General features: G+C 71.0%; 50 protein-coding genes and 1 tRNA gene (2 of these 51 only partly in view). 28 read left to right on the top strand and 23 right to left on the bottom strand.

Annotated elements, in window-relative coordinates; all coding sequences use genetic code 11:
- Positions 1-18 carry the 3' portion of a sulfite exporter TauE/SafE family protein gene (locus tag VFR90_RS12240; protein ID WP_326406417.1) on the top strand. 798 nt of this gene lie to the left of the window's left edge, so 18 of the gene's 816 nt are visible here — the last part of the coding sequence; its start codon lies off the left edge, out of view; the stop codon is at positions 16-18.
- A gap of 9 nt (positions 19-27) precedes the next feature.
- Here the strand turns inward: VFR90_RS12240 and VFR90_RS12235 are convergent, their stop codons facing one another.
- Positions 28-1008 (bottom strand): sensor domain-containing diguanylate cyclase, encoded by a 981-nt coding sequence (locus tag VFR90_RS12235; protein ID WP_326406416.1) that lies wholly within the window; start codon positions 1006-1008, stop codon positions 28-30.
- 199 nt (positions 1009-1207) lie between these two features.
- Between VFR90_RS12235 and VFR90_RS12230 the strand changes: the two genes are divergently transcribed.
- Positions 1208-1516 carry a hypothetical protein gene (locus VFR90_RS12230; RefSeq protein ID WP_326406415.1) on the top strand — a complete coding sequence of 103 codons (309 nt, stop codon included), beginning with the start codon at positions 1208-1210 and terminating at the stop codon, positions 1514-1516.
- 4 nt (positions 1517-1520) lie between these two features.
- Here VFR90_RS12230 and VFR90_RS12225 read toward each other — a convergent pair whose 3' ends face one another.
- The gene (locus tag VFR90_RS12225; protein ID WP_326406414.1) at positions 1521-2774 is read right to left on the bottom strand and encodes an ANTAR domain-containing protein; all 1254 of its coding nucleotides are present in this window, start codon (positions 2772-2774) and stop codon (positions 1521-1523) included.
- A gap of 508 nt (positions 2775-3282) precedes the next feature.
- Positions 3283-3948 (bottom strand): hypothetical protein, encoded by a 666-nt coding sequence (locus tag VFR90_RS12220; RefSeq protein WP_326406413.1) that lies wholly within the window; start codon positions 3946-3948, stop codon positions 3283-3285.
- A 155-nt stretch (positions 3949-4103) separates the two neighbouring features.
- Here VFR90_RS12220 and nirB point away from each other — a divergent pair, with 155 nt between their 5' ends.
- From nirB to dinB, 10 genes are all read left to right on the top strand, one after another.
- Entirely contained in the window at positions 4104-6563 is a 2460-nt protein-coding gene (nirB, locus tag VFR90_RS12215) for a nitrite reductase large subunit NirB (RefSeq protein WP_326406412.1), read from the top strand.
- A complete protein-coding gene (gene nirD / locus VFR90_RS12210; RefSeq protein ID WP_326406411.1) occupies positions 6560-6985 on the top strand; it encodes a nitrite reductase small subunit NirD in 426 nt (141 codons plus the stop codon). The genes nirB and nirD overlap by 4 nt, the downstream gene beginning before the upstream one ends.
- Positions 6986-7006: 21 nt before the next feature.
- Positions 7007-9853, top strand: coding sequence for a nitrate reductase (locus tag VFR90_RS12205; RefSeq protein WP_524538613.1), 2847 nt, complete (start codon positions 7007-7009; stop codon positions 9851-9853).
- A gap of 64 nt (positions 9854-9917) precedes the next feature.
- A complete protein-coding gene (gene ybiB, locus VFR90_RS12200) occupies positions 9918-10883 on the top strand; it encodes a DNA-binding protein YbiB (protein ID WP_326406409.1) in 966 nt (321 codons plus the stop codon).
- 78 nt (positions 10884-10961) lie between these two features.
- Positions 10962-12125 (top strand): sterol desaturase family protein, encoded by a 1164-nt coding sequence (locus VFR90_RS12195; protein ID WP_326406408.1) that lies wholly within the window; start codon positions 10962-10964, stop codon positions 12123-12125.
- A gap of 5 nt (positions 12126-12130) precedes the next feature.
- Positions 12131-13333 (top strand): BaiN/RdsA family NAD(P)/FAD-dependent oxidoreductase, encoded by a 1203-nt coding sequence (locus VFR90_RS12190; RefSeq protein WP_326406407.1) that lies wholly within the window; start codon positions 12131-12133, stop codon positions 13331-13333.
- Between the two features lie 105 nt (positions 13334-13438).
- Complete coding sequence (gene rpsU / locus VFR90_RS12185) at positions 13439-13651, top strand: 30S ribosomal protein S21 (protein ID WP_295637821.1); 213 nt, start codon at positions 13439-13441, stop codon at positions 13649-13651.
- Between the two features lie 84 nt (positions 13652-13735).
- Entirely contained in the window at positions 13736-14197 is a 462-nt protein-coding gene (locus tag VFR90_RS12180; RefSeq protein WP_326406406.1) for a GatB/YqeY domain-containing protein, read from the top strand.
- Between the two features lie 34 nt (positions 14198-14231).
- Complete coding sequence (locus VFR90_RS12175; protein ID WP_326406405.1) at positions 14232-14579, top strand: protein tyrosine phosphatase family protein; 348 nt, start codon at positions 14232-14234, stop codon at positions 14577-14579.
- 33 nt (positions 14580-14612) lie between these two features.
- Positions 14613-15800: a DNA polymerase IV gene (dinB, locus tag VFR90_RS12170; RefSeq protein WP_326406404.1), complete on the top strand. Its 1188-nt coding sequence runs from the start codon at positions 14613-14615 to the stop codon at positions 15798-15800.
- A gap of 24 nt (positions 15801-15824) precedes the next feature.
- On the opposite strand, the gene ypfJ is transcribed toward dinB, so the two are convergent.
- From ypfJ to VFR90_RS12150, 4 genes are all read right to left on the bottom strand, one after another.
- On the bottom strand, positions 15825-16703 hold the full coding sequence (gene ypfJ, locus VFR90_RS12165; RefSeq protein ID WP_326406403.1) for a KPN_02809 family neutral zinc metallopeptidase: 879 nt from the start codon (positions 16701-16703) through the stop codon (positions 15825-15827).
- Between the two features lie 73 nt (positions 16704-16776).
- Positions 16777-17130, bottom strand: a complete 354-nt coding sequence (locus VFR90_RS12160) for a hypothetical protein (RefSeq protein WP_326406402.1) — start codon at positions 17128-17130, stop codon at positions 16777-16779.
- Between the two features lie 201 nt (positions 17131-17331).
- On the bottom strand, positions 17332-17901 hold the full coding sequence (dcd, locus tag VFR90_RS12155; protein ID WP_326406401.1) for a dCTP deaminase: 570 nt from the start codon (positions 17899-17901) through the stop codon (positions 17332-17334).
- Entirely contained in the window at positions 17898-18638 is a 741-nt protein-coding gene (locus VFR90_RS12150) for a Crp/Fnr family transcriptional regulator (RefSeq protein ID WP_326406400.1), read from the bottom strand. The genes dcd and VFR90_RS12150 overlap by 4 nt, the downstream gene beginning before the upstream one ends.
- Before the next feature lie 124 nt (positions 18639-18762).
- Here VFR90_RS12150 and VFR90_RS12145 point away from each other — a divergent pair, with 124 nt between their 5' ends.
- From VFR90_RS12145 to VFR90_RS12135, 3 genes are all read left to right on the top strand, one after another.
- On the top strand, positions 18763-19473 hold the full coding sequence (locus VFR90_RS12145) for a glutathione S-transferase N-terminal domain-containing protein (RefSeq protein ID WP_326406399.1): 711 nt from the start codon (positions 18763-18765) through the stop codon (positions 19471-19473).
- Positions 19474-19583: 110 nt separating this feature from the next.
- On the top strand, positions 19584-20114 hold the full coding sequence (locus VFR90_RS12140; protein ID WP_326406398.1) for an Mpo1 family 2-hydroxy fatty acid dioxygenase: 531 nt from the start codon (positions 19584-19586) through the stop codon (positions 20112-20114).
- A gap of 83 nt (positions 20115-20197) precedes the next feature.
- On the top strand, positions 20198-20716 hold the full coding sequence (locus tag VFR90_RS12135; protein ID WP_326406397.1) for a bile acid:sodium symporter family protein: 519 nt from the start codon (positions 20198-20200) through the stop codon (positions 20714-20716).
- On the opposite strand, the gene VFR90_RS12130 is transcribed toward VFR90_RS12135, so the two are convergent.
- The 7 genes from VFR90_RS12130 to VFR90_RS12100 all read right to left on the bottom strand — a co-directional run bounded on the left by VFR90_RS12130 (position 20680) and on the right by VFR90_RS12100 (position 27340).
- Complete coding sequence (locus VFR90_RS12130) at positions 20680-21573, bottom strand: formate dehydrogenase accessory sulfurtransferase FdhD (protein ID WP_326406396.1); 894 nt, start codon at positions 21571-21573, stop codon at positions 20680-20682. The two genes, VFR90_RS12135 and VFR90_RS12130, sit on opposite strands and share 37 nt — an antisense overlap.
- Positions 21574-21663: 90 nt before the next feature.
- A complete protein-coding gene (locus tag VFR90_RS12125; protein ID WP_326406395.1) occupies positions 21664-22068 on the bottom strand; it encodes a hypothetical protein in 405 nt (134 codons plus the stop codon).
- Between the two features lie 23 nt (positions 22069-22091).
- Positions 22092-23213: a formate dehydrogenase subunit gamma gene (locus VFR90_RS12120; protein ID WP_326406394.1), complete on the bottom strand. Its 1122-nt coding sequence runs from the start codon at positions 23211-23213 to the stop codon at positions 22092-22094.
- Between the two features lie 31 nt (positions 23214-23244).
- Complete coding sequence (locus VFR90_RS12115) at positions 23245-23469, bottom strand: hypothetical protein (RefSeq protein WP_326406393.1); 225 nt, start codon at positions 23467-23469, stop codon at positions 23245-23247.
- A complete protein-coding gene (gene fdh3B / locus VFR90_RS12110) occupies positions 23466-24125 on the bottom strand; it encodes a formate dehydrogenase FDH3 subunit beta (RefSeq protein WP_326406392.1) in 660 nt (219 codons plus the stop codon). The genes VFR90_RS12115 and fdh3B overlap by 4 nt, the downstream gene beginning before the upstream one ends.
- Positions 24126-24138: 13 nt before the next feature.
- Positions 24139-27102, bottom strand: coding sequence for a formate dehydrogenase subunit alpha (locus VFR90_RS12105; RefSeq protein WP_326406391.1), 2964 nt, complete (start codon positions 27100-27102; stop codon positions 24139-24141).
- 22 nt (positions 27103-27124) lie between these two features.
- Positions 27125-27340 (bottom strand): formate dehydrogenase, encoded by a 216-nt coding sequence (locus VFR90_RS12100; RefSeq protein WP_326406390.1) that lies wholly within the window; start codon positions 27338-27340, stop codon positions 27125-27127.
- 175 nt (positions 27341-27515) lie between these two features.
- Here VFR90_RS12100 and selB point away from each other — a divergent pair, with 175 nt between their 5' ends.
- The 3 genes from selB to selA all read left to right on the top strand — a co-directional run bounded on the left by selB (position 27516) and on the right by selA (position 31067).
- Positions 27516-29450, top strand: coding sequence for a selenocysteine-specific translation elongation factor (selB, locus tag VFR90_RS12095; protein WP_326406389.1), 1935 nt, complete (start codon positions 27516-27518; stop codon positions 29448-29450).
- 4 nt (positions 29451-29454) lie between these two features.
- Positions 29455-29551 (top strand) — tRNA-OTHER (locus VFR90_RS12090).
- A 124-nt stretch (positions 29552-29675) separates the two neighbouring features.
- Entirely contained in the window at positions 29676-31067 is a 1392-nt protein-coding gene (gene selA, locus VFR90_RS12085) for an L-seryl-tRNA(Sec) selenium transferase (protein WP_326406388.1), read from the top strand.
- A gap of 57 nt (positions 31068-31124) precedes the next feature.
- Here the strand turns inward: selA and VFR90_RS12080 are convergent, their stop codons facing one another.
- Genes VFR90_RS12080 through VFR90_RS12050 form a run of 7 tightly spaced genes read right to left on the bottom strand, consistent with a single transcriptional unit; the run spans position 31125 to position 39259 of the window.
- Positions 31125-31766: a TorD/DmsD family molecular chaperone gene (locus tag VFR90_RS12080; protein ID WP_326406387.1), complete on the bottom strand. Its 642-nt coding sequence runs from the start codon at positions 31764-31766 to the stop codon at positions 31125-31127.
- Positions 31767-31773: 7 nt separating this feature from the next.
- A complete protein-coding gene (locus VFR90_RS12075) occupies positions 31774-33933 on the bottom strand; it encodes a 4Fe-4S dicluster domain-containing protein (protein WP_326406386.1) in 2160 nt (719 codons plus the stop codon).
- A complete protein-coding gene (locus VFR90_RS12070) occupies positions 33827-34411 on the bottom strand; it encodes a DUF3306 domain-containing protein (protein ID WP_326406385.1) in 585 nt (194 codons plus the stop codon). The genes VFR90_RS12075 and VFR90_RS12070 overlap by 107 nt, the downstream gene beginning before the upstream one ends.
- A complete protein-coding gene (locus tag VFR90_RS12065) occupies positions 34408-34905 on the bottom strand; it encodes a DUF3305 domain-containing protein (protein ID WP_326406384.1) in 498 nt (165 codons plus the stop codon). The genes VFR90_RS12070 and VFR90_RS12065 overlap by 4 nt, the downstream gene beginning before the upstream one ends.
- Positions 34906-34907: 2 nt before the next feature.
- Entirely contained in the window at positions 34908-35999 is a 1092-nt protein-coding gene (apbC, locus tag VFR90_RS12060) for an iron-sulfur cluster carrier protein ApbC (RefSeq protein WP_326406383.1), read from the bottom strand.
- Positions 36000-36059: 60 nt separating this feature from the next.
- Positions 36060-37478: a pyridoxal phosphate-dependent decarboxylase family protein gene (locus VFR90_RS12055; protein WP_326406382.1), complete on the bottom strand. Its 1419-nt coding sequence runs from the start codon at positions 37476-37478 to the stop codon at positions 36060-36062.
- Complete coding sequence (locus VFR90_RS12050) at positions 37478-39259, bottom strand: sensor histidine kinase (RefSeq protein ID WP_326406381.1); 1782 nt, start codon at positions 39257-39259, stop codon at positions 37478-37480. Before VFR90_RS12050 ends, VFR90_RS12055 begins: the two co-directional genes overlap by 1 nt.
- A 135-nt stretch (positions 39260-39394) precedes the next feature.
- Here VFR90_RS12050 and metG point away from each other — a divergent pair, with 135 nt between their 5' ends.
- Positions 39395-41491, top strand: coding sequence for a methionine--tRNA ligase (metG, locus tag VFR90_RS12045; protein WP_326406380.1), 2097 nt, complete (start codon positions 39395-39397; stop codon positions 41489-41491).
- Between the two features lie 22 nt (positions 41492-41513).
- Here the strand turns inward: metG and VFR90_RS12040 are convergent, their stop codons facing one another.
- Positions 41514-43022 carry a CYTH and CHAD domain-containing protein gene (locus VFR90_RS12040; protein ID WP_326406379.1) on the bottom strand — a complete coding sequence of 503 codons (1509 nt, stop codon included), beginning with the start codon at positions 43020-43022 and terminating at the stop codon, positions 41514-41516.
- 91 nt (positions 43023-43113) lie between these two features.
- Between VFR90_RS12040 and VFR90_RS12035 the strand changes: the two genes are divergently transcribed.
- The 4 genes from VFR90_RS12035 to panC all read left to right on the top strand — a co-directional run bounded on the left by VFR90_RS12035 (position 43114) and on the right by panC (position 46023).
- Positions 43114-43314, top strand: coding sequence for a DUF3460 family protein (locus VFR90_RS12035; protein WP_326406378.1), 201 nt, complete (start codon positions 43114-43116; stop codon positions 43312-43314).
- A gap of 23 nt (positions 43315-43337) precedes the next feature.
- Complete coding sequence (locus VFR90_RS12030; RefSeq protein WP_326406377.1) at positions 43338-44207, top strand: segregation and condensation protein A; 870 nt, start codon at positions 43338-43340, stop codon at positions 44205-44207.
- Between the two features lie 12 nt (positions 44208-44219).
- Positions 44220-45068, top strand: a complete 849-nt coding sequence (gene panB, locus VFR90_RS12025; RefSeq protein WP_326406376.1) for a 3-methyl-2-oxobutanoate hydroxymethyltransferase — start codon at positions 44220-44222, stop codon at positions 45066-45068.
- A 106-nt stretch (positions 45069-45174) separates the two neighbouring features.
- On the top strand, positions 45175-46023 hold the full coding sequence (gene panC / locus VFR90_RS12020; protein ID WP_326406375.1) for a pantoate--beta-alanine ligase: 849 nt from the start codon (positions 45175-45177) through the stop codon (positions 46021-46023).
- A 97-nt stretch (positions 46024-46120) separates the two neighbouring features.
- On the opposite strand, the gene VFR90_RS12015 is transcribed toward panC, so the two are convergent.
- Positions 46121-47125, bottom strand: coding sequence for an NAD(P)H-binding protein (locus tag VFR90_RS12015; protein ID WP_326406374.1), 1005 nt, complete (start codon positions 47123-47125; stop codon positions 46121-46123).
- Between the two features lie 443 nt (positions 47126-47568).
- Here VFR90_RS12015 and VFR90_RS12010 point away from each other — a divergent pair, with 443 nt between their 5' ends.
- The 5 genes from VFR90_RS12010 to VFR90_RS11990 form a co-directional block, all read left to right on the top strand.
- The gene (locus VFR90_RS12010; protein WP_326406373.1) at positions 47569-53364 is read left to right on the top strand and encodes a HAMP domain-containing protein; all 5796 of its coding nucleotides are present in this window, start codon (positions 47569-47571) and stop codon (positions 53362-53364) included.
- A gap of 20 nt (positions 53365-53384) precedes the next feature.
- Positions 53385-55535, top strand: coding sequence for a hybrid sensor histidine kinase/response regulator (locus VFR90_RS12005; RefSeq protein ID WP_326406372.1), 2151 nt, complete (start codon positions 53385-53387; stop codon positions 55533-55535).
- 174 nt (positions 55536-55709) lie between these two features.
- Positions 55710-56147, top strand: a complete 438-nt coding sequence (locus VFR90_RS12000; protein WP_326406371.1) for a VOC family protein — start codon at positions 55710-55712, stop codon at positions 56145-56147.
- A gap of 34 nt (positions 56148-56181) precedes the next feature.
- Complete coding sequence (locus tag VFR90_RS11995; RefSeq protein ID WP_326406370.1) at positions 56182-56541, top strand: DUF1428 domain-containing protein; 360 nt, start codon at positions 56182-56184, stop codon at positions 56539-56541.
- A 27-nt stretch (positions 56542-56568) separates the two neighbouring features.
- Positions 56569-56608: the start of a YciI family protein gene (locus tag VFR90_RS11990; RefSeq protein WP_326406369.1), read on the top strand. Its footprint extends 395 nt past the window's final position; 40 of the gene's 435 nt are visible here — the first part of the coding sequence; the start codon lies at positions 56569-56571; its stop codon lies off the right edge, out of view.

Here is a 56608-nt window from a genome sequence, read left to right as displayed (position 1 = left end):
CGCGCGCTGCGGCCGTGAGCGCTCGAACTAGGCGCCTGGCCCGAACGCGATGCTCGCGAGCGCCACGTGGTTGCCGCCCCGCTTGCGCGCCTGGTCCAGCGCCGCCTGCGCCGCGCCGATCAGCCCGGCGCGCGTCTGCGAGGTGTGCGGGTAGCTCGCGACCCCCATCGAAACGCTGAAGTGCAGCGCCTCGCCGTCGCGCACCACCACCTCGCCGGCGCACTGGCGGCGCAGGCTTTCCATGCGCGCGTGCGCGGTCGCGAGGCCGACGCCCGACAGCAGCAGCGCGAAGCTCTCGCCGTCGAGCCGGCTCGGCACGTCCATCGCGCGGGTGTTGCCGCGCAGCATGCCGTCGAACACTTCGACGATGCGAGCGCGGGCCGCCGCATCCTCGACCGCGAGCGGATCGATCCCGATGCAGACGATCGCGAACTCGCGGTGCTCGCGCAGCGAAAGGTCGATCTCGCGTGCGAGCTGCTCTTCGAAGGCCTCGCGCGCGATGACGCGGCCGGCATGCTGGGCCGCGCGCCCGTCGAGCTGCGCACGCAGTTCGCGCTGCGTCTGCTGCTGGGCTTCGAGCTGCCGCAGCACCGAGCGCAGTTCGGTCTCGCGACTGCGCAGCGCGCTGCGATCGAGCCAGACGCCGAGCCAGGCGGCGGTCCGGCCGGCAGCGTTCGGCAGCGGCGTCACCGCACACGCCAGCTCCTTGCGCATGCCGTTGATCTCGACCGGCTGCTCGCCGCCGTGCAGCGCGCCGGTCGCTGCGGCGTGGGCCTCGATGCCGCGCAGCGCGCTCGCGCTGGCCGGCGACATCAACTGCGCATCCGTGCGCCCAAGCGCTTCGCCGGCATCGAGGCCGAACAGCGCATGCCCCGCGGCGCTGAGCCGCGTGTAGCGGCCCTCGGCGTCCTTGGTCCACCAGCCCACGCCGAGGCTTTCGAGCGCCTCGAGCAGGGCCTCGACCTCGACTGATGGCAATCGGTGTTCCTGGATTCGCGTCGCATCCATGGGTCGACCCTTTCGCACGAGCTACCCAACAGCCCTCCGAAAAAATCATAGTGGCAGGTGTGCCCGACGTGCTCCCAAACATTGAAGCGCACGATGTCTTGCCGTGCGTTGCGGTCCTTCGACTCGGCGTGCCGGCACTCGATACTCGCGCGGCCGTCGCTCGGACGGCGTGTTGTCCTTCCAGAAAGCCAAGGCCTCGATGGACCAGACCACCCTCGTGCGCATGCTGCGCCTGCGCACGCTCGCGGCTCGCAAAGGCGCGCCCTTCGATGTCGAGCGCTTTGCCGCCGACCGCGGCCACGCGAAGGCGACGCTGAAGACGCTGCTGCAGATCGACGACGACGAACTGCAGGCCGCCTGCCGGCAGATGATGGAAACGCTGCGCCTGACCACGCCCTCGCGGCGCGGCGGCGCGCCCTCGACGGTCAGCGGCAGCCTCGATGCGCCCGCGGGCGCATCGCCCGCCGCCGACGCCTCGCGGGAGCTGGTCGACTCGGAATGGCCCTGAGGCGCTAGCCGATCAGCAGATCGAGGCTGCGTTCGTAGCGGCCGGTCAGTTCGTCGAAACGCGCGAGCACGGCCTCGGTGGCCGCGGCCAGCGCGCGGCGTCCCGGCGCATCGGCGAGCGTCGCGGTCGCGGCGTGCAGCGCGGCCCATGCGGCGACGCCGGTCTGCAGGCGTTCGCGCAGCGTCGCGTCGCCGAGGGGCGCCGCTTGCAGCAGCGCGAGCGCGCGCTCGAACTCGGCGGCGGTCGCCGTGATCGCCGCATCGATCACCGCGGCGCGCGCCGGCTCGAGCGACTTCAGCAAGGCCAGCTTCGCGAGCCGCTGGCCGAGCATGCGCTGGCGCCCGCAGACGTTCACGACGTGCGGCTCGCCCCCGTAGCCGGCCGCCTGCAAGGCGTTGACGAGCCGATCGGCCGACGCCAGGCAGGCCTCGGCCTGCGCATCGATCGCGGCGAGCGCCACGGGCTGCGCGAGCGCGGTCGCGAGCGCCTGCCACTCGGCCTGCGCGGCCTGCAGCAGGTCGCCGTAGGTCGAGGCCGACAACGAAGCGAGTTCCTCGAGCGCCGCCTGCGCCGCATCGAGCGCCGCGCCGCGTTCACGCTGCGCGGCATCGGCATCCACGCCGGCTTCGGCCAACGCGTGCTGCAGCACCACGCGCTGCGACAGCATGCGCAGCGCACCGGCCCGGTTGATCGCATGCGCGCAACGCGCCGCGTCGATCACCTGCTGCGACACCTGGCCGACGCGCCGCTTCAGCCGCATCGAGCCCAGCCGCAGCAGCCGGAAGGCTTCGTCTTCGCCGACGCGCGCCGCGTCCATCAGGATGCCCTTGGCCCGATCGACGAGCTTGCGCTCCTCGAAGCGCTCGCCGAGTTCGCGCAGCGCGTCGTGCACTCGCCGGTCGCGCTCGAAGCGCAGGCGCGCGAGCTGCAGCAGCGGCCGCAGCCGCTGCTGCGCATAGCCGTTGACGACGCAGGCATCGACGCCTGCCTCGAGCGCCGCCGCAAGCGTGTCGGCCTCGCCGTCGGCGGTGAACAGCAGCACCGGCAGCGGCACGTGTTCGCGCAGCGCGGCGAGCGCCGGCAGCAGCGCGACACGCGGATGCCGCTCGCGCACGACGATCGCCTCGGCGCCGCTGCGCACCACCTCGCGCAGCAGGCTGCCCGCCGCGTCGCCGATGGCCGGGGTGTGGCCGGCGGCGATCAGGTCGCGCTCGAGCTCGTCGCGGCCTTCGTCGGCGATGAGGAAGACGGTGGACATGGCAGGCGGCGCGAAAACGGCGCGTGAGCATACGTCGCGGCCGCGGCGCGGAGCCGGTGCGCGCCGCGGCACGCGACGGCTGCGCAGCATCTGCACCATCGACTCGCCGAACCGCACCAAAGCCGTGATCGCCGCGCGGTCGGCGTGGTGCAGCTGCTGGCGGTGGGCGGCTGCACGTATGCCGCAGCGAAGGCGCGCGCCGCATGCATGCACGCTTGCCGCGGGAGCGGACCACGCGCTCGCGGGTCGACCGCTCGCTCGCGCCGCACTGGCCTGCGGCTTGCTAAATCCGCCGCGGGTGTGACGACGCACCCGGCCCGCGCCGATACCGCGGGTCGCGCGCACGACGCTGTGCGCGGTGAGGTATCTGCAGCCGACGCTCGTGGCCCGCCGCCGCGTGCGCCTTGCCGGACTCCTTCATGCCTGCCGTCGTCACCACCGCCCTCCCCCTCGCCTGCCTGCGTGCCGCCGCTTCGCGCGGTCGTGCGCGCAGCCGCTGACCGCTTCCTCACCCGCTTCGGCACCTTCGATGGCGGACGCCGAGAGCTTCCTCCGATCCGGCCACTGGCTCCCGCTGCTGGCCGCCTTCCTTCACTTCGACTTCTGCTTCGCGATCTGGGTGCTCACCTACGGCTTCTTCTTCGTGGACACCTTCGACGAGGTGATCGCGATGGGCGTGCTGCTGTGGGCCCATGGCGGTGATGTGGATCGTCGCGAAGGAGCCGCCGGCCCGCGAGCACGAGACCTTCCGAGCGCGCGCGATCTGCGTCAGCCCCGCGACCATCTCGGAGTCGCCGGCCAGGCGCCACAGCCGCGTGTCGCCGACATGCGCGAGCGTCCCGCTCCGGCCTTGCAGCCCCAGCACGGTCAGCGTGGTGAGTGCGGCGATAACTTCTTCGCCGGGGCGCTCGGCAAGTCCTTCGCGAGCAGGCCGGGCCAGCCCCTCGCGCTGGCGGCTTTGCGACACCAGCCAGGCGTCCTGCGCGCCGATGAGGCGATCGAGCGCGACCGTCGTCTCCCAGGCGGGCGGCGTCGCGAAGGAGTCGGCGAGCAGTCCGAGCACCGTGGTCTGCGCGGCCTCGCGGCCGCGGCCGCCGCCCCTGGCCGCACCGCTCACGCCGTCGGCGATCGCGGCGATCAGGCCGCAGCCGCGGTCACCGGGGCTGGCGCGCACGGCACCGGCGAAGTCGTCGTTGCGGTCCCCCGGCCCGCGCCGGCCCGCATGGCCGATCTCGACTTGGAAGCTCATCGCGCGAGGGTCGGCACAGCGTTCATCGCCGCCGCGCGTGGCACCTCTCTTGCTATTTCAGGCTCCTTCGGAGAACGCGCATGAAGAAGATGAAGCTCGTGATGGTCGGCAACGGCATGGCCGGCGTGCGCACCCTCGAAGAACTGCTGAAGCTCGCGCCCGGGCTCTACGACATCACCGTCTTCGGCGCCGAGCCTCACCCGAACTACAACCGCATCCTGCTGAGCCCGGTGCTCGCGGGCGAGCAGACGATCGACGAGATCATCCTCAATCCGCTGTCGTGGTACGCGGAGCACGGCATCACGCTGCACGCGGGCAAGAAGGTCACGGCCGTCGATCGCAGGAAGCGCGTGGTCACCGCCGAGGACGGCGAAGGCCAGCCCGTCACCGCCGATTACGACCGCCTGCTGATCGCCACCGGCTCCAACCCCTTCATCCTGCCGGTGCCGGGCAAGGACCTGAAGGGCGTGATCGCCTACCGCGACATCGCCGACACGCAGACGATGATCGAGACCGCGAAGACGCACCGGCACGCGGTGGTCATCGGCGGCGGCCTGCTCGGGCTCGAAGCGGCGAACGGCCTGATGCTGCGCGGCATGGACGTGACCGTCGTGCACGTCAACGACTGGCTGATGGAACGCCAGCTCGACGACGTGGCGGGCGGCCTGCTGCGCAAGTCGCTCGAGGAGCGCGGCCTCAAGTTCCTGATGAAGGCGCATACCGCCGAACTCGTCGGCAACGCCGAAGGCCGCGTCAAGCGCGTGAAGTTCAAGGACGGCAGCGAGGTGCCGGCCGACCTGGTCGTGATGGCCGCCGGCATCCGGCCCAACACCGAGCTCGCCGAAAGGATCGGCATCCATTGCGATCGAGGCATCGTCGTCACCGACACCATGCAGACGGTGACCGATCCGCGCATCTACTCGGTCGGCGAATGCGCGGCGCATCGCGGCATCGCCTACGGCCTCGTCGCGCCGCTGTTCGAGCAGGGCAAGGTCTGCGCGACCCACCTCGCGCAGTTCGGCATCGGCCGCTACACCGGCAGCCAGACGAGCACCAAGCTCAAGGTCACCGGCATCGACCTCTTCAGCGCCGGCAACTTCATGGGCGGGCCCGACTGCGAGGAGATCGTGATGAGCGATCCCTTCGGCGGCGTCTACAAGAAGCTGGTCATCAAGGACGACAAGCTCGTCGGCGCCTGCCTCTACGGCGACACCGTGGACGGCGGCTGGTACTTCAAGATGCTGCGCGAGGGCCGCACCGTCGCCGACATCCGCGACCGGCTGATGTTCGGCGAGGCGGGCTCGAACATCGGCGACGTCGGCCACGAGGGCCACACCAAGGCCGCCGCGATGCCCGACGACGCCGAGGTCTGCGGCTGCAACGGCATCAACAAGGGCACGATCTGCAAGGCCATCCGCGACAAGGGCCTGTTCACGCTCGACGAGGTGCGCAAGCACACCAAGGCCAGCGCGAGCTGCGGCTCGTGCACCGGCCTCGTCGAGCAGATCCTGATGTTCACCGCCGGCGGCGACTACTCGGCGCAGCCCACGAAGAAGGCGATGTGCGGCTGCACCGACGCCAGCCACCAGGAGGTGCGCGAGGCGATCAAGGGCGAGAGGCTGCTGACGATCGACGGCGTCTACCGGCGCCTGGGCTGGCGCACGCCGAACGGCTGCGCGTCGTGCCGGCCGGCCGTCAACTACTACCTCATCAGCTCCTGGCCGAAGGAAGCGAAGGACGATCCGCAGAGCCGCTTCATCAACGAGCGCAGCCACGCCAACATCCAGAAGGACGGCACGTACAGCGTCATCCCGCGCATGTGGGGCGGCGAGACGACGGCCGACGAGCTGCGCCGCATCGCCGATGCGGTCGACAAGTACAAGATCCCGACGGTCAAGGTGACCGGCGGCCAGCGCATCGACCTGCTCGGCGTGAAGAAGGAGGACCTGCCCGGCGTCTGGAAGGACATCGGCAGGCCCTCGGGCCACGCCTACGCGAAGGCGCTGCGCACGGTGAAGACCTGCGTAGGTTCCGAGTGGTGCCGCTTCGGCACGCAGGACAGCACGCAGATGGGCAAGGACCTGGAGCGCGCGCTGTGGCGGATGTACGCGCCGCACAAGGTCAAGCTCGCGGTCAGCGGCTGCCCGCGCAACTGCGCCGAGTCGGGCATCAAGGACGTCGGCGTGATCGGCGTCGATTCGGGCTGGGAGATCTACGTCGGCGGCAACGGCGGCATCAAGACCGAGGTCGCGCACTTCTTCTGCAAGCTCAAGACGCCCGAGGAGGTGCTCGAGTACAGCGGCGCCTTCCTGCAGCTCTACCGCGAGGAGGGCTGGTACCTCGAACGCACCGTCCACTACATCGGCCGCGTCGGGCTCGATCACGTGAAGCGGAGGATCCTCGACGACGCCGAAGGCCGCAAGGCGCTGTGGGAGCGGCTGAAGTTCAGCCTCGACGGCGAACCGGACCCCTGGTTCGAGTTCGACAAGGCCGCGGTCGATGCCCGGCAGTTCGCGCCGGTCGCGGAGGCCCAGCGATGAGCTGGGTCGCGATCTGCAAGCTGAGCGACATCCCGGTGCTCGGCTCGCGCCGCGTCGCGCGGCCGGCGGGCGTCGCGGTCGCGCTGTTCCGCAACGCCGACGACGAGGTCTTCGCGCTGCTCGACCGCTGCCCGCACAAGGGCGGGCCGCTGAGCCAGGGCATCGTCTTCGGCACGAGCGTCGCCTGCCCGCTGCACAACTGGCAGATCGGACTGGCCGACGGCTGCGCCAAGGCGCCCGACGAAGGCTGCACGCCGGCCTTCGCGTGCAAGCTCGACGGTGGCGAGGTCTTCCTCGATGCGCGCGAGCTCGCGACCAAGGCGCTCGACCTGCTGCCGCCGCGTGCGGGCCCGGGCGCGGCCTCGGCTGGCGCGATCGGCGGCGGCGACGTCATGGACGTGCAGACGCCCCGCACGAGCTGAGACGGCGTCCCGATGAGCGCGCTGCGCGAGACCCGCTCCACCTGCCCCTACTGCGGCGTCGGCTGCGGCGTCATCATCGAATCGCAGGGCGCGCAGATCACGAACGTGCGCGGCGACCCGGAGCACCCGGCAAACTTCGGCCGGCTCTGCACGAAGGGCAGCACGCTGCACCTCACCGCGACCCGCGCGGTGACGCTGCAGACGCGCCTGCTGCGCCCGCTGCGGCGCGCGCACAAGCACGGCGAGCTGCAAGCGATCACCTGGGATGCGGCGCTCGACGAGGCCGCCGCGCGCTTCGCGGCGACGATCGAGGCGCACGGACCCGACGCGGTCGGCTTCTACCTCTCGGGCCAGCTGCTGACCGAGGACTACTACGTCTTCAACAAGATCGCCAAGGGCCTCGTCGGCACCAACAACGTCGACACCAACTCGCGTCTGTGCATGAGCAGCGCGGTGGCCGGCTACAAGGCCACGCTCGGCGCCGATGCGCCGCCGGCCTGCTACGACGACCTGAACCACGCGAACACCGTCTTCATCACCGGCAGCAACGCGGCCTGGGCGCACCCGATCCTGTTCCGCCGGCTCGAGGACGCGCGCGCGGCCAACCCGGCGCTGAAGCTCATCGTCGCGGATCCGCGCCGCACCGAGACCGCGGCGGTCGCCGATCTCCACCTGCAGCTGCTGCCCGGCACCGACGTCGCGCTCTGCCACGGCCTGCTGCACCTGCTGCTGTGGGAGGGCCTCACCGACGCCGCATTCATCGCCGCGCACACCAGCGGCTTCGAGGCGCTGCGCGACCGGGTGCGCGAGTACACGCCGAAGCATGTCGCGCAGCTGTGCGGGCTGAAGGAAGCCGACATCGTGCAGGCGGCGCGCTGGTTCGGCCAGCACACGCCGACGCTCTCGCTCTACTGTCAGGGCCTGAACCAGAGCGCCGCCGGCACCGACAAGAACGCCGCGCTGATCAACCTGCATCTGGCCACCGGACAGATCGGCAAGCGTGGCGCGGGGCCGTTCTCGCTGACCGGCCAGCCCAACGCGATGGGCGGGCGCGAAGTCGGCGGCCTGGCCAACCTGCTGAGCGCGCATCGCGATCTCGCCAACCCGCAGCACCGCGCCGAGGTCGCTGCGCTGTGGGGCCTGCCCGACGTGCCGGCGACACCGGGCAAGAGCGCGGTCGAGATGTTCGAGGCCGCGGCCGACGGCGCGATCAAGGCGCTGTGGATCAGCTGCACCAACCCGGCGCAGTCGATGCCCGACCAGGCCGCGGTGCGCCGCGCGCTCGAACGCTGCGACTTCGTCGTGCTGCAGGAGGCCTTCGCCACCACCGCGACCGCGCGCTACGCCGACCTGCTGCTGCCCGCCACCACCTGGGGCGAGAAGGACGGCACCGTCACCAACAGCGAGCGCCGCATCAGCCGCGTGCGGCCGGCGGTCACCGCGCCCGGCGAGGCGCGGCACGACTGGGCCGCGGCGGTCGCCTTCGCGCAGCGGCTCGAAGCGCGGCTCGCGCAGCAGCCGAAGGCCGCCGCGCGCCTGCCGCTGGCGCGCACCGGCCGCACGCTGTTCGCCTACGCGACCCCCGAGGCGGTGTGGAACGAGCACCGCGAGAGCACCCGCGGCCGCGACCTCGACATCACCGGCCTGAGCTACCCGAAGCTCGACGCCGCCCCGCAGTGCTGGCCCTGCCCGGAAGGTGCCAGCGGCGGCCGCGAGCGCCTGTACGAGGACGGGATCTTCCCGACGCCCGACGGCCGCGCGCGCTTCGCCGACATGGCGTACCGCGGCGTCGCCGAGCCGCGCGACGCGCGCTTTCCCTTCGCGCTCAACACCGGCCGGCTGCGCGACCACTGGCACGGCATGAGCCGCACCGGCACGCTGGGCCGGCTGTTCGGCCACGTCGCCGAGCCCGCGATCGAGCTGCATCCGCAGGAACTCGCGCGCCGCGGCTGGCGCGACGGCGACCTGGTCCACGTCACCTCGCGCCGCGGCTCGCTGCTGCTGCCGGTGCAAGGCAGCGAGAGCGTCGCGCCGGCGCAGGCCTTCGTCGCGATGCACTGGGGCGAGGAGTTCGTCGGCGGCCGGGCCTCGGGCGGGTCGCCGAAGGAGCGCGACGCGGCCGCCGGCCGCGTGCTGGCGGGCGTCAACGCGGTGACGACCGGCGCGTACTGCCCGCAGTCGAAGCAGCCCGAGCTCAAGCACGCGGCGGTCAAGCTCCTGAAGGCCGAGCTCCCCTGGCAGCTGCTCGCCGCCGCCTGGCTGCCCGAGGACCAGGCGCTGCTCGCGCTGCAGCGGCTGCGTGGACTGCTGCCGGCCTTCGACTACGCCCACTGCGTGCCCTTCGGCCGGGAGCCGCATGCACGCGGCGTGGTCGGCGTGCTGCTGCGCGCGGCGGCGCCGCAGGCGCCGGGCGACGAACGGCTCGCGGAGATCGAGGCGCTGTTCGGCCTCGCCGGCGCGAAGCTGCTGCGCTACAGCGACCCCCGGCACGGCCAGCGGCGCACGATGAAGCTGACGCGCAACGAAGCGCACGCGACGAGGCTCGACGCCTTCCTGCTCGCCGGCGACCTTCGCGCCGCCGGCTGGATCCGCGCACTGCTGCAGGATGAACTGCCCGCCGACGCCTACGGCCGCCTGCTGTTGTCGCCCGCGGCCACGCCGCCGGCGGCGCTGGCGGCCCGCGGTACGCAGGTCTGCGCCTGCTTCGACGTGAGCGAGCCGAGGATCGTCGATTGCCTCGCGGCAACGACGGGCAGCGAAGGCGAACGGCTCGCGCAGCTGCAAGGCCGGCTGAAGTGCGGCACGAACTGCGGCTCGTGCATCCCGGCACTGCACGGCCTGGTGCGCGCATCGATGGCCGCGGCCTGATCGTCGCGTCGCCATCGCTGACAAACCCGCTGGCGGCTGGCCCGCCTCTTGCGCAGACTGCGGCATGGGCATCGCCAAGTACTTGAAGGAAATCGGCCGCGGCAAGGAAGGCGCGCGCAACCTCGACGAGGCGCAGGCGCGCGATCTCTTCGAACAGGCGCTCGACGGCAAGCTCACGCAGGCCGAGCTCGGAGCCTTCGCGATCGGCATGCGGATCAAGGGCGAGAGCCTCGAGGAGCTGGCCGGCTTCACCGCGGTGGCGATCGAGCGCAGCCTCGCGCTCGACCCGCGCATCACGCCGATCCTGCTGCCTTCGTACAACGGCGCGCGCAAGCTGCCGAACCTGAGCGCGCTGCTGGCGCTGCTGCTTGCGCAGCAGGGCCTGCCGGTGCTGGTGCACGGGCCGACCAGCGACCCGACCCGGGTGACGACGCACGAGCTCTTCAGCGTGCTGGGCCTGCCGGTCACGCGCGAGGCCGACGGCGTGCACGACGCCTGGGCGCGCCACGAGCCGGTGTTCGTGCCGACCGAAGCGATGTGCCCGGCGCTGGCCCCGCTGCTCGCGCTGCGGTGGGAGCTGGGCCTGCGCAACCCGGCGCACACGGTGGCGAAGCTGCTTGTGCCCCGGTCGTCGGAAGGTGGGCGGCATGCGCTGCGCGTCGTCAACTACACGCACCCCGAGTACGCGGCTTCGCACGCGCACTTCCTCGCGCACACCAAGGCGAACGCGCTGCTGATGCGCGGCACCGAGGGCGAGCCGGTGGCCGATGCGCGCCGGCTTCCGAGGCTGGACGCCTACGTCGATGGCGTGCTGCGGCCGGAGCTCGGCCGCGCACCCGCCGAGGGCGTGCTGACCGAGCTGCCGCTGCTGCCGCGCACCTTCGACGCCCCGACCACCGCGCTGGCGATCCAGGCGATGGTCAGCGGCGAAAAGCCGGTGCCGGCGCCGATCGCGGAGCAGGTGGAGGTGTTGAAGCGCATGCATGCGGTGGTCGAGGCCGCGCGGCGGCCGCGGGGCAAGCTGGCCTGAGGCGCCGGCGAAGCCGGCGTTGGCGGCGCGATCGGTGCCGCGGAGAATCGCGCACCCCCGACTCGCACGCACGCCACCATGCCGCTGCCGATCCTCGAACCGCTGAGCCGCCTGAGCGCGTCGCACGGCGAACTGAAGCCGGGCCGCGGGCTCGCCTCGGGCGTCGTCGCGTTCACGCTCTCGATCCTCTGCTTCCTGGGCGTGCTCGCCTTCCACTTCCCCGAGTACCTGACGACGCCGCAACTGCGCAAGAGCTACGACGTCGCGGTGATGCGGCAGCTGCTGTACTGGTCGCTCGTCGTCGCGGGGGGCATCGCGCTGTTCAACCTGCTGTTCACGCGGCTGCGCTGGTTGTCTGCGGCGACCTTCGCGCTGATCGGGCTGGCGCTGCTGCTCGGCGGGCACGCGGTGGACGTCGATCCGAACTTCCCCGAAGGCACGCCCTACATCGGCCTGGACTGGTTCATCCTCGACCTGCTCGGCTCGGCGCTGGTCTTCGTCTTCATCGAGAAGCTGTTCGCGCTGCGCCGCGACCAGCCGGTGTTCCGCCCCGAATGGCAGTGCGACTTCCATCACTTCATCGTCAACCACATGCTGGTGGGCTTCGTGCTCCTGGCGGTGAACCTGCTGGTGCACAAGTTGTTCGGCTGGGCCGCGAACGACGGCATCCGCGGCTGGGTGCAAGGGCTGAACTTCTGGGTGGCGCTGTTCCTGATCGTGCTGGTCGCCGACCTGGTGCAGTACGCGACGCACCGGGCCTACCACGAGGTGCCGCTGCTGTGGCGCCTGCACGCGGTGCATCACAGCGCGAAGCACATGGACTGGATGGCGGGATCGCGCCAGCACATCGTCGAGCTGATCATCACGCGCACGCTGGTGCTCGCACCGATTTACGTGCTGGGCTTCAGCAAGGAGGTGATCGACGCCTACATCGTGATCGTCGGCTTCCAGGCGGTGTTCAACCACGCGAACGTCAGCGTGCGGCTCGGGCCGCTGCGCTACCTGATCGTGACGCCCAACTTCCACCACTGGCACCACTCGCAGGACCAGGAGGCGCTGGACCGCAACTACGCGGCGCACTTCGCCTTCATCGACCACCTGTTCGGCACCGCGGTGCAGTCCGACCGCCAATGGCCCGAGCGGTACGGCGTGCTCGGCGACTACGTGCCCAACGGCTTCTTCAAGCAGCTGCTGTTTCCCTTCACCTGGAAGGACGGGCCGCCGCCGGCCGATCCGGCCTGAAGCGCGTGCAGCGCTTCGACGCGATCGTCCTCGGGGCCGGTGCCGCCGGACTCTTTTGCGCCGGCGTCGCGGGCCAGCGCGGCTTGCGCGTGCTGCTGATCGACCACGCCGAGAAGCTGGCCGAGAAGATCCGCATCTCCGGCGGCGGCCGCTGCAATTTCACGAACCGCGAGGTCGGGCCGGCGAACTTCCTGTCCGACAACCCCGACTTCTGCCGCTCGGCGCTGGCGCGCTACACGCCGCACGACTTCATCGCGCTGATGCGACGGCACCGCATCGCCTGGCACGAGAAGCACAAGGGCCAGCTGTTCTGCGACGAAAGCGCCGAGGACGTGATCGCGATGCTCGTTCGCGAATGCGAGGCGGGCGGGGTGCAGCGATGGCAGCCGTGCCGCGTCGCGGCGGTGCGCCAGGCGACGGGCGGCGGCTTCGAGCTCGACACCGACCGCGGCGCGGTGGGCGCAGCGAGGCTGGTCGTCGCGACCGGGGGGCTCTCGATCCCCAAGATCGGCGCCAGCGATTTCGGCCACCGGCTCGCCCGGCAGTTCGGGCACCGCGTGGTCGAGCCGCGGCCGGCGCTGGTGCCGCTGACTTTCGAGCCTGCCGCCTGGGCCGGCTTCGTGCCGCTGGCGGGCGTCGCGCTGCCGGCGCGGGTCGCGGCCGGTGCGGCGCGCTCGGCGGTGCGCTTCGACGAGGACCTGCTGTTCACCCATCGCGGCCTGAGCGGCCCGGCGATGCTGCAGATCTCGAGCTACTGGCGGCCCGGCGAACCGGTCGAGATCGACCTCATGCCGGGCGGCGATCTGCGCGCCTGCCTGCGCGAAGCGAAGCAGGTCTCGAAGCGGCGGCTCGTCAACGAATTGGCCCAGCACCTGCCCGCACGGCTGGCCGAGGCGTGGTGCGCCGCCAACGAGCTCGGCACGCGGCCGGTGGCCGAGCTGAAGGACCGCGAGCTGGACGCGCTGGCCGCCGGCCTGCATCGATGGACGGTGCGACCGAGCGGCTCCGAAGGCTGGCGCAAGGCCGAAGTCACCGCGGGCGGCGTCGACACGCGCGAGCTCGGCTCGCAGGATTTCCAGAGCCGGCGCGTGCCCGGCCTGCATTTCATCGGCGAGGTGCTCGACGTGTGCGGCTGGCTCGGCGGCTACAACTTCCAGTGGGCCTGGGCCAGCGCCCACGCCTGCGCGACAGGCCTGTCGCCGGGGTGACTCGTCCCGCCCGGACGTGATGCCGGCCGCACCGCGCCCGCTGTGCCTCGCGGGAGCCGGTGGCTATACTCCGCCCTTCGCGAAAAACCGAGGAACCCCCGCGACATGACCACCATCCGCGTCAAAGAGAACGAGCCTTTCGACGTCGCGCTGCGCCGCTTCAAGCGCACGATCGAGAAGATCGGCCTGCTGACGGACCTGCGTGCCCGCGAGTTCTACGAAAAGCCCACCGCCGAGCGCAAGCGCAAGAAGGCGGCCGCTGTGAAGCGCCACTTCAAGCGCGTTCGCAGCATGCAGCTTCCGAAGAAGCTGTACTGACCCTCGAGTTCGTTTTCGGTTTTTCGCCCCGCTTCATCGGCACAGCCCGCCCCGCGCGGGCTGTGTCGTTTCTGGACCCACGCCATGAGCCTCAAGCAACGCATCACCGACGACATGAAGGACGCCATGCGCGCCAAGGACGCCGAGCGCCTGGGCACGATCCGGCTGCTGCTGGCGGCGATCAAGCAGAAGGAAGTCGACGAGCGCATCGAGGTGGACGACGCGCAGGCCGTCGCGCTGGTGGACAAGCTGATCAAGCAGCGCAAGGACTCGATCACGCAGTTCGCCGCGGCCAAGCGCGACGACCTGGTCGCGAAGGAGACCGCCGAGTTGAAGGTGCTCGAGGCCTACCTGCCGCAGCGGCTCGGCGAAGCGGAGATCGCGGCCGAGGTCGCGGCGATCGTGGCCGAGCTGGGCGTGGAATTGAAGCGGGAAGTCGGCCCCGGCGACATGGGCAGGGTAATGGGCGCCGTCAAGGCCCGGCTCGCCGGCAAAGCCGACATGGCACTGGTTTCGGTCGCGGTGAAGCAGGTGCTCGCGAAGTAAGCTCGCGGCGCTTTTTTCCTCGACGAGGCCCGCCATGGATCTGCCCGCCACCCGCCTGAACGCCGAGATCGCGACCGCGCCGCAGCTGCGCCCCGAGGCGATGGCCGCAGCCGCAGCCGCCGGCTTTCGCAGCGTGATCAACAACCGGCCCGACTTCGAAGGCGGTGCCGAGCAGCCGACGAACGCCTCGATCGAGGCCGCGGCGCGCGCCGCCGGCCTCGAGTACGCCTTCCTGCCGGTCGCCGGCGGCTTCCAGACGCCCGAGCAGGCCAAGGCGATGGCCGATCTGCTGGAGCGCCTGCCCAAGCCGGTGCTCGCGTTCTGCCGCAGCGGCGCGCGTAGCGGCAAGCTCTACGAGCTGTCGCGCAGCTTCCGCGGCTGATTCGCGCGCGTCACGCGCTGCGCCGAGCCGGCCATGTCCCGGCTCATCGCCCACCTCGACATGGATGCGTTCTACGCATCGGTCGAACTGCTGCGCTACCCGGAGCTGGCCGGCCAGCCGGTGGTGATCGGCGGCGGGCGGCGCCACCAGCCGACGACGAACGCCGACGGCAGCCGCAGCTACTCGACGCTGCGCCAGTACGCGGGCCGCGGCGTCGTGATGACCGCGACCTACCCCGCCCGCGCTTTCGGCCTGAGCTCCGGCATGGGACTGATGAAGGCGGCGGCGCTGGCGCCCGACGCGCTGCTGCTGCCGACCGACTTCGAGGCCTACCGCCATCACTCGCGGCTGTTCAAGGCGGCGGTCGCGGAGGTGGTCGGCACCGAGCCGCCGGTGATCGAGGACCGCGGCATCGACGAGATCTACATCGACCTCACGGCGGCCAGCGGCGGCGAGTGGCGCCGCGCCGAGGCGATTGCCCGCCACATCAAGGCGCGCGTGTTCGAGCGAACGGGCCTCACCTGCTCGATCGGCGTCACGCCGAACAAGCTGCTCAGCAAGCTCGCCTCGGAGCTCGACAAGCCGGACGGCCTGACGCTGCTCGGCTTCGACGACCTGCCCACGCGCATCTGGCCGATGCCGGCGCGGCGCATCAACGGCATCGGGCCGAAGTGCGCGGCGAAGCTCGCGGCGCTGGGCATCCGCACGATCGGCGAGCTTGCCGCGGCCGACCCGGCCTTCCTGCTCGCTCACTTCGGCCGCCGCCAGGGCGCATGGCTGCACGAGGCGGCGCACGGCCGCGACGAGCGCGCGGTCAGCACGCGCAGCGATCCGGTCGGCATGAGCCGCGAAACCACCTTCGATCGCGACCTGCATCCGCGCGGCGACCGCGTGGAGCTGGGCGCGATCTTCACCAAGCTGTGCGAGCAGGTCGCGGGCGACCTGCGGCGCAAGGGCTACGTGGGCAGGTCGATCGGCATCAAGCTGCGCTTCGACGACTTCCGCATCGTCACGCGCGACACGACGCTCGCCGAGCCAACCGACGACGCGGCGACGATCCGCCGTGCCGCCGGCGCCTGCCTGAAGCGCGCGCCGCTCGAACGGCGGCTGCGCCTGCTCGGCGTGCGCGTCGCGTCGCTGCGCCGCGCCGATGTGCTGCCGCCGAAGGTGGCCGAGCCGCCCGCGCCGTACACGCCGAGCCTGTTCGACGCGGCGCCGTGACCGCGCTTCCCGTCGCGCAGCGGCTCAGCCGGCGCCCTCGAAGGTGTTGCAGTCGGCCACCTGCCCCGACTGGAAGCCGCGCTTGAACCACTGCATGCGCTGCGCGCTGCTGCCGTGGGTGAAGCTTTCCGGCACGACCACGCCGCGGCTGCGCTTCTGCAGCGTGTCGTCGCCGATCTTGGCGGCCGCGTTCAGCGCCTCTTCGACGTCGCCCTGATCGAGCCACTGCTTGGCCTGCTGCGACCGGTTGCCCCACACGCCGGCGAAGCAATCGGCCTGCAGTTCAAGCCGCACGCTCATCGCGTTGGCCTGGCGTTCGTTGCCGCTGCGGCGCGCGGCCTCGACTTTCTCGCTGATGCCCAGCAGGTTCTGCACGTGGTGGCCGACCTCGTGCGCGATGACATAGGCCTGGGCGAAATCCCCGGGCGCGCCGAGGCGCTGCTTGAGCGTGTCGAAGAAGTCGAGGTCGATGTAGACCTGCTGGTCGCCGGGGCAGTAGAACGGCCCCATCGCCGACTGCCCGGTGCCGCAGGCGGTGGGTGTCGCGCCGCGGAACAGCACCAGTCGCGGCGGCTGGTACTGCGCCTGGCCCTGGCGGAACACCTGCTCCCAGACCTGCTCGGTGCTGCGCAGCACGACCGAGACGAATTGCGCCTGGGGATCGTTCGCCGGCGGTGCCTGCGCCGGCTCTTGCGAAACCTGCACGCCCGGTCCACCGCCGCCGCCGAGCAGGCTCAGCACCGTCAGCGGATTGACGCCGAAGACGAGGCTCGCGACCAGCGCGATCGCCACCATGCCGAGCCCGATGCCGCGTCCCCCGATCGGCAGGCCGCCGAAGCCGCGGCCACCCTGACCGCGCCGGTCCTCGACGTTGGCGCTGCCCTCTTCGCCTTCCCACTTCATGCGCGTCTCCCCGGCACGACGGTGCCGGACGATGGTACGCGCGGAGATCGAGGCGCCGTCTGCGGCGCGCCCGTCAGTGTTCGAGGCCGTCGCGCGCGTGCAGGCTGCGGAAGAGTTCGAGCGCGATCGCGCGCAGTTCGGGGCTCGCGCTGGTGTGGCCGAGCGCGATGCGCTCGTGCGCGTACAGGCGGTCGAAGATCATCCGCGCGGTCTGGACCGCCCAGCCTTCGGCGGCCATCAGCTCCTTGAAGCGGCCGATCGACCAGAGGTCGGCGCGCGGCAGGGTCGGCGCGGGCATCACCGCGTCGAGCGGGTCGACGCCGAGCATCTCGTCGTCGCGGAAGGCCGCGTCGCAGAACTCGGTCAGCAGTTCGGCCGGCATCGTCGCGCGGTCGTCGTCGTGGGTGGCAGGCGGGCGTCGGCTCATCGGTGGCTCCATCGATCGGCGCACCGAGGGTCGGTGGCACTTCGATGGAGCCAGTGTGGGCGTGCACCCGCGCGGCAAGGACTCGATCAGCCCGGGCAAGACGGCGCAGTTGCACGCTTGCCGGGCGCCGGCCGACGCGGCACGTCAGCCGGCTTCCTACAAGCCGCTCGGGCCTCGGGCCGCGTCACGCCCCGCCGGCAATCAGGTTTTGGGCAACGTGACCCCCCGTTGCCCTTGGTATTTGCCGCCGCGGTCTTTGTAGCTCGTCTCGCAGACCTCGTCGCTTTCGAAGAACAGTACCTGCGCGCAGCCTTCGCCCGCGTAGATCTTCGCGGGCAGCGGCGTCGTGTTGCTGAATTCGAGCGTCACGAAGCCTTCCCACTCGGGCTCGAAGGGCGTGACGTTCACGATGATCCCGCAGCGGGCGTAGGTGCTCTTGCCCAGGCAGATCGTCAGCACGTTGCGCGGGATGCGGAAGTACTCGACGGTGCGTGCCAGCGCGAAGCTGTTGGGCGGGATGATGCAGACGTCGGCCTCGATGTCGACGAAGCTCCTCTCGTCGAAGGCCTTCGGGTCCACCACCGTCGAATAGATGTTGGTGAAGACCTTGAATTCGGGCGCGCAGCGGATGTCGTAGCCGTAGCTGCTGGTGCCGTAGCTCACGATCTTGTGGCCGTCGGAAGCATGGCGCACCTGGCCCGGCTCGAACGGCTCGATCATCCCGTGCTGCTCGGCCATGCGGCGGATCCACTTGTCGCTCTTGATGCTCATCGCACGCCCTCTCCACAAGGGCGCGATTGTGCCGTGGCACCCTGCGCCGGCAGCCCGCCGGCGCTGTGCAAGGCCTCGGGCTGCAGCAGCTCGATCGCGCCGTAGTGCAGCGCGATCACGCCGGCCTTCTCCAGCGCCCGCAAGGCCTTGTTGGCGCTCTGGCGGCTCACGCCCAGCATCAGCGCGAGCTGCTCCTGCGGCAGCCGCACGAGCCGGCGCACCGGCGCTTCGCCGCGTGCGCCGTAGCCGGTGGCGACGAGCCAGAGCCGCTTCGCCAGCCGCTGCTCGAGCGGCAGCACCGCGATGTCCTCGAGCACACCGAAGCTCAGTCGCAGCTTCGCGCAGGCGAGGCGCGCCACATCGCGCCAGCAGGCCGGGTGGCGGTCGAGCCACGCGAGCAGCGCCGGCTGCGGCGCGAGCAGCACCGTCGTCGGCCCGTCGGCCGTGGCCGTGTGCGTGCGCGGCTCGCCGTCGATCAGGGAGATCTCGCCGAACCACTGGTAGGGCTCGAGGTAGCCGAGCAGCTGTTCGCTGCCGTCGGCCTGCAGGCTGCCGATGCGCAACGCGCCGGCCGTCACGCAGCACAGGCCTTCGGCGTCCTCGCCCTTGCGGAACAGCGAGCCGCCGGGCGCCAGGGAGCGCGGCTGCGCCAGGCGCAGCAGCTCGTCGCGCAGCGCGGGATCGCAGCCGGCGAACCAGGCGTCGCTGGCGAGGGCGGCATGCAGGCCGAGCGTCATGCGCCGAGTGTGCCGCCGAGGGCGTGGGCAGGCGTGACCCGCGGCGGCGCTCGAAGGCCCTCGTCGCGCCGGGCCATCGGCGAGCTTCAAGAATGCGCCGTCATCACCGCCTTCGGAGTCGTGCATGGCCGACCTCAGCGCCTTCCCCATCACCCGCAAGTGGCCCGCGAAGCACCCCGAGCGTCTGCAGCTCTATTCGCTCAACACGCCCAACGGCGTGAAGGTGTCGATCTTTCTGGAAGAGACCGGCCTGCCGTACGAGCCGCACCTGGTGCGCTTCGACGCGAACGACCAGACCTCGCCCGAATTCCTTTCGCTGAACCCGAACAACAAGATCCCGGCGATCCTCGATCCGGACGGGCCGGGCGGGCAGCCGCTGGCGCTGTTCGAGTCGGGCGCCATCCTGGTCTACCTGGCGGAAAAGACCGGCCAGCTGCTGCCCGCCGACCCGGCCGGGCGCTACCGGGCGCTGCAGTGGGTGATGTTCCAGATGGGCGGCATCGGGCCGATGTTCGGCCAGCTCGGCTTCTTCCATAAGTTCGCCGGCAAGGATTACGAGGACAAGCGCCCGCGCGACCGCTACGTCGCCGAATCGAAGCGGCTGCTCGGCGTGCTCGACAAACAGCTCGACGGCCGCGCGTGGATCCTCGGCGACGCCTACTCGATCGCCGACATCGCCACCTTCCCTTGGATCAACAACCTGGTCGGCTTCTACGGCGCCGGCGAGCTGGTCGGCATCGACGACTTCCCGAACGTGCGGCGCGTGCTCGGGGCCTTCGTCGCGCGGGCGGCGGTGCAGCGCGGGCTGCAGATCCTCAAGCGGCCCGAGGCCTGAGTCGCCTGCCGGCGAAGGTCCGCGACTGTCGAGGTTTTGACAGTCATCGCCGGCCGTGCGGCCTAGCATCGTCTTCGTTTGAGGCCACCACGCGCCCACCAGGAGACGCGATGCGCAACGCCACCGAGCTGCTCGCCGACTACGCGGCCTACCACCGTGACCGCCGCAACATCGCGACCCATCTGGTCGGCGTGCCGATGATCGTGTTCGCGGTGTGCATCCTGCTGTCGCGGCCGGGCTTCGAGCTCGCCGGGTTCGCGCTGTCGCCGGCATGGCTGGTGCTCGCGGCGAGCGCGCTGTGGTACCTGACGCGCGGCGCGCTGCCGCTCGGCGTGGCGACGACGGCGATCATGGTCGCGATGGTGGTCGCGGCCGGCTCGATCGCGGCGGCCGGCACCGCGACCTGGCTCGGCACCGGCATCGGCCTCTTCGTCGCCGGCTGGGTGATCCAGTTCGTCGGCCACCACTACGAAGGCCGCAAGCCGGCCTTCGTCGACGACCTCACCGGCCTGATGATCGGCCCGATGTTCGTGGTGGCCGAGGTGATGTTCGCGCTCGGCTGGAACCGCCCGCTGCTCGCCGAGGTGGAACGCCGCGCGGGGCCGACGCACCTGCGCGACCTGGGCGCCGCGCGCACCTGATTGCGCTTCACGCCGCACGACGCGCCGCGCGAAGCACCCGGTCCGCCCATGACGCGCCGTGTTCACGGCGCGAGGAGACGAGCATGTCCACCGCCGTGATCACGCAGGCGCTCTTCGTCGCGCTCGCCCTGGTGATGTTCGGGCTCGGCTTGTCGCTGAAGCCGGCCGACTTCGCGCGCCTGCGTCACCACCCGAAGGCCGTCGCGCTGGCGCTCGCGCTGCAGACGCTGCTGCTGCCGCTGGGCTGCTGGGCGCTGATCGCGCTGCTCGGCGTGCGGCCGGTCTACGCGATCGGGCTGATGCTGCTTGCCGCATCGCCGGGTGGCGTGTCGGCCAACCTTTTCGGTCATCTGTTCGGCGGCAACGTGGCGATGAACATCTCGCTGACCGCGATCAACACGCTGCTGTCGATCGTGACGCTGCCGCTGATCGCCAATGCCGCGATCGCGCACTTCGCGGCGAGCGGGCAGGTCGTGCCGCTGCAGTTGCCGGCGGCCGGCTACTCGATCAGCATGTACCTGACGGCCGCGGTCTTCGGCTTGCTCGTGCTGCGCCGCGGGCACGCTCAGGCGGCGGGATCGCGCGCCGCCGGCGCAGGCTGAAGGGCGAGCGCCGGCTCCGCGTCAAAGCGCTCGAAGCCGCAGTAGCACAGGAAACGCTTGTTGATCGCCCGGCCGAACAGCGTGAGGCCGAGCCGTTCGGCCAGCTGCAGCCCCATCTGCGTGATGCCGGAGCGCGAAACGACGACCGGCACGCCCATCTGCGCCGACTTGATCACCATCTCGCTGGTGAGCCGGCCGGTCGTGTAGAAGGCGGGCGTCGTCGCGTCGCGCACGCCGCTCGCGCCGCGCATCGCCATCCAGCCGGCGAGCGTGTCGATCGCGTTGTGGCGGCCGACGTCCTCGACGAAGTGATCGAGCCGCGCACTGCCGCTCGCCAGCGCGAAAAGCGCGCAGCCGTGCACCGAGCCGGCCGACTTGTAGGTGCTCTCCTGCTGGCGCATTGCCTCGAGCAGCGCATAGAGCGCGCGCTGGTCGATGCGCGCCTCGGTGGGGCCCGGCAGCCGGATGGCGTCGAGCTCGTCCATCAACGCACCGAACACCGTCCCCTGGCCGCATCCGGTGGTGACGACGCGCTTGGCGGTCTTGCGCTCGAAGTCCTCGATGCCGCAACGCGTCTTCACCGCAGCGGCGCCGACCTCCCAGTCGATGGTGATTGACTCGATGGCGGCGGCAGCGTCGACCAGCCGCTGGTTCAGCAGGTAGCCGAGCACCAGCAGTTCGGGCTCGGCGCCGAGCGTCATCAGCGTGACCAGCTCGCGCTTGTCGACGAAGACCGTCAGCGCGCGTTCGGCGGGGATCGCGATGCGCTCGCGCCGGCCGTGTTCGTCGAGCACGTCCACCCCCTGCGTCAGCGGTGCGCGGGCGGTGGTGAGGCGGGGCAGCGGCGTCGAGGTCATGGCCGCAGCATCGCAGAACGACGCGGCCCCGGCAGGCGTCCGAAGATGAAGGCCGCCGCGGCGCCCGCCTTCGAACCCGGAGCGCGCCGGCTACTTCTTGGCGCCGCCCTTCTGCTCGGCGTCGGTCAGCTTCGAGTTCGGCGGCGTGGCTGCGGGCTGCGGTGGCGAATGCGCGCCGGCGGCCTCGAGCGGCGGTGTCGGCGCCGGCGCGGCGGCCGGTGCGTAGACGAAGGCGCCGGGGTCGCTGCACGGGGGCGTCGGCTGCGCGGTCTTCGGGTCCTTGCCGGTCGTCTTGAAGTACTGCGCGGCCGTGCGCTCCATCGACTGGCACAGCTTGAACGCGGCGACCTTTTCCGACCACGCGGTCTTGGCCTTGGCTTCGTCGGCCTTGGCCTGGGCTTCCGGCGAAAGCGGCGGCAGCTTCGCCTGCGCCGCAGCGGCCATCAACACGGCGCACGTCGCGGCGGCGAGCGCTTGAAGCTTCAGGTTCGTCATCGGCATGCCTCGAAACGAGGGGTTCAGGCTCGCGCCTGCGTCGCGGCCGGCGGCAGCCCTTCGGCCGGCTTGCTGCGCACCGCGGGGATCTTGCCGGCGGCGATGTCGTCGGCCCAGTACTGGTGGTGTTCGCGGGCCCAGGTCTCGTCGACGTAGCCGGTGCGCATCGCACGGTACGCGCCCTTCATGCCGATCGTGCCCAGGTAGATGTGGCCGAGGAACAGACACATCATCAGCACCGCGGAGACGGCGTGGATCATGTGGGCGATCTGCATGTCGCCACGGGTGTAGGCAAGGCCGGGGATCAGCTTGTCGAGCGTCAGGCCGGAGCTGACGACGAAGAAGCCGAGCACGAACACGCCGGCCCAGAAGACGAACTTCTCGCCCGCGTTGAAGCGGTGCGAAGGCACGTGCTGCGCACGCCCCAGCATCCCGCCGCCCTTGAGCAGCCAGTGCATGTCGCCCTTTTGCGGCCAGTTGTCGCGCAGGAAGGTGAAGAACACGACGACGAGCGACACCGCGAACAGCGGCCCCGCGAAGTTGTGCAGCGTCTTCAGCGCGTAGGTGAGCCCGCCGAACAAGGTGGAGCCGATCACCGGCAGCAGGAAGAACTTGCCGAAGGCGATGACCACGCCGGAGATCGCCAGCGAGACGAAGGTGATCGCGTTGGTCCAGTGCGCGGCGCGCTCGAAGTAGGTGAAGCGTTCGATCCGGCGGCCGCTCGGCGGCGCGTGGGTGTCGACCGCGCCTTTCGCCTTGTAGAACAGCGCGATCGCGAGCACGGTGATCAGCAGCAGCGCACCGCCGTAGGGAAGGATCCAGCGGTTGCGCACCTCGCGCCATGCTTCGCCCGCCGTGGTGAAGCGGGAACCCGGGTACTGCACGAAGGACTGGATCAGCACGCCCTGCTCGGCGCCGGGCAGGCTGCTGCTGCCGGCCTGCTGGCCCGACTCGCGCACGCCGCGCCAGAACGGCGCGTTGTTGTACGGCTGGGTCTTCTGACGCTGCGCGTTGCTCTCGTCCGGGGCCGGCAGCGCCGGGCCGGAGGCCTGCTGCGGCTGCGGAGCGGCCGTCTGCGCCGGCACGGCGGCGTGGGCCGCGAGCATCAGCGCCGCGGCCAGCATGCGTAGGAGCTTGGAGCTCATCGCGAATCCTCGTCGTGATGCGCAGAGCGGCTCAGCGCGTTCGCACGTACTCGTTCTGCGCCTGGGCGCGCGCGCGGATCTGCTGCTCCCAGCTCGCTTCATCGCCCGGCTTCCAGCCCGGCGCGGTGAAGGCCGCTTGGCCGGTGCCGGCATGGGACTGCTGATCGACCTTCTTGCTGCCCGAGGTCTGCGCCTTCTCGGCACAGCCGCCGAGCAGCGCCGCGAAAGCGACGACGACCCAGCCCGATCGCCTCATGACTTGGTCGCTCCCGTCGCGGTCGCCGCGCCCGTCGCCTTCGGCTGCACGCTGATGCCGTTGCCGGCGGTCGGCTTGCCGTAGGCGGTGCCCCAGCCCCAGACCTCGCTGCCCTTGCCGCGCGAAAGCACCCGGGTGCGGAAGATGTCGGCGACCACGTCGCCGTCGCCGCCGAGCAGCGCCTTGGTCGAGCACATCTCGGCGCAGGCGGGAAGCTTGCCTTCGGCGAGGCGGTTGCTGCCGTACTTGTGGAACTCGGCCTCGGAGCCGTGCGCTTCCGGGCCGCCGGCGCAGAAGGTGCACTTGTCCATCTTGCCGCGCAGGCCGAAGCTGCCGTTGGTAGGGAACTGCGGCGCGCCGAAAGGGCAGGCGTAGGAGCAGTAGCCGCAGCCGATGCAGGTGTCCTTGTCGTGCAGCACCACGCCTTCGTCGGTGCGGTAGAAGCAGTCGACCGGGCAGACCGCCATGCACGGCGCGTCGCTGCAATGCATGCAGGCCACCGAGATGCTGCGCTCGCCCGGCACGCCGTCGTTGAGCGTGACGACGCGCCGGCGATTCACGCCCCAGGGCACTTCATGCTCGGCCTTGCAGGCGGTGACGCAGCCGTTGCACTCGATGCAGCGCTCCGCGTCGCAAATGAACTTCATGCGGGCCATGTCGTGTCCTCCTTCAGGCCGCACGCTCGATCTGGCAGACCGTCGTCTTGGTTTCCTGCATCATCGTCACGCTGTCGTAGCCGTAGGTCGTCGCGGTGTTGGTCGCCTCGCCACGGATGATCGGGCCGGCACCTTCCGGGTAGTAGGGCGCGAGATCGACGCCCTGCCACTTGCCCGAGAAGTGGAACGGCAGGAACACCGTCTCGCGATCGACCCGCTCGGTAACCTGCGCCTTCACCTTCAACCGCGCGCCGCTCGGCGTCGAGACCCAGACGTCTTCGCCGTTGCGGATGCCGCGATCGTTCGCCGCCGCCGGATTGATCTCGACGAACATCTCCTGCTGCAACTCGGCCAGGTAGGGATTCGAGCGCGTCTCCTCGCCGCCGCCTTCGTATTCCACGAGCCGGCCGCTGGTCATGATCAGCGGGTACTTCTGGCCGATGTCCTTGTTCTTCTCCTGCAGCGTCTTGTAGAGCACCGGCATGCGCCAGAAGGCCTTCTTGTCTTCGTGCGTCGGGTACTTCGCGACGAGCTCCGGCCGGTTGCTGTAGATCGGCTCGCGGTGCAAAGGAATGGGATCGGGGAAGTTCCAGACCACCGCGCGCGCCTTCGCATTGCCGAAGGGGTGACAGCCGTGGTTCTTCATCACGACGCGCTGGATGCCGCCCGAAAGGTCGGTCTTCCAGTTCTTGCCTTCGGCTTTCTTCTTCTCGTCCTCGGTGAGTTCGTCCCACCAGCCGAGCTTCTTCATCAGGACATGGTCGAACTCCGGGTAGCCGGTCGTGAGATCGGAACCCTTCGAATGCGAGCCGTCCTCGGCGAGCAGGTTGACGCCGTCCTTCTCGACGCCGAAGTTCGCGCGGAAGTTGCCGCCGCCGTCCATGACGTGCTTGGAGGTGTCGTACAGGTTCGGCGAGCCGGGGTGCTTCAGTTCCGGCGTGCCGTAGCACGGCCACGGCAGGCCGAAGTAGTCGCCGTCGAGCTTGTAGCCCGTCTCCTTGTCGATGCCGCCCTTCGCGCGCAGCGTCACCACGTCGAAGACGTTCATGTTGCGCATGTGCGCCTTCAGGCGCTCCGGGCTCTGGCCGGTGTAGCCGATGGTCCAGGTGGCCTTGTTGATCTCGCGCAGGATGTCTTCCGGCACGGGCTCGTCCAGGCCCTTGACCTTCTGCATCTTGTAGTTCTTCACCAGCTCCTTGCCGAAGCCCAGCTTCTCGGCGAGCTGGTACATGATCATGTGGTCGCTTCGGCTTTCCCACAGCGGCTCAATGACCTTCTCGCGCCATTGCAGCGACCGGTTCGACGCGGTGCACGAGCCCGACGTCTCGAACTGCGTGCAGGCCGGCAGCAGATAGACCGCGCGATTCGGATTCAGGTCCTCCGGCTTGCCCGGCATCGCCGCCATCGCGGCGGTCGCCGACGGGAAGGGATCGACGACGACCAGCAGGTCGAGCTTGTCCATCGCCTTCTTCATCTCGAGACCGCGCGTCTGCGAGTTCGGTGCATGGCCCCAATAGAACAGACCGCGCAGATTCGAATCCTGGTCGATCAGCTCGTTCTTCTCGAGCACGCCGTCGATCCAGCGGGAAACGGTCAGGCCCGGCTTGCTCATCATGCCGGGCGCGTACTGTTTCTTGATCCACTCGAAATCGACGCCCCACACCGCCGCGTAGTGCTTGAACGCGCCTTCGGCGACGCCGTAATAGCCGGGCAGTGAATCGGGATTCGGGCCGATGTCGGTCGCGCCCTGCACGTTGTCGTGGCCGCGGAAGATGTTCGCGCCGCCGCCGGCCACGCCGATGTTGCCGAGCGCAAGCTGCAGCAGGCACGACGCCCGCACCATCGCGTTGCCGATCGTGTGCTGCGTCTGGCCCTGGCACCACACCACGGTGCTCGGGCGGTTCTCGGCCATGATCTTCGCGACCTTGAAGCAGGTCGCTTCGTCGACGCCGCAGGCTTCCTGCACCTTCTCGGGCGTCCACTTCGCCATCACTTCGTCGCGGACCTTGTCCATGCCGTAGACGCGATCGGCGATGAACTGCTTGTCTTCCCAGCCGTTCTTGAACACGTGATACATCACGCCGAACAGGAAGGGAATGTCCGATCCCGATCGGATGCGAACGTATTCGTCGGCCTTCGCCGCGGTGCGGGTGAATCGTGGATCGACCACGATCATCTTCGCGCCCGTTTCCTTGGCGTGCAGCATGTGCATCATCGAGACCGGATGCGCTTCGGCTGCATTCGAGCCGATGTACATCGCAGCCTTCGAGTTCTGCATGTCGTTGTACGAGTTGGTCATCGCACCGTAGCCCCACGTATTCGCCACACCGGCGACAGTCGTGGAGTGGCATATTCGTGCCTGGTGGTCGGTGTTGTTACTCCCCCAGAACGTCACCCACTTCCTCAGCAGGTAGCTCTGTTCGTTGTTGTGCTTCGACGAGCCGACGATGAAGATCGAATCGGGCCCGCTCTGTTTCTTCAGCTCGAGCATGCGGGCGCTGATTTCATCGAGCGCCTGATCCCAGCTGATCCGCTGGTACTTGCCGCCGACCAGCTTCATCGGCGTCTTGAGCCGGAACTCGCCGCGGCCGTGTTCGCGCAGCGCAGCGCCCTTCGCGCAATGCGCGCCGAGGTTGATCGGCGAATCGAACACCGGCTCCTGCCGCACCCACACGCCGTTCTCGACGACCGCATCGACCGCGCAGCCCACCGAGCAGTGGCCGCAGACGGTGCGCTTGACCTCGATCTTCGTGCCGGCGCCGCTTGCGGCCGGCTTGTCGGCCGCGTCGGCCTTGCGCACCAGCGTCAGTTGCGACGCGGCGATGCCCGCACCGACACCGAGCCCGGAGCGGCGCAGGAACTTGCGCCGGTCCATCGTGGGGATCGCGCGGGTCAGGCCGCGCGCGAGCGTGTCGACGAGCGTGCCGGGGGACGCCTGCGCGCCTCCGCTGCCCGACGGTCTTCGTGTCAAAAGCATGGCGCTGCTCCTCGCGTGTGAGTCAGACCCTGGCGGTCCGGTAGTAGCTCTGGACGTGTTCGGTGAGGCGGTAGCCGGGGGCGGCATCGCGCTGGGGCGCGGTGGCCGCCGCGGCCTGCGCCGCGTCGCCTTGCTTCGCGCCCGGCATCACGGCCGCGGCCGCACCCAGGACTCCGGCGACGCCGGCGCCCGCCAGCACAGCGCGCCGCCCGGAGGACGGCTTGTTCGTGTCACGCATCGGGTACTCCATCGGGTGCTGCGACGTGGAGGCGCGAACCGCGCGACCTCACTCGTTAATTGCATGCATAAGCCCCTGCCGTCGCAATCCCTGTTTGTCCCTAGACATGCACCCGCGCCGGGGAGCCCGAGGCGCGTGGCTAACATGCCTCGCACAGCGACGAGGCAGGACGGCATTGATCATCGGCACCGCAGGTCATATCGACCACGGCAAGACCTCGCTGGTGAAGGCGCTGACCGGCACCGACACCGACCGTCTCGCCGAAGAGAAGGCACGCGGCATCACGCTCGACCTCGGCTTCGCCTACGCAAGCACGGCCGATGGCCACACGCTCGGCTTCGTCGACGTGCCGGGCCACGAGAAGCTGGTGCGCCACATGCTCGCCGGCGCCAGCGGCATCGACCACGTGATGCTGGTCGTCGCGGCCGACGACGGGCCGATGCCGCAGACGCGGGAGCACCTCGCGATCCTCGACCTGCTCGGTCTTTCGAGCGGCGTGGTCGCGATCACGAAGAGCGACCGGGTGTCGCCGGCGCGACTCGACGACGTCGGCGCCGAGCTTCGCGCGCTGCTCGCCGGGAGTTCGCTCGCCCAGGCGCCGCTGCTGCCGGTGTCCGCACGCACCGGCGCCGGCATCGAGGCGCTCCAAGCGCACCTGCGCGACACCGCCGCGGCACTGCCGGCGCGGCCTGCGACGGGGCAGTTCCGGCTCGCGGTCGATCGCAGCTTCTCGCTGGCCGGGATCGGCACGGTCGTCACCGGCACCGCCGCAGCCGGCCGCGTGGCGGTCGGCGACAAGCTCGTCGTTTCGCCGTCGGGCAAGCCGGTGCGCGTGCGCGGGCTGCATGCGCAGAACCGCGAGGCGCGCGAAGGCGGCGCGGGCCAGCGGCTCGCGCTGAACCTCGCCGGCGTCGAGAAGACCGAGATCGCGCGCGGCGACTGGATCGTCGCCGAGGCGATCCACGCACCCACGCGCCGCATCGACGCGCGCATCCGCCTGCTCGCCGGCGAAGCGCAGCCGCTCGCGCACTGGACGCCGCTGCATCTGCACCTCGGCGCGGTCGATGTCAGCGCGCGCGTCGTCCTGATCGAGAGCGAACCGGTCGCGCCCGGCACGAGCGCGTTCGTGCAGCTGGAACTGCAGCGCCCGATCGGCGCGCTGCACGGCGACCGCTTCATCCTTCGCGACCAGTCGGCGCTGCGCACGCTCGGCGGCGGCGTGGTGCTCGACGCCTTCGCCGGCTCGCTGCGGCGGCGCCGGCGGGATCGGCCGGCAGCGCTTTCGGCGCTGTCCCAGCCGACCGCAGCCGAGGCGCTGGCCGCGCTGCTTGCGCTGGAGCCGCCCGAGGGCGTCGCGCTTGCGCGCTTCGCGACGCTGTGGAACCTGCCGCCGCCCGAGGCCGAGGCGCTCGCACGCGACGTGCCGCATCGCAGCCTGCGCAGCGAGGCCGAAGGCGCGCTCGCGTTCGCGCCGACGCAGATCGAGCGGCTTTCGATGCGGCTGCGCGAGGTGCTGACGAACCACCACAAGCGCACGCCCGACAGCCCCGGCATGACCGCCGAGCAACTGCATCGCGCGATGACCGCGCCGCGCCCGCCGCAGCCGGTGTTCGCCGCGCTGCTGCGCGAGCTGATCGGCGCGCGCGACCTCGAGCGCGGCGGCCCCTACCTGCGCCTCGCCGGCCACGAGGCCAGCCTGCAGGGCGCCGACCGCAAGCTCTGGGAACGGCTGGCGCCCTGGCTCGGCGAGGGCGGCTGGAACCACCCGCCGAAGCTGAGCGACATGCTCGCGCGCGACCGTTCGCTGCACCGCGAAGCCGTCACCCGCCTGCTGCGCAAGGCGGCGCGGCTGGGGCTCGTCTACGAGGTGGGCGCCGAGTACTTCATCCTCGCCGCGCATCTTCGCGAACTGGCGACGCGCGCCCAGTCGCTCGCCGAGGCCGACGAGCACCGGCGCCTGAACGTCAAGACCTTCCGCGAGACCACCGGCATCAGCCGTCACCTTTCGATGCCGTTGGTAGAGTTCTTCGACCACATCGGCTTCACCAAACGCGATCCGGTCGGCCGCAAGATCCGGCGCAACGCCACCGCGATGTTCGACGCCGGCTGAACAAGGAGGAGGAACGTCCCCCGGTGGGGCGTCCGGTCTGCAAAACCGGGTGGGGCTGCCTCGCGGTCCCAGGTGGGTTCGACTCCCACCCTCTTCCGCCAGCTGATGGACCCGCCCCCGTTGCGGCTTCGCCGCTCTCCCTCAAGGGGTGCCGCTGGCGGCCCGCCGAAGCCGGATCCGCGGCGGCCGCCCGGTTAAGCCGCACTCCTCCATAGGTCATCTCGCATGGAACACGCAGCACGGCCACCCTCGCTCGACAAGCTGCTCGACTCGCCTCGGCTGCGCGCGTCGATCGACGTGCACGGCCGCACGGAAGTGACCGCCGCCGCGCGCGGCCTGCTCGATGCATGGCGCGCCGATCCGTCGAAGCCCTTCGACATCGCCGCCTTCGAGCAGCGCTGCGACGCGGTGCTCGCCGCCCGCGCCACGCCACACCTGCGGCCGGTGTTCAACCTGACCGGCACGGTGCTGCACACGAACCTCGGCCGCGCGCCGCTGCCCGAGGAGGCGATCGAGGCGGTCGCGGCGCTGATGCGCTCGCCGGGCAACCTCGAATACGACCTCGCCCGCGGCGTGCGCGGCGAACGCGACGACGCCATCGAAGGCCTGCTGCGCGAACTGACCGGCGCGCCGGCCGCGACCGCGGTGAACAACAACGCCGCCGCGGTGCTGCTGGTGCTGGCGGCGCTGGCCGATCGCCGCGAGGTGCTGGTCTCGCGCGGCGAGCTGATCGAGATCGGCGGCGCCTTTCGCATCCCCGACATCATGCGCAGGGCGAACGCCAAGCTGGTCGAGGTCGGCACCACCAACCGCACCCACCTGCGCGACTTCGAGGCCGCGATCGGCCCGCGGACCGGCCTCGTGATGAAGGTGCACGCGAGCAACTACGCGATCGAAGGCTTCACCGCCAGCGCGCCGCTCGACGGGCTGGCCGCGCTGTGCCGGTCGCGCGGCCTGCCGATGGTCGAGGACCTCGGCAGCGGCTCGCTGGTGGACATGACGCGCTGGGGCCTGCCGGCCGAGCCGACGCCGCAGGCGTCGATCGCCGCCGGCGTCGACGTCGTCACGTTCAGCGGCGACAAGCTGCTGGGCGGGCCGCAGGCCGGGCTGATCGTCGGCGACAAGGCGCTGCTCGCGAAGATCCGCAAGCACCCGCTCAAGCGCGCGCTGCGGCTCGACAAGATGACGCTCGCCGCGCTCGAAGCGGTGCTCAAGCTCTACCGCGACCCCGACCGGCTCGCGGAGCGGCTGCCGGCGCTGCGGCTGCTGACGCGGCCGCAGGCGCAGATCCAGGCCCAGGCCGAGCGGCTCGCGCCCGCCTTCGCGCGCGCCTTCGGCGACCGCGCGACGGTGCAGGTGCTCGCCTGCAAGAGCCAGATCGGCAGCGGCTCGCTGCCGGTCGATCGGCTGCCAAGCGCCTGCCTGTCGATCGCCGCGCCCGCCGGCGCCAAGCGCGCCGGCAGCTTCCCGGATCGCGTCGCCGCCGCGCTGCGCGCGCTGCCGGTACCGGTGATCGCGCGCATCGAGGACGGCGCGCTGCGGCTGGATCTGCGCTGCCTCGAAGCCCGCGACGAGGCGGCGCTCATCGGGCAGTTGGCTGCGCTCGGCCCGACCTGACCGACGAGCCCGGCGCGAGGCGAAGCGCTCGGCGCCGCGCGATCAGGAACCCGCGGCTCACTCGATCATGTCGAAGCCCTGCGTCTCCACCTGCATGAAGGCGCGGGTGAAGCCGGCGAGCGCCGCATAGAGCTTCGCGCGCGGATGCTGCTCGACCGCATCGGCGAGCGCCGTGCCGACCCAGGGCTGCAGGTGCGTACGGAACAGCTGGCGCTGCCGTTCGAGGTTGCACACCGCGAGGTCGTCGCCGGCGATCAGGTAGCGCATCACCTCGAACAGGAAGGCGACGTGGTCCTCGGTGAGGCCGCGGTCGGCCGCCTGCGCATCGCGAGCGAGGCCGAGCGCGGCGAGGTCCTCGCGCAGCGCGACCAGCGGTTTCTCGTTGAGCGCACCCGCGAGGTGGAAGGAGCCGAGCAGGAAGATGTCGGGCTTGCCGACGCCGCTGAACAGCGTGTCGTGCTCCGCCGCCGCCGCCTCGACGCTGCTCGCACGCATCGCCGCGACCAGCGCCTGCCAGGGCGCTTCGAGAAAGCCGCCGGGCTGCGGCGCTTCGGTCACCGCGACCGCGAAGCGCGCCAGCAGCTCGGCGTCGGGCGGCGCGATCCACAGCCGCGCGAGCAGGCCGTACAGCTCGGCGCGCTGCAGCTCCTCGCCTTCGTCGCGGTCGATCAGCTTCACGTTGGCGGCGGCCTCGCTCATCGGCTCCTCACAGGTCGGTGATCCGCACTTCGTTCGGGTTCGTGTGCATGTCGATGACGCGGCAGTCGCTGCACATCTTCAGGCGCTCGGCGGCGGCGCCCTGGAACATCGAATGGCCGGCGAGCTTTTCGATCATCGATTCGATCGCCTTCAGCGTGCCGAAGGGCTTGCCGCAGCGGATGCAGCCGTAGGGCTTGGCCTCGGCGAGCACGCGCAGCTGCTTGCGCGCCTTGCCGCCGTCGGCGAGCCACAGCCTCGGTGCGAGGCGGATCGCGTCCTCCGGGCAGGTGCGCGCGCACAGCCCGCACTGCACGCAGTTCTTCTCGACGAAGCGCAGCTGCGGCGCGTCCGGGTTGTCGGCCAGCGCGCTCTCGGGGCAGGCGCCCACGCAGGCGAGGCACAGCGTGCACTTGTCGGTGTCCACGAGCAGCGTGCCGAAGGGCGCGCCGGCGGCGGGCAGCTCGATCGCCTCCGGCGCAGCCGCGGGCGCTTGCGCGAGCAGGTGATCGAGCGTGAGTTCGAGCGTCGAGCGCTTGTCGGCCTGCGTCGAGATCGTCGCGGCGCGCGGAACCGTCTGCGCCGGCGGCAGGCGCAGCGCCGCGTCGAGCGCGGCCACGTCGGTCGCCTCGATCAGCCGCAGGTGCACGCCGGCATAGCCCAGGCCGCTCAGCACCGCCTGCGCCACCGCCATCTGCTCGCGCAGCGCCTGGCGGTACCCGGGCGCCTCCTCGTTGGTGGCAAGCACGAGGACCTGGCTCGCGCCCATCGCGATCGCCGCCAGCCACAGGTCGATGCCGACGCTCGCGACGTGCCACACCGGCTGCGGGATCACGCGCGCCGGCACGCCGTGCACCGCGGCATCGGTGCGCGCCGCGCGGCCCAGCGCTTCGATGAGCCGGGCGCCGCCCTGCTCGCCGTGCAGCAACAGCGCCGCGTCGCGGCCACCGGCCGCAGCAAAGCTCCCGAGCAGCGTGCGCAGCGCCTTGCCGTGGTCGACGGTGTTCGGCGTCGCGTAGGCCAGTGCGCCGCTCGGGCACACCGTGGTGCAGGCGCCGCAGCCGACGCACAAATAGGGCTCGACCGCGATGCCGCCGCCCAGGCCGCCGGCCTGCGGCGTGGCCGGGGTCGCGCCGCTGCGCCGCGGCCCGCCGATCGCGCGGCCCTTCAGCGAGGCCTCGCTGCGGATCGCGCGCGCCGAGCAGACGTCGATGCAGGCGGTGCAGCCGATCTGCTCGTTGCGGCTGTGCGCGCAGAGCTTGGGCTTGTAGTGAAAGAACCTCGGCTTGTCGAACTCGCCGACGAGATCGCGCAGCGCGAGCACCGCGTCGAACAGCGCGCGCTCGTCGGGCGCGTGGAAATAGCCCTGCGGCGGCGCGTGCTGGGTGAAGGCCGGCTCGGCGCGCAGGTCGAGAACCAGGTCGAAGCGCTCGGTCGTCTCATGCGCCGGGCGCTGGAAGTCGATCGCGCCGGCCGCTTCGCAGACGCGCAGGCATTCGCGGTGGCCGCGGCAACGGTCGAGGTCGATCTGGTACGAGAAGTCGATCGCGCCTTCAGGGCAGACGTCGATGCAGGCGTTGCAGCGGGTGCAGAGGTCGAGGTCGATCGGGTTGCCGGCGCTCCACGTCGCCTCGAAGGCGCCGAGCCAGCCGACCAGTCGCACGAGCCGGCCGGCATGCGCGGGGCGCTCGCGGCGCTGATCGAGCCGACCGCGGCCTTCGACCAGCAGGCTCGCGTGCAAGCCCGGCCCGAGCAGCGCCGCGGCACGCTCCGCCGCCTCGGGCGCGCCCACCACCAGGCAGCGCCCGCCGCTGCGGTAGGTGACGATGGCGACCGGCTCCGGCTGCGGCAACTGCGCCGCCGCGAGCAAGGCGGCGATCTTCGGCATCGCCTGCTTGGCGTCCTTCGACCAGCCGCCGGTCTCGCGGATGTCGACGAAGCGGATCGGCCGCTCGGCCAGGCCCGGCGCGCCGGCGGTCTGCTCGGCGAGCTCCAGGAACAGCCGGCGCTCCTGGGTGCAGGCGACGACGAGGTCCTCGCCCGACTTCGCGGCGCGCTGGAACTCAGGCGCCTCGCGGCGGCACAGGGTCTGGTGGATCGTCGAGCTGCCCAGCGCCGCCGCGTCCAGCGGCATCGTCCGGTTGCAGTTGCAGATCAGCGTCTGGCTCATGGCTTGTCGTTGATTCCGGCTTGGGTTGCTCTTCGAGCTCGTCGTCGAGGAGGCCGAGCGCGCGCGCGCTCGCGAGCTGGCGCAGCATCGAACGCGGCAGCGGCTCGCTCTTGTTGTAGTCGTCGATGTAGATGTCGAGCCCGTCCATCACGTTGAAGTGCGGGTCGCTGGCGAACAGCTTCTTCACCGCGGCGTTCTTCACCTTCGCGTCCACGTCGGGGGCGACGAAGCGGGTGTAGTCGGAGTCCTTGCCGAGCGCGGCGACGTCGTCGAGCGTCGGCGCGGGCGGCGAAGGCGGCGCCTCGGGGCCGGCTTGCGCGGGGGCGGCGGCCGGCGGCGCTTCGACGAGCTCGGCGTGCACGGGTGGCGCAGGCGCGACCGCCGGCGCGAGCCGTTCCGGCAGGGCCTCGCGGCCCGCCTTCATGTCGGCCTTGCGCCGCGACCAGCGCGCGAGGAAACCGTCGGGCCGATCGCTCATGGCCGCACCAGCTTGTCGCGTTCCTCGGGGCTGAGGAAGGAGTGCGCACGCACCCGGCGCGTCTCGTCGGGCTTGAAGTTCGCGTTGGTGAACACGCGCAGCCATTCGCAGACTTCGTCGGGCAGCGGCAGGCTGTCCACGCGCTCGTCGGCCGACATCCAGCGGTCGGCCTCGATGTAGGAGACGCTCACCTGCTGCGGCCGCGCGATCGATGCATCGCCCTCGTCGAGCCGCCAGGGCACGAACCAGGTCGGCCGGCCCGAGGTGAGGTTGAGGAAGTAGCCCTTGCATTCGTCGGCGAACAGCTCGAGCGTGAAGCCCGGGTGCAGCCACTGCGAGCAGCGCCCGTCGTCGTGCAGCTTGCGCGGCTCGCTGCCGTAGGCGCCTTCGTCGCGCGTGACCTCGACGACCTTGTGCTGCCAGTCCTCCCAGCGGTTGGGCTGGGCGATCCGCTGCATCACCACCGCCAGCGCGATCGACGGCCGAGCGTTCACGATCAGGTGTTCTTCGAAATCGTGATCGTCGGGAACTTGGCCGAGTAGTCCTTGGCCTTCTCGGCGATCTTCACCGCGACGCGGCGCGCGACGGCTTTGTAGATCCCGGCGATCTCGCCGTCGGGCTCGCTCACCACGGTGGGCCGGCCGGCGTCGGCCTGCTCGCGGATCGACAGGTTCAAGGGCAGCGCGCCGAGGTGATCGACGCCGTACTGCTCGGCCATGCGCTTGCCTCCGTCGGCGCCGAAGATGTGCTCGACGTGACCGCAGTTCGGGCACACGTGCACCGCCATGTTCTCGACGATGCCGAGGATCGGCACGCCGACCTTCTCGAACATCTTCAAGCCCTTCTTCGCGTCGAGCAGCGCGATGTCCTGCGGCGTCGTGACGATGACCGCGCCGGTGATCGGCACGCGCTGGCTCAGCGTGAGCTGGATGTCGCCGGTGCCGGGCGGCATGTCGACGATCAGGTAGTCGAGGTCGCGCCAGTTGGTCTGCTTGAGCATCTGCTCGAGCGCCTGCGTGGCCATCGGGCCGCGCCAGACCATCGGGTTGTCGGGCTCGATCATGAAACCGATCGACATGACCTGCAGGCCGTAGTTCTCCAGCGGCTCCATCGTCTGGCCGTCGGCGCTTTCGGGCCGGCCCTCGATGCCCAGCATCATCGGCTGGCTGGGGCCGTAGATGTCGGCGTCGAGCACGCCGACCGACGCGCCTTCGGCCGCCAGCGCGAGCGCGAGGTTGACCGCGGTGGTGCTCTTGCCGACGCCGCCCTTGCCCGACGCGACCGCGACGATGTTCTTCACACGCGGCAGCAGCGCGACGCCGCGTTGCGCCGCGTGCGCGATCACCTTGCTGCTCAGGTTGACGCTGACGTTCTCGACGCCCGCCAGCGTGCGCACCGCGGCGATCAGGCGCTTGCGCAGCGCCGGAAGCTGGCTCTTGGCAGGGTAGCCGAGCTCGACGTCGAAGCTCACGTCGCCGCCCTCCAGCTTGAGGTTCCGGACCTGCCGGCCGGTGACGAAATCGCGGCCGGTGTGGGGATCGACGACGGTCTTGATCGCGTCGGTGACGAGGCTTTCGGTGAGGCTCATGGGCTTGTGCAAACGGGTTCCGCGAGTCTAGGCGGCGGTGCCCCGTCGCTTCGGGCAGGGTTATCGCGCAAGGGCTTGCGCCAGCGTGCGTTCGGCGATGGCGATCGCCTCGTCGAGGTGCGCGCGCGTCGTGCGCGGATGCAGGAAGGCGAGCCGCGCGACCGCGTGGCCGAACAGCGTCGTGCTCGACACGTGCAGCCGACCGCAGCCGTTCATCGCGTCGACGACCGCCTGCGTCTGCACGTCGCCCGCCGTCGCGCGAAACGCGACGATCGACAGCGCCGGCGCGCCGCCGGCGAGCGCCAAGCCCGGCACGCGCGCGAGCCGCAGGGCGGCCTCCTGCGCCAAGTCGAGCGAGCGGTCGAGCACGGCGCGGAACGCCGCGACGCCGTGCAACTGCAGCGGCAGCCACAGCAGCAGGCCGCGAAACGGCCGCGTGAGTTCGGGGCCGCGCTGGAAGTAGTGCGGCAGGCCGTCGGGCTCCGGCAGCCCGCGCTGGTAGGCGCCGACGCCGGCGTGGGCACGCCCGAGCGCGCCGGGCCGGCGCACCAGCAGCGCCGAGACGCCGTAAGGCAGGAACAGGCCCTTGTGCGCATCGACGGTGATCGAGTCTGCCGCGTCGATGCCGGCCAGCCGCTCGCGGCCGCGAGCCGTCAACGCGAACATGCCGCCGTAGGCCGCGTCGACGTGGAACCAGCAGCCCGCCTCGCGCGCGATGGCGGCGAGCGCCGCGAGATCGTCGATCGCGCCGGTGTCGGTGCTGCCGGCCGTGCCGACGACGAGCCACGGCACGCGTCCGGCCGCGCGGTCCACCGCGATCTGCGCACGCAGCGCGGCCAGGTCGATGCGCGTCGCGCCGTCGGTCGCGACCTGCCGCAGCGCCGCGGCCGGCACACCCGCGAGCCGCAGCGCTTTTGCCAGCGAGTGATGCGCCCGCTCGGAGAGGTAGGCGACATGCCGCGTGGCGTCGAAGGCCGCCGCCTCGCGCGCGCCGTCCGGCGAAGCGCACGCCTCACGCGCGCAGACGATCGCCGTCTGGTTCGCGAGCGAGCCGCCCGACAGCAGCAGGCCCTCGCTCGCGGCCGGCAGGCCGAACACGCCGGCCAGCCAGCGCAGCACGCCCTCTTCCAGCGCCACCAGCGCCGGCGCCTCGTCGCACGCGCCGGTGAAGGGGTGCAGCCCGGCGGCCAGCAGCGCGGCCAGCGCGCCGCTCGCGAGGCCGCCGCTGGGCACGTAGGCGAGGTCGCCGCCGTCTGACTTGTTCCAGCCGCCGTCGGCCGCGGCGAGCAGCGTCGCGAGCAGCGCGTCGAGGTCGCCGGGCGGCTCGGGCGGCGGCGTCGCGAGCAGCGCGTCGATGCGTGCCGGCGGCGTCGGCTGGAAGATCGGCGCGGCGGCGCGGCGCTCTTGCCAGTCGACGAGCGCATCGACGACGCGGCGGCCCGCGTCGCGGCGCGCCGCCGCGTCGGCGTCGAGCTCCATCAGGCCACGCGCGCGATCGAGCGCAACGGCAGCGAGAAGTGCGCGCGGGCACCGCGGTCGGCCGGCACCGGCTCGATCGCCAGCTCGCCGCCGATCTGCTGCAGCAGCCCGCGGCAGACCGCGAGCGTGACGCCGTTGCCGCCGCGCACGCGGACGCCCGCGGGCTCGGTGTCGGGGAAGGGCTCGAAGGCGCGCTCGATGAACTCGGCCGACGGCCGGCTGCCGCTGTCGACCACGGCGATCTGCGCCTGGCCCTGCGGCGTGGCGGCGGCGATCAGCTGCACGTCGCCGCCGGCAGGCGTCGCGTCGATCGCGCAGACGAGCAGGCGGCGCAGCACCTCGGCGAGCTGGCGCGCGTCGGCCATCACCGGCAGCGGGCGGGCCTCGAACTGCGGCAGCAGCACGACCTGCTGGCGCGCGGCGCGGGCCGCGACGCCGGCCAAGGCTTCGCGTGCGACGCCGACGAGGTCGAGCGGCTCGATGCGCGTGGGCAGGTCGCCCGAGGCGAGCTGTTCGAGCTCGAGCACGTCTTCGAGCATCTCGATCGTGCGCTCGCCGTCGGCGCGCGCCATCGCGAGCTGCTGGCGCAGGCCGGCTTCGAGCACCGGCGTCGCGCCGGCCGCGGCGACGGCGGCTTGCATGCGGCCGAGCGGCTCGCGCAGGTCCTTGCCGACGAGCGCGACGAACTCGCGCTTCAGGCGCTGCACGCGCTCGGCCTCGGTGCGGTCGCGGCACAGCACCAGGCCGATGCGCCCGCCCTCGTGGCGCATCTGCACCAGCACGATGTCGAGCGCGAAGCTCTGGCCGCCGGCGCGCGTGCCCTCGACCGTCTCGCGCCGCGTGCTCCAGGGCTGCGGCGTCAGGCCGTCGGTCTCGGCCAGCGGGCGGGTCACCGGCCAGTCGAGGTCGCCGTCGAGGTCGGGGATCAGCTGGCCGACCGACTCGCCCGCCAGCGCCGCGCGCGAGCGGTGGAACAGCGCCTCGGCGGCCGGGTTGATCCACTGCAGCTTGCCGCGGGCATCGAAGGCGAGCACCGCGTCGGCGCAGTGCTCGAGCAGCATGCGCAGGCGCTTCTGGGTCTCGTTGAGCTGCTCCTCGGTCATGCCGCGCTGGGTGGCTTCGCGGCGCAGCCGGCGTTCGGCGTCGGCGACCTGCGCGCCCAGGCTGCGCATCGACAGCAGCGCCGCGACGCCCAGCACCACGGAGACGAGCGCGACCAGCGCGAAGGTGCGCCGGCTCGACTGCGCGGCGGTCTCGGCGCGCATCGAGCGCTCGGCCTGCAGGCCGAGCTCGATGCGGCGCAGCGCCTCGAGCTCGGTGCGCACGCGCTCGCGGTTCGGCACCGCCACGCGCAGCAGCGATTGCACGTAGGCGGCGCCCAGGCGCTGGCCGTCGGCACAGGCTTTTTCCAGCGGTGCGGCGTAGGCGAGCCGCCATTCGGTGAGCGCGGCGGCCAAGGAGTCGACGCGCTGCGACTGGGCGCTCGGCTCGTCGAACCAGCCGCGCAGCTTGGCCAGCAGCGGGGCCGGATCGACCGCCGGCCGCGCCGTGCCGACCGGAGCGCCGACGGAGGCGCACAGCGCGACGTTGGCCTCGGGCACCGCCTCGCGCTCGATCGCCTCGAGCGTCGCCAGCACCTGTTCGCTCTGCAGCCGCAGGCGCTGCAGCCCGGCGAGCTCGTCCTGCGCGCGCCAGCCCAGCCACAGCAGCATGACCAGGCAGGCGAGCAGCGCGCCGAAGGCGAGCGGGAAGCGCCAGGACAGGTGGAGACGGCCGTTCATGCGCGCGGGGATGGGGAGCGGGGAGCCGCCGGGCGGCGGCGGATTATCGAGCGACGCCGGCGGTGCTCGGCGCCTGCCGGAACGCGTCGTGGGGAGCCCGACGCTTAGCATCGCGCCTTCGGATCGAGCCTCACCATGCCGCGCCAGCTGTTCGTCACCACCGCCCTGCCCTACGCCAACGCGCCCTTCCACATCGGGCACATGATGGAGTACATCCAGGCCGACGTCTGGGTGCGCTTCCAGCGGATGCAGGGCCACACGGTGCACTTCGTCGGCGCCGACGATGCGCACGGCGCGCCGATCATGATCGCGGCCGAGAAGGCCGGGAAGACGCCGCAGGAATTCGTCGCCGAGATCGCCGCCGGCCGCGGCAGGTACCTTGACGGCTTCCACATCGGCTTCGACCACTGGCATTCGACCGACGCACCCGAGAACCACGAGCTCGCGCAGGACGTGTACCGCGCCTTGCGCCGCGCCGGGCTGATCTACACGCGCGAGATCGAGCAGTTCTTCGACCCGGTCAAGGGCATGTTCCTGCCCGACCGCTACATCAAGGGCGAATGCCCGAAGTGCGGCACGAAGGACCAGTACGGCGACTCCTGCGAAAACTGCGGCGCCGTCTATGCCCCGACCGACCTCAAGCACCCGTACTCCACGTTGAGCGGCGCGACGCCGGTGATGAAGTCGAGCGAGCACCACTTCTTCCAGCTCAGCTCCGATCGCTGCCTCGACTTCCTGCGCCAGTGGACGCACGAGAACTCGCCGCTGACCGGCCAGCCGCGGCTGCAGCCCGAGGTGCTCAACAAGATCAAGGAGTGGTTCTCGCCCGACGAGCTGGGCCACGGCGGCCTGGCCGACTGGGACATCAGCCGCGACGCCCCCTACTTCGGCATCGAGATCCCCGACGCGCCGGGCAAGTACTTCTACGTCTGGCTCGACGCGCCGATCGGGTACCTCGCTTCGTTGAAGGCCTATTGCGCGAAGCGCGGCATCGACTTCGACGCGCTGATGGCCGACCCGCAGACCGAGCAGGTTCACTTCATCGGCAAGGACATCACCTACTTCCACACGCTGTTCTGGCCGGCGATGCTGCATTTCAGCGGCCGCAAGACGCCCGACCACGTCTTCGTGCACGGTTTCGTCACCGTGAAGGAAGAAAAGATGAGCAAGAGCCGCGGCACCGGCATCAGCCCGCTGCGCTACCTCGAGCTCGGCATGAACCCGGAGTGGCTGCGCTACTACCTGGCCGCGAAGCTGAACGGCAGGGTCGAGGACATCGACTTCAACCCGGAGGACTTCGTCGCGCGGGTGAACAGCGATCTGGTGGGCAAGTACATCAACATCGCGAGCCGGGCGGCCGGGTTCATCGCGAAGCGCTTCGACGGCCTGCTGGCGCAGCCTTCGGCCGACGGCATGGCATTGCTCGAGGGCCTGCGCGGCGCGAGCGGTGCGATCGCGGCGCTCTACGACGCGCGCGACTACGCGAAGGCGCTGCGCGAGGCGATGGCGCTCGCCGATCGCGTCAACGAGTACGTCGATGCGAACAAGCCGTGGGAGCTGGCGAAGCTCGCCGGCCAGGAGGCACGGCTGCACGACGTGTGCAGCACGTGCATCGAGGCCTTCCGCCTGCTGACGGTCTACCTCAAGCCGGTGCTGCCGGCGCTGGCGCGCGAGGTCGAGGCCTTCCTGCGCATCGATCCGCTTTGCTTCGCGGACAGCGCGCGCCCGCTGGGCGCGCACCGCATCGGCAGCTACACGCACCTCATGCAGCGCGTCGATGCGAAGCAGCTCGAAGTCCTGCTCGGCGCGCCGGCGCCGGCGCCCGCGCCGGCCGCCGAAAAACCCAACGGCAGCACCGCCCCCGACCTGCCCGGCGGCGAAGCGATCGCGCCGACGATCGGCATCGACGACTTCGCGAAGATCGACCTGCGCCTGGCGAAGATCGTCGATGCCGCGCGGGTCGAGGGCAGCAGCAAGCTGCTCAAGCTCACGCTCGATGTCGGCGAGGCCAACCCCCGCACGGTCTTCAGCGGCATCCAGTCGGCGTTCGCGCCCGAGCAGCTGGTCGGCAAGTTCACCGTGATGGTCGCGAACCTGGCGCCACGCAAGATGAAGTTCGGCGTGAGCGAAGGCATGGTGCTGGCCGCGTCGCATGCCGACGAGAAGGCGCACCCCGGGCTCTGGCTGCTCGAGCCCACACCGGGCGCGCTGCCCGGCCTGCGCATCCGCTGAAGTCGGTGCGCCGCCGGCGCGCTCAACGCGGCCAGAACGGCTCGGCCTTGCGCAGCGCCCTCAAGGCCTTGCCGGCGTCGCGCAGCACCTGACCGCGTCGCTGCGCGAGCCAGCCCAGCGCGAACCAGGCCTGCGCCTCGCCGGCTGCCGCGCGCTGCTGGTACGCGGCCTGCGCGACGCAGACGTCGTTAAACTCGCCCAGCCGCTCCTGCGCCACGCGCATCGGCTTCAGGTAGCGCTCGACCGCCTTCGCGGCGAACAGCGATTCGCCGAACTCGATCGCGTAGCGCAGCCGCTTGAGCCGCTTGCGCAGGCGGTGGCGATCGGCGTCGTCGAGCCGGTCGAAGCGACGCGCGGCGCGCCGGATCTGCGCGTGCCAGGCGTCGAGCCGCTCGGCCATGCGCTGCGGCAGGGCCGCCGGCTCGCCGCCCTCGGCCGGCAACAGCGGCGCATGCGCGTCGGCCAGCAGGTCGATCAGCGCGAGGCCGTGCGCGTGCAGGCCCGCTGGCTCGATGCCGCCCGGTGCCGCCTCGCTCGGCACCGCCGGCGCCTGCCCGGCCTCGACCAGTGCCGCGTCGATCTGCCGCTGCAGGCCACCGGCCAGCACGTCGCGGTCGCGCACCTCGCCGAGCTGGCGGAACAGCGCCGCGACGCCGTCGCGCCAGCGCGGCTCGTCGATGCCCGGCCAGGCGGCGAACAGCCGCTCGGCCGAGCGCAGCCGGCGCAGCGCGACGCGCAGCTGGTGCACGTGGTCCGCTTGCGGCGCGCTGGCGCCGTCGTCGGCCGCGACCTCGCTCCAGTTCGGCAGCGCGTGCGCGAGCACCTGACGCAGCACCGCTTGCCAGGCTTCGTGCGGGCTCATCGCCTTGCGCAGCTCGACCGCGGCGGCCCTGGCGGCCGGCACCGGCACGCGGCCCTGCGCGAGGCGCTCGCCGCGCTCGGCCTTGGTCCGCGCGTCCAGCCACAGGCCGTGCTTCGCCGCGAGGCGGCGTGCGACGTCGAGCACCGCGAGCGGCGAGCCGGACACCAGCTCCACCTCCAGCTCGCAGACGGGCCATCGGCGCTCGATGCCGTCGGGGCCGGTACCGCGGATCTCGCCGCGATCGAGCGCGAGTTCGACGACGCCGAGCCGCGTGCGCTGCAGGCGGTGGCGCCGGCGGATGTCGGTCGTGTAGACGGCGATCCAGCGCGGCGTCGCCTGCTTCAGCGCGGCCGCCAGCGCCTCCCCGGCCGGCGTGCCCGCATGGCGCTGCGCATCGAGCGCCGGCTGCAGCCCGGCTGCGAGCGCGACCGGCACGTTGTGCTCGGCGCGCTCGATCCCGTGCGCCGCACCGGCCTTCAGCGTCTGGACCCAGCGCCGGCCTTCCTTGCGCAACCGCAGCGCGACTTCGGCCTGCGCGAGCGCGCGCTCCGGCGTGTCGAAATAGGTGGCCTGCAGCCGCGTGAGTTTCGAGGGCGCGGACTTGAGCACCCGTTCCAGCGCCGGCAGGGCCGCGGCCGGCACCTGCAGCTTGAGTTCGACTTCACCCATCGGCCGACTATCGCAAAGCGACCCGGGCCGCGCCACCATGGCCGAGAGACGCGCTGGCTACACTGGCCGCCCCTTGCGCGAGCCCCACGCCATGCCGCTCTTCTGGAAGCCCTACCGATCCGACGTGACCGAGTTCATCGACACGTTGAAGCAGCGCGATCCGCAGCTCGAAGAACGCCAGCGCCAGGGCCGCGGCCTGCTGTGGGATCGCAGCACCGACCGCGAGCAGGCCGAGGCCGCTCGCGCGGCGCGCGTCGCGCAGCAGCCCTACGTCTACCAGACGAAGGGCTGAGGTTTGCGTCGAGGTCGGAGCCGGTGAGCAATCGGGCAGCCCTCGCGGCCGAGCCGGCCGCACCGCGCGCCGACGCGGCCCTCGCCGGCGACGACGACGACGCCCCGGTCGACCAGATCGCGCTGGCCCGCCTCTACGGCGAGCCGCTGTTCGCGCTGCCGACCGACCTCTACATCCCGCCCGACGCGCTGGAGGTCTTCCTCGAGACCTTCGAAGGTCCGCTCGACCTGCTGCTCTACCTGATCCGCAAGCAGAACTTCAACATCCTCGACATCCCGATGGCGGACGTGACCCGCCAGTACCTCACCTACGTCGAGCAGATCAGGAAGCGCAACCTCGAACTCGCGGCCGAATACCTGCTGATGGCGGCGATGCTCATCGAGATCAAGTCGCGCATGCTGCTGCCGCCCAAGCGCGCCGAAGAAGGCAAGGAGCCCGAGGACCCGCGCGCCGAGCTCGTCCGGCGGCTGCTCGAGTACGAGCAGATCAAGCTCGCGGCGGCCAAGCTCGACGCGCTGCCGCAGATCGGCCGCGATTTCCTGCGCGGGCAGGTGCACGTCGAAGCGGCGCTGCAACCGCGTTGGCCGGAGATGGACATCGACGAACTGCGGCTCGCCTGGCTCGACATCGTCAGGCGCGCGAAGCTGGTCGCGCACCACCACATCACGCGCGAGCAGCTGTCGGTGCGCGAGCACATGAGCATCGTGCTCAAGCGGCTGCAGGGCCGGCGCTTCTGTGAGTTCGAGGACCTGTTCGACGTGCGGCGTGGCGTGCCGGTGCTGGTCGTCACCTTCATCGCGATGCTTGAGCTTGCGCGCGAGCATCTGATCGAGATCACGCAGGCCGAGGCCTTCGCGCCGCTGTACGTGAGGCTGGCCTACACGCCCAGTTGACGAGGAGCGCCGATGAGCAGCCAGCAATCTCCCGCCCAGGCCGGCGCCGGCACGCCGGCGCGCAAGGCGATTACCCTGCACCACCTGCGCGAGATGCACGCCCGCGGCGAGAAGATCGCCGTCATCACCGCGTACGACGCGAGCTTCGCCGCGCTGGTGGACGCGGCCGGCGTCGACGCCATCCTCGTCGGCGACTCGCTCGGCATGGTGCTCAAGGGCCAGCCGAGCACGCTGTCGGTGACGATGGAGCAGATCGGCTACCACACGCGCTCCACATCGCGCGGCGTCAAGGGCGCGTTCCTGATTGCCGACATGCCCTTCGGCAGCTACCAGGAGAACCCCGTCCAGGCGCTGCGCAACGCCGGCACGCTGATGGCCGCGGGCGCGCAGATGGTCAAGATCGAAGGCGGCGGCTGGACGCCCGAGACGGTTCGCTTCCTCGTCGAGCGCGGCGTGCCGGTGTGCGCGCACCTGGGCCTCACGCCGCAGAGCGTGCATGCGCTCGGCGGCTACCGCATCCAGGGCAAGGACGCGGCGGGCGCCGAAACGCTGCGCCAGCACGCCAAGGCGCTGGCCGACGCCGGCGCCGCGATGATGGTGCTGGAGCTGATGCCGAGCGCCGTGGCCGCGCAGGTGCAGGCCGACAACCCGCAGCTGATGACGATCGGCATCGGCGCCGGCCCGGGCACCGCCGGCCAGGTGCTGGTGCTGCACGACATGCTCGGCGTCACGAGGGGCCGGCTGCCGCGCTTCGTGCGCAACTTCATGGAGGGCGCGGCGTCGATCGAGGACGCGGTCGCGCGCTACGTGAAGGCGGTGAAGGACGGCAGCTTTCCCGATCCGGCGCTGCACGCCTACTGATGTTGACCACCCCCGTTGCGGCTTCGCCGCTCCCCCTCGAGGGGGCGCTGCTGACGGACCGGCAAAGCCGGATCCGCGGCGGCCGCTTGGTTGAAGAGCTCGAGCGATGAACGTCGTTCATTCCATTCGAGATCTGCGCGCTGTACTCGCTGGGCGCGCGCCGATCGCCTTCGTGCCGACGATGGGCAACCTGCACGAAGGCCATCTGGCGCTGGTCGATCTGGCGCGGCAGCGCTGCGGCACGGGCGGCAGGGTCGTCGCGAGCATCTTCGTCAACCGCCTGCAGTTCGCGCCGCACGAGGACTTCGACCGCTACCCGCGCACGCTCGAAGCCGACTGCAGGCTGCTCGAAGCGCGCGGCTGCGATGTCGTCTTCGCGCCCGACGAGGCCGAGCTCTACCCCGAGCCGCAGGGCTACAAGGTCGTGCCGCCGCCCGAGCTGGCCGACATCCTCGAAGGCGCGTTCCGCCCCGGCTTCTTCACCGGCGTGTGCACGGTGGTGATGAAGCTCTTCCAGTGCGTGCGGCCGCAGCTCGCGGTGTTCGGCAAGAAGGACTACCAGCAGCTGATGGTCTTGCGCGGCATGGTGCGGCAGTTCGCGCTGCCCATCGACGTCGTCGCCGGCGAAACCAGCCGTGCCGACGACGGCCTCGCGCTCAGCTCGCGCAACGGCTACCTGGACGACGCCGAGCGCGCCGAAGCGGTGAACCTGTCGCGCATGCTGCACACGGTTCGCGGCCACGTGCGCGGCGGCGACTGCGAGCTCGACGCGGTCGAGCGCCGCGCGCTCGAGGTGCTGCGCGAACGCGGCTGGGCGCCGGACTACGTCGCGGTGCGCTGCCGGCACGATCTGCAAGTGCCCGATGCCGCGCAGCTTGCGGCCGGCGAGCCGCTGGTGGCGCTGGCCGCCGCGAAGCTGGGCCGCACCCGCCTGATCGACAACCTCGAGATCTGAGCCGGAACGCCGCGGCGTCGCGCCGGCATTCCGACAAAGCACGGCGTGGTCGCCGCGCGTCCTGTTCAGAACACGGCGTGGTCGCCGCGCGTCTTGTTCAGAACACGGCGTGGTCGCCGCGTTCGGGCGCCGCGGCATCGCCCTTCAGCAGCGCCGCGTAGAAGTCGAACAGCGTGCGCGTGCCGGTCGAGGGCGTCGCGGCCGCGTCGTAGCGGCCGGCTTGTGCGTCCCAGACGAGCATCGATTCGCTCGCGTAGTAGCGGCCGATGCGCGCGAGCTCGGCCTTGCCGGCGAGCGAAGGCGCGATGCGGCCGGCGAGCGCCAGCGCGCCGATCACGCCGTCGAGCAGCGCGAGCGGCACCTCGCGAAACCGTGGCCGCATGCCGAGCAGTTCGAACAGCCGCTCGCCCTGCTCGCGCGGCGTGACCGCCTCCCCTGGCCCGCCGATCGGCAGGATCCGGTTGCGCCGCGCCGGATCGTCGAGGCAGCCGGCAAGGTAGTCGGCCAGATCCTCGTCGGCGATCGGCTTGCAGGCGGTGAGCCGGCCGTCGCCGAAGACCAGGAAGGGCCGGCCGCGCCGCAGCCGATCGACCTGCCCCGACAGCGACTTGAAGTAGGCCGTCGGCCGCACGATCGAGTGGCCGATGCCCGACTCGACCAGCGTTTTCTCGAACGCGAGCTTCGCGTGCTGGAAAGCGAGCCGCGGCTTCTGCACGCAGATCGCCGACAGCAGCACGAACTGCGCGGCCCCCGCGGCCTGCGCCGCGCGCAGGACGTTGAGCTGCGCGCCGTGGTCGATGGCCCAGGCGTCGCGCGGCGCCCCGGTGCGCGAGGCGAGGCAGGAGACGACCGCGTCGAAGCGCTCGCCGCGCAGGCCGTCGCGCAGCAGCGACGACGGATCGGTGACATCGGCGACGCGCAGCTCGACGCCGGCGAGCCGCCGGAGCGCTTGCCCATGTACGGCCGCTGCGCGCCCTGCCGGCGGTGCGCGCACGACCGCGACCACTTCGCGACCGCTGCGCCGCAGCGCCTGCGCAGTGGCTTGGCCGATCGTGCCGGTCGCACCGAAAATCAAGACGCGCGCCGCGGCGGAATGGGCCATCGGGCGATTCTGGCGGTCGCCTCCGGGAACGTCAGGCACGCCGATTGCCACGCGATCCAGTTGGCGTCGAAGCGCCAGGCGGGAGTGGTGATGCCGCAAGGGAACCGGCGAGGAGCAGCAGCGGGCGGATGGCGCGTGGCCGGCCAGGCCGGCGGGCCGCTGTGCGCGCTGCATGCCGGGCGTGGCGCTCTCGTCCGCACGGCTTCGTTGCAGCTCGCTGCAGCGCAGCATGCAGCGGCGATGCCGCCGACTTCCGCCGCGCGGAGCAGCGTCACGGCCGGTTGCCTTGACACGCTGCCTGTGCCGAACTTGCCGGTCGGCGCCTCGTCCACCGTCGCGGTTGGCACGCGGCCGCGGCCGAAGGCCTCCCGGCGCCGCTCCTGCCGGCCGCCTCGGCGACCCGCATTCGCCTTGAAATCCCCGCCTTTGAACAAGGACTCGACATGAACACCGTGGTCGATCGTGAAGTCGCTGCCGGCGCGTCGGCGCAGGAACTCGTCGCGGTGCTGGAGGCGCTGACCCGGCTTCGCAACGGCGATGCGAGCGTGCGCCTGCCGGCGAGCTGGCCCGGGCTGATCGGCAAGGTCGCCGACGTCTTCAACGAGACCGTCGAGCAGAACGCCGCGCTCGCCAGCGAACTCGCGCGGCTGCGCCAGGTCGTCGGCCGCGAGGGCAAGCTGAAGCAGCGCGCCGCGGTTTCTCGCTCGCGCGGCTTCTGGGCCGAATCGATGGAGTCGGTGAACAGCTTGATCGACGACCTCGTGCACCCGACCTCGGAGGTCGCGCGGGTGATCGGCGCGGTCGCGCAGGGCGACCTGTCGAAGAGCATGGCGCTCGAAGTCGAAGGCCGGCCGCTCGAAGGCGAGTTCCTGCGCACCGCGAAGACGATCAACACGATGGTCGAGCAGCTCGGCGACTTCTCGGCCGAGGTGACGCGGGTCGCGCGCGAGGTCGGCACCGAAGGCAAGCTCGGCGGCCAGGCGAAGGTGAAGGGCGTCGCCGGCACCTGGAAGGACCTGACCGACTCGGTCAACTCGATGGCCGGCAACCTGACCGACCAGGTCCGCAACATCGCCGACGTGACCACCGCGGTCGCGAAGGGCGACCTCTCCAAGAAGATCGACGTGGACGTGAAGGGCGAGTTCCTGACGCTCAAGAACACGATCAACACGATGGTCGATCAGCTGCGCAGCTTCGCGTCGGAAGTGACGCGGGTGGCGCGCGAGGTGGGCACAGAAGGCATCCTCGGCGGGCAGGCGCGGGTCGAGGGCGTCTCCGGCACCTGGAAGGACTTGACCGACTCGGTCAACTCGATGGCCGGCAACCTCACCGGCCAGGTGCGCAACATCGCCGACGTGACCAAGGCGGTGGCCGCCGGCGACCTCTCGCGCAAGATCTCGGTCGACGTGAAGGGCGAAATCCTGGAGCTGAAGAACACCGTCAACACGATGGTGGATCAGCTGCGCAGCTTCGCCGCCGAAGTGACGCGCGTGGCGCGCGAGGTCGGCACCGAAGGCAAGCTCGGCGGCCAGGCCGACGTGCAGGGCGTCGCCGGCACCTGGAAGGACCTGACCGAGTCGGTCAACTTCATGGCCGGCAACCTCACGAGCCAGGTGCGCAACATCGCCGAAGTCACCACCGCGGTCGCGGCCGGCGACCTGAGCAAGAAGATCACCGTCGACGTGAAGGGCGAGATCTCGGAGCTGAAGAACACCATCAACACCATGGTCGATCAGCTGCGCAGCTTCGCCGCCGAAGTGACGCGCGTGGCGCGCGAGGTCGGCACCGAAGGCAAGCTGGGCGGCCAGGCCGAGGTGCAGGGCGTGGCCGGCACCTGGAAAGACCTGACCGACTCGGTCAACTCGATGGCCTCGAACCTCACGAGCCAGGTGCGCAACATCGCTGACGTGACCAAGGCGGTGGCCGCCGGCGACCTGAGCAAGAAGATCACGGTCGACGTGAAGGGCGAGATCCTCGAGCTGAAGGCGACGATCAACACGATGGTCGACCAGCTGCGCAGCTTTGCGGCCGAGGTGACGCGGGTCGCGCGCGAGGTCGGCACCGAAGGCATCCTCGGCGGCCAGGCGGACGTGAAGGGCGTGGCCGGCACCTGGAAGGACTTGACGGAGTCGGTCAACTTCATGGCCGGCAACCTCACGAGCCAGGTGCGCAACATCGCCGACGTGACCAAGGCGGTGGCCGCCGGCGACCTCGGCAAGAAGATCACGGTGGACGTGAAGGGCGAGGTCTCGGAGCTGAAGAACACGATCAACACGATGGTCGACCAGCTGTCGTCGTTCGCGGCCGAAGTGACGCGCGTGGCGCGCGAGGTCGGCACCGAAGGCAAGCTCGGCGGCCAGGCCGACGTGCAGGGCGTCGCCGGCACCTGGAAGGACCTGACCGACTCGGTCAACTCGATGGCCGGCAACCTCACCGGCCAGGTGCGCAACATCGCCGACGTGACCAAGGCCGTCGCGGCCGGCGACCTTTCCAAGAAGATCTCGGTCGACGTCAAGGGCGAGATCCTCGAGCTGAAGAACACCGTCAACACGATGGTCGACCAGCTCAACTCCTTCGCCGCCGAAGTGACGCGCGTGGCGCGCGAGGTCGGCACCGAAGGCAAGCTCGGCGGCCAGGCCGACGTGCAGGGCGTTGCGGGGACGTGGAAGGACCTGACCGACTCGGTCAACCTGATGGCCTCGAACCTCACGAGCCAGGTGCGCAACATCGCCGACGTGACGAAGGCGGTCGCGGCCGGCGACCTGGGCAAGAAGATCACCGTCGACGCCAAGGGCGAGATCCTCGAGCTCAAGGCGACGATCAACACGATGGTCGACCAGCTCTCGTCGTTCGCGGCCGAGGTGACGCGCGTGGCGCGCGAGGTCGGCACCGAAGGCCGGCTCGGCGGCCAGGCCGAGGTGAAGGACGTCTCGGGTACGTGGAAGGACCTGACCGACAACGTCAACTCGATGGCCGGCAACCTGACCGGCCAGGTGCGCGGCATCGCGAAGGTGGTGACGGCCGTGGCCGGCGGCGACCTGAAGCAGAAGCTCACGGTGGAAGCCAAGGGCGAGATCGCGGCGCTCGCCGAGACGATCAACTCGATGACCGACACGCTCGCGACCTTCGCGGACCAGGTGACGACCGTGGCGCGCGAGGTGGGTGTCGAAGGCAAGCTCGGCGGGCAGGCCAAGGTGCCCGGCGCGGCCGGCACCTGGAAGGGCCTGACCGAGAACGTCAACGAACTCGCGGCCAACCTCACCACGCAAGTGCGCGCGATCGCCGACGTGGCCACCGCGGTGACGCAGGGCGACCTCGCGCGTTCGATCACGGTCGAGTCGCAGGGCGAGGTCGCGGCCTTGAAGGACACGATCAACGAGATGATCCGCAACCTCAAGGACACCACGCAGAAGAACACCGAGCAGGACTGGCTGAAGACCAACCTCGCAAAGTTCAGCCGCATGCTGCAGGGCCAAAAGGACCTGGTCACGGTGGGTCAGCTGATCCTGTCCGAACTGGCGCCGGTGGTCGGTGCGCAGCAGGCCGAGTTCTACGTGCTCGGCTACGACGCCGAGGACGCGCCGGTACTTCAACTGTTCGCGAGCTACGCCTCCGGCGGCCAGCCGATGCACGGCAAGCAGCTGCGCCTCGGCGAGGGCCTGGTCGGGCAATGCGCGCTCGACGCCAACAAGATCGTGATGACCAACGTGCCGAGCAGCGCCTTCCGCATCGCCTCGGGCCTGGCCGAGACCACCGCGCTCGATCTGCTGGTGCTGCCGGTCGTCTTCGAGGGCCAGGTACGCGGCGTGCTTGAGCTGGCCTCGCTCGAACGCTTCAATCCGGTCCACCAGGCCTTCCTCGACCAGCTCACCGAATCGATCGGCATCGTGATCAACACGATCGAGGCCAACAGCCGCACCGAGGACCTGCTCAAGCAGTCGCAGTCGCTCGCGCAGGAGCTGCAAAGCCGCCAGCTCGAACTGCAGCAGACGAACGAGGAGCTGCAGGAGAAGGCGCGGCTGCTCGCCCACCAGAACCAGGAGGTCGAGCGCAAGAACACCGAGGTCGAGCAGGCGCGCCAGGCGCTGGAGGAGAAGGCCGAGCAGCTCGCGCTGACCTCGCGCTACAAGAGCGAGTTCCTCGCGAACATGTCGCACGAGCTGCGCACGCCGCTCAATTCGCTGCTGATCCTGTCCGACCAGCTGTGCAAGAACCAGGACGGCAACCTCTCGGCCAAGCAGATCGAGTTCAGCAAGACGATCCACAGCTCGGGCAACGACCTGCTGATGCTCATCAACGACATCCTCGATCTGTCGAAGATCGAATCGGGCACCGTGGTGCTCGACGTCAGCGAGCTGCGCATCGACGACCTGCAGCGTTCGGTCGAACGCAGCTTCCGCTTCTTCGCCGAATCCAAGCAGGTCGACTTCACCGTCGAGCTGCGCCAGCCGCTGCCCAAGAGCCTGTCCACCGACGTCAAGCGGCTGCAGCAGATCATCAAGAACCTGCTGTCGAACGCCTTCAAGTTCACCCACCACGGCGGCGTGACGCTGACCATCTCCACCGCCGAGAGCGGTTGGTCGGCGGAGCAAGAAGAACTCGGACGCGCCTCGCAGGTGCTGGCCTTCTCGGTGGCCGACACCGGCATCGGCATCAGCGCCGACAAGCAGCAGATCATCTTCGAGGCCTTCCAGCAGGCCGACGGCTCGACCTCGCGCAAGTACGGCGGCACCGGCCTCGGCCTCGCGATCAGCCGCGAGCTGTCGCGCCTGCTCGGCGGCGAGATCCGGCTGGAGAGCGAGCCCGGCCGCGGCAGCGTCTTCACGCTCTACCTGCCGCAGACGCACAACCCGGCGCGCACGCAGCGCCATGCCCGCGGTGCGGGTGCGGCCGAGGCGCGCGAGCCCCGTGCGCTGCCCGCGCCCGCGCCGAAGCTGCTGGCCCGCACGCCGGCGCCGGCCTGGCGCAGCACCGCGCCGTCGCCCCTCGACGGCATCGACGGCGCGGACGACGCGCCCGAGCCCAACCTTGCCGGCGACGATCGCGACGACATCGCCTCCGGCGACAAGGTGCTGCTGATCGTCGAGAACGACCTCGCCTTCGCCCGCGTGCTGCTGGAGGCGGCGCGCGCGAACGGCTTCAAGGCCGTGGTCAGCATGACCGGCGCCGAGGCGCTGTCGCGCGTGCGCGAAGTCCACCCGGCCGCGTTGACGCTCGACATCCACCTGCCCGACATGCACGGATGGCGCGTGCTCGATCGCCTGAAGACCAACGGCGAGACGCGCCACATTCCCGTGTGCGTCGTCTCGACCGACGAATCGCGCGAGCGTGCGCTGCAGGCCGGCGCGATCGGCTTCCTCGCGAAGCCGCTGCAGTCGGCCGACGAGGTGAGCGCCGCGCTCGCGCAGGTGGCCGACTACGTCGGCCGCACGCGCCGCCGCCTGCTGGTGGCGCTTGCGCCGGGTGCGCTGCGCGAGGAGTTCGTCGCGCGGCTCGGCGACGATATCGACGTCGAGCTCGCCGACGACGCCGAGGCCGCGCGCCGCGGTCTGGCCGAGGCCGACGCGCTGGTGCTCGATGCCGACGCGATCGCGCTGCGCGCCGACGAGGTGCAAGACGCCGTGGAGCGGCAGCGCCGCGGCCGCCAGCTGCCGGTGGTGCTGCTCGCGCCGCCGCTCGCGGAGGCAGGCACCGCCGCGCCGGCGAGCCCCTGGCACAGCGGGCTCGCGGCGGTCGGCAGCTGGGCGGCGGACGGCGTCGACGCACTGGTCGCGCACAGCCTCGCCTGCCTGCACCTGAGCGCCGGCGCGATGGCCGAGCCGCAGCGCGAGCTGCTCGAACGGGTGCATGGCGCGCCGCAGGCGCTGGTCGGCAAGAAGGCGCTGATCGTCGACGACGACATGCGCAACATCTTCGCGCTGGCCACCGTGCTGACCGACGAGGGCATGACGATCGTCTCGGCCGGCAGCGGCACCGAGGCGATCCGCGAGGTGTCTGCCGATCCGTCGATCGACATCGTGCTGATGGACATCATGATGCCGGAGATGGATGGCATGGAGACGATGCGCGAGATCCGCAAGCTGCCGCGCGGACGCGCGCTGCCGATGGTCGCGGTGACCGCCAAGGCGATGAAGGGCGACCGGCGCAAATGCATCCAGGCCGGCGCTTGGGACTACGTCTCCAAACCGGTCGATCGGCAGCAGCTGCTGACCGTCTTGCGGGGTTGGTTGTGCCATTGAGCGGCGTCGAGGGCACGACCATGCCGGCGGTGCGCCCGGCCGTGCTCGTCGTCGACGACCTCGACGAGAAGCTGCTGGTGATGCAGACGGTGCTCGAGGGGCTCGATGCCGACGTGGTGCTCGCCCGCTCGGGCAGCGACGCGCTGCGCGAGCTGCTGCGGCGCGACTTCGCGGTCGTGCTGCTCGACGTCAACATGCCCGACATCGACGGCTTCGAGACCGCCGCGATGATCCGCGGCTACCGCCAGACGGCGACCACGCCGATCATCTTCATCACCGCCTACGTCGACGAGATGCAGGCTGCCGAGGGCTATGCGCTCGGCGCGGTCGACTACATCGTCGCGCCGGTGGTGCCCGAGATCCTGCGCAGCAAGGTGCGCGTGTTCCTGCAGCTGTTCGAAGCGCAGCGGCGCCTGAAGGAGCAGGCGGAAGAACGCCTCGCGCTGTTCGCGGCCGAGGCCGCGCGCCACACGGCGGAGGCCGCGACGCGGCGGCTCAGCTTCCTGGCGCAGGTCGGCCACGTGCTCGAAGGCTCGCTCGACCGCGAGGCCGCGGTCGCGCCGCTGGTGGACTTCATCCACGAGGAATTCGGCGGCATCGTCGCGGTCGCGCAGATGCACGACGCGGCGATGCAGCCGCGCGTGTGGCTCGCCGGCACCGGGAGCCTGCGTCAGCCGACGATGAGCGAGCTGCCGGCGCCCCTGGCCGATCTGCTGGTGGACACGCTCGCACCGCTGGCCGCCGGCGAGGCGATGGCCACGCGCGCCGACCTCGGCGTGCGCGAGCTCCACCGCATCGGCATCGGCTTCAACCCGCCGCGCTCGCTGGTCGCCGCCTGCGCCTTTCCGCTGGCGGTGGGCGCGCGCGTGCACGGCGTGCTGTTCGTCGCGGCCGAGCAGGCCCAGGACCGCTGGGACGCGCTGGGCGAAGTCGCGCAGCGGCTCGCGCTCGCGCTCGAGAACGCGCGGCTGTACCGCAGCCTCGAGCAGGAGATCGAAGTGCGGCGCGCGGCCGAGCGCGACCTGCAGGAGTCGAGCCGCCGCAAGGACGAGTTCCTCGCGATGCTGTCGCACGAACTGCGCAACCCGCTTGCGCCGATCCGCAACGCCGCGGAGGTGGTGCGCCATGCGGCGCGCGACGACCGCCAGCTGCAATGGGCGAGCGCGGTGCTGTCGCGCCAGGTCGCGCAGATGCGCCGGCTCATCGACGAGCTGCTCGACGTCGCGCGCATCAGCGAAGGCAAGGTCAACCTGCAGCTCGAGACGCTCGACCTGCGCGTCGCGCTCGAGGAAAGCGTCGAGACGATCCGGCCGGTGCTCGAATCGCGCCGCCAGACGCTGCGCATCGCGGCGCCGAAGGAGGCGGTCTGGGTGCGCGGCGACGCCGGGCGGCTTGCGCAGATCCTCGGCAACCTGCTGACCAACGCGGTCAAGTACACCGACGAGCGCGGCGACATCGAGCTCACGCTCGACCACGCAGGCGGCGAGGCGACGCTGCGCGTGCGCGACAGCGGCATCGGCATCGAGGCCGAGCTGATGCCAAGGATCTTCGATCTCTTCCAGCAGGGCGAGCGCGAGCTCGACCGCTCGCAGGGTGGGCTCGGCGTCGGGCTGACGCTGGCCCGGCGGCTGGTCGAGATGCACCACGGCTCGATCGACGCCTTCAGCGAGGGGCCGGGCCGCGGCGCCGAGTTCATCGTGAGGCTGCCGTGCATCGCCGGCATCGCGGCCACGCCGGCGCCGCAGGCGGCGGCCGAGCCGCGCGCGGCCGAGCAGGCGCACCGCTGCCGGGTGCTGGTGGTCGACGACAACCCCGACACCGCCGAAACCGCCGCGATCGTGCTGCGCCTGGCCGGCCACGAGCTGCACACCGCCGGCGACGCCGCCGAAGCGCTGAAGCTTGCCGGCGAACACGCGCCCGAGGTCGTCGTGCTCGACATCGGCCTGCCCGGCATGGACGGCTACCAGGCCGCCGGGCGGCTGCGCCAGATGCCTTCGATGCGCGCCGCGCTGCTGATCGCGATGACCGGCTACGGCAGCGAAGCCGACCGCGCGCGAGCGCACGATGCCGGCTTCGACCTGCACCTGACCAAGCCGGCCGATCCGCAGGACATCGCCGACGCGATCCAGCGGCACTTCGCCGGGCCGGGGCTGCGGCGCGTCAACGCCTGAGCGCGGCGCGGCCGGCGCGGGCGGTGTCCGGCGCCGGTTACAAAAAACCTGGCCGCGCGTGTCGATCGGCGGCGTCTCCCCTCGTCGTGTCGATGAGCCGGCAGCAAAGTGCGTCGGCCCGGAGCGACCAGCCAGGTGCCGGCCGCGATGCCCATCCCGACCCAGGAGACCGCCATGCAAGTCCAGTCCTACCTCTTCTTCAACGGCCGCTGCGACGAAGCGCTCGAGTTCTACGCGAGCAAGCTCGGCGCGAAGGTCGAGCAGCGCATGAGCTTCGCCGACAACCCCGACCTCGGCGCCGGCGAAGGCTGCGCCGGCGCGATGCTGCCGCCCGGCTTCGAGCACAAGGTGATGCATGCCAGCGTGCGCATCGGCGAGACGGTGCTGCTCGCCTCCGACGGCATGGAGCCGAAGGCGCCGGAGTTCAAGGGCATCGCGCTGGCGCTGACGGTGGACGACGCGGCCGCCGCCGAGCGCTGCTTCTCGGCGCTCGCCGAAGGTGGCCAGGTGCAGATGCCGCTCGGCCCGAGCTTCTTCTCGCCGGCCTTCGGCTGCGTGGCCGACCGCTTCGGGGTGAACTGGATGGTCGTCGCCGAAGCCGCTCAGTCTTGATTCCGCAGCCCGTCCAACGAAAGGAACGCACGCCATGAACTACGTCGATGGTTTCGTCGTCCCCGTGCCCGCCGACGCGCTGGCCGACTACAAGAAGCTGGCCGCACGCGCCGCGAAGATCTGGCGCGAGCACGGCGCGCTGGAGGTGCACGAATGCGTCGCCGACGACGTGCAGCCCGGCAAGCTCACCTCGTTCCCGCAGAGCGTGAAGCTCAAGGCCGGCGAGGTGGTGGTGTTCTCGTGGATCGTCTTCAAGTCGCGCGTGCAGCGCGACCGCATCAACGCGAAAGTGATGGCCGATCCGCGCCTGGAGGACATGATGGATCCGAAGCGCCTGCCCTTCGACGCGAAGCGCATGTTCTTCGGCGGCTTCAAGGAAATTGTCGCGGCCTGAAGCGGCCGCCGACCACAGGAGACGACCATGCGCTTCATGCTTTTGATGATCCCCCGCGGCTACGAGA

This window comes from Methylibium sp., assembly GCF_035762065.1.
Lineage (GTDB): Bacteria > Pseudomonadota > Gammaproteobacteria > Burkholderiales > Burkholderiaceae_C > Methylibium.
This window is presented reverse-complemented; position numbering and strand designations above follow the sequence as displayed.

Coding starts and splice junctions, on each gene's coding strand:
- VFR90_RS12235 (WP_326406416.1), bottom strand. CDS start 1,008: ATGGATGCGACGCGAATCCAGGAACACCGATTGCCATCAGTCGAGGTC.
- VFR90_RS12035 (WP_326406378.1), top strand. CDS start 43,114: ATGCCGCTCTTCTGGAAGCCCTACCGATCCGACGTGACCGAGTTCATC.
- panB (WP_326406376.1), top strand. CDS start 44,220: ATGAGCAGCCAGCAATCTCCCGCCCAGGCCGGCGCCGGCACGCCGGCG.
- VFR90_RS12040 (WP_326406379.1), bottom strand. CDS start 43,022: ATGGGTGAAGTCGAACTCAAGCTGCAGGTGCCGGCCGCGGCCCTGCCG.
- VFR90_RS12120 (WP_326406394.1), bottom strand. CDS start 23,213: ATGAGCTCCAAGCTCCTACGCATGCTGGCCGCGGCGCTGATGCTCGCG.
- nirD (WP_326406411.1), top strand. CDS start 6,560: ATGAGCTGGGTCGCGATCTGCAAGCTGAGCGACATCCCGGTGCTCGGC.
- metG (WP_326406380.1), top strand. CDS start 39,395: ATGCCGCGCCAGCTGTTCGTCACCACCGCCCTGCCCTACGCCAACGCG.
- VFR90_RS12180 (WP_326406406.1), top strand. CDS start 13,736: ATGAGCCTCAAGCAACGCATCACCGACGACATGAAGGACGCCATGCGC.
- VFR90_RS12010 (WP_326406373.1), top strand. CDS start 47,569: ATGAACACCGTGGTCGATCGTGAAGTCGCTGCCGGCGCGTCGGCGCAG.
- panC (WP_326406375.1), top strand. CDS start 45,175: ATGAACGTCGTTCATTCCATTCGAGATCTGCGCGCTGTACTCGCTGGG.
- VFR90_RS12140 (WP_326406398.1), top strand. CDS start 19,584: ATGCGCAACGCCACCGAGCTGCTCGCCGACTACGCGGCCTACCACCGT.
- rpsU (WP_295637821.1), top strand. CDS start 13,439: ATGACCACCATCCGCGTCAAAGAGAACGAGCCTTTCGACGTCGCGCTG.
- selA (WP_326406388.1), top strand. CDS start 29,676: ATGGAACACGCAGCACGGCCACCCTCGCTCGACAAGCTGCTCGACTCG.
- VFR90_RS12115 (WP_326406393.1), bottom strand. CDS start 23,469: ATGAGGCGATCGGGCTGGGTCGTCGTCGCTTTCGCGGCGCTGCTCGGC.
- VFR90_RS12195 (WP_326406408.1), top strand. CDS start 10,962: ATGCCGCTGCCGATCCTCGAACCGCTGAGCCGCCTGAGCGCGTCGCAC.
- nirB (WP_326406412.1), top strand. CDS start 4,104: ATGAAGAAGATGAAGCTCGTGATGGTCGGCAACGGCATGGCCGGCGTG.
- VFR90_RS12175 (WP_326406405.1), top strand. CDS start 14,232: ATGGATCTGCCCGCCACCCGCCTGAACGCCGAGATCGCGACCGCGCCG.
- VFR90_RS12075 (WP_326406386.1), bottom strand. CDS start 33,933: ATGAGCCAGACGCTGATCTGCAACTGCAACCGGACGATGCCGCTGGAC.
- VFR90_RS12150 (WP_326406400.1), bottom strand. CDS start 18,638: ATGACGCTCGGCCTGCATGCCGCCCTCGCCAGCGACGCCTGGTTCGCC.
- VFR90_RS12050 (WP_326406381.1), bottom strand. CDS start 39,259: ATGAACGGCCGTCTCCACCTGTCCTGGCGCTTCCCGCTCGCCTTCGGC.
- VFR90_RS12225 (WP_326406414.1), bottom strand. CDS start 2,774: ATGTCCACCGTCTTCCTCATCGCCGACGAAGGCCGCGACGAGCTCGAG.
- apbC (WP_326406383.1), bottom strand. CDS start 35,999: ATGAGCCTCACCGAAAGCCTCGTCACCGACGCGATCAAGACCGTCGTC.
- dcd (WP_326406401.1), bottom strand. CDS start 17,901: ATGAGCATCAAGAGCGACAAGTGGATCCGCCGCATGGCCGAGCAGCAC.
- VFR90_RS12105 (WP_326406391.1), bottom strand. CDS start 27,102: ATGCTTTTGACACGAAGACCGTCGGGCAGCGGAGGCGCGCAGGCGTCC.
- VFR90_RS12145 (WP_326406399.1), top strand. CDS start 18,763: ATGGCCGACCTCAGCGCCTTCCCCATCACCCGCAAGTGGCCCGCGAAG.
- VFR90_RS12160 (WP_326406402.1), bottom strand. CDS start 17,130: ATGAGCCGACGCCCGCCTGCCACCCACGACGACGACCGCGCGACGATG.
- VFR90_RS12000 (WP_326406371.1), top strand. CDS start 55,710: ATGCAAGTCCAGTCCTACCTCTTCTTCAACGGCCGCTGCGACGAAGCG.
- VFR90_RS12080 (WP_326406387.1), bottom strand. CDS start 31,766: ATGAGCGAGGCCGCCGCCAACGTGAAGCTGATCGACCGCGACGAAGGC.
- VFR90_RS12230 (WP_326406415.1), top strand. CDS start 1,208: ATGGACCAGACCACCCTCGTGCGCATGCTGCGCCTGCGCACGCTCGCG.
- dinB (WP_326406404.1), top strand. CDS start 14,613: ATGTCCCGGCTCATCGCCCACCTCGACATGGATGCGTTCTACGCATCG.
- VFR90_RS12015 (WP_326406374.1), bottom strand. CDS start 47,125: ATGGCCCATTCCGCCGCGGCGCGCGTCTTGATTTTCGGTGCGACCGGC.
- ybiB (WP_326406409.1), top strand. CDS start 9,918: ATGGGCATCGCCAAGTACTTGAAGGAAATCGGCCGCGGCAAGGAAGGC.
- VFR90_RS11995 (WP_326406370.1), top strand. CDS start 56,182: ATGAACTACGTCGATGGTTTCGTCGTCCCCGTGCCCGCCGACGCGCTG.
- ypfJ (WP_326406403.1), bottom strand. CDS start 16,703: ATGAAGTGGGAAGGCGAAGAGGGCAGCGCCAACGTCGAGGACCGGCGC.
- VFR90_RS12100 (WP_326406390.1), bottom strand. CDS start 27,340: ATGCGTGACACGAACAAGCCGTCCTCCGGGCGGCGCGCTGTGCTGGCG.
- fdh3B (WP_326406392.1), bottom strand. CDS start 24,125: ATGGCCCGCATGAAGTTCATTTGCGACGCGGAGCGCTGCATCGAGTGC.
- VFR90_RS12005 (WP_326406372.1), top strand. CDS start 53,385: ATGCCGGCGGTGCGCCCGGCCGTGCTCGTCGTCGACGACCTCGACGAG.
- VFR90_RS12130 (WP_326406396.1), bottom strand. CDS start 21,573: ATGACCTCGACGCCGCTGCCCCGCCTCACCACCGCCCGCGCACCGCTG.
- VFR90_RS12135 (WP_326406397.1), top strand. CDS start 20,198: ATGTCCACCGCCGTGATCACGCAGGCGCTCTTCGTCGCGCTCGCCCTG.
- VFR90_RS12070 (WP_326406385.1), bottom strand. CDS start 34,411: ATGAGCGATCGGCCCGACGGTTTCCTCGCGCGCTGGTCGCGGCGCAAG.
- VFR90_RS12055 (WP_326406382.1), bottom strand. CDS start 37,478: ATGGAGCTCGACGCCGACGCGGCGGCGCGCCGCGACGCGGGCCGCCGC.
- VFR90_RS12125 (WP_326406395.1), bottom strand. CDS start 22,068: ATGACGAACCTGAAGCTTCAAGCGCTCGCCGCCGCGACGTGCGCCGTG.